This window comes from Peptoniphilus catoniae, from assembly GCF_901447155.2.
Taxonomy (GTDB): Bacteria; Bacillota; Clostridia; order Tissierellales; family Peptoniphilaceae; genus Peptoniphilus_E; species Peptoniphilus_E catoniae.
The window spans coordinates 283,720-341,390 of the sequence record NZ_LR588413.1; the positions used below are offsets into that span (position 1 = coordinate 283,720).

55 protein-coding genes, 1 tRNA gene and 1 other RNA gene (2 of these 57 only partly in view) are annotated in these 57,671 nt (G+C 32.4%); 5 read left to right on the top strand and 52 right to left on the bottom strand.

Features of this window, described 5'->3' with window-relative positions:
* The 15 genes from guaB to priA all read right to left on the bottom strand — a co-directional run.
* On the bottom strand, window positions 1-457 hold the start of the coding sequence (gene guaB, locus PEPCATONIAE_RS01585; protein ID WP_138159211.1) for an IMP dehydrogenase. Its footprint begins 998 nt before the window's first position; 457 of the gene's 1,455 nt are visible here — the first part of the coding sequence; its start codon is at window positions 455-457; its stop codon lies off the left edge, out of view.
* 50 nt (window positions 458-507) lie between these two features.
* Window positions 508-1,761 carry a CdaR family protein gene (locus PEPCATONIAE_RS01590; protein ID WP_138159213.1) on the bottom strand — a complete coding sequence of 418 codons (1,254 nt, stop codon included), beginning with the start codon at window positions 1,759-1,761 and terminating at the stop codon, window positions 508-510.
* Window positions 1,715-2,575 (bottom strand): diadenylate cyclase CdaA, encoded by an 861-nt coding sequence (gene cdaA / locus PEPCATONIAE_RS01595; RefSeq protein ID WP_138159214.1) that lies wholly within the window; start codon window positions 2,573-2,575, stop codon window positions 1,715-1,717. Before cdaA ends, PEPCATONIAE_RS01590 begins: the two co-directional genes overlap by 47 nt.
* 4 nt (window positions 2,576-2,579) lie before the next feature.
* Entirely contained in the window at window positions 2,580-3,125 is a 546-nt protein-coding gene (locus tag PEPCATONIAE_RS01600) for a DUF5317 family protein (RefSeq protein WP_138159216.1), read from the bottom strand.
* Window positions 3,126-3,197: 72 nt separating this feature from the next.
* Complete coding sequence (locus tag PEPCATONIAE_RS01605; protein WP_138159218.1) at window positions 3,198-3,827, bottom strand: thiamine diphosphokinase; 630 nt, start codon at window positions 3,825-3,827, stop codon at window positions 3,198-3,200.
* Window positions 3,821-4,471, bottom strand: coding sequence for a ribulose-phosphate 3-epimerase (gene rpe / locus PEPCATONIAE_RS01610; RefSeq protein WP_138159220.1), 651 nt, complete (start codon window positions 4,469-4,471; stop codon window positions 3,821-3,823). The genes PEPCATONIAE_RS01605 and rpe overlap by 7 nt, the downstream gene beginning before the upstream one ends.
* The gene (gene rsgA / locus PEPCATONIAE_RS01615) at window positions 4,471-5,328 is read right to left on the bottom strand and encodes a ribosome small subunit-dependent GTPase A (RefSeq protein ID WP_138159222.1); all 858 of its coding nucleotides are present in this window, start codon (window positions 5,326-5,328) and stop codon (window positions 4,471-4,473) included. The genes rpe and rsgA overlap by 1 nt, the downstream gene beginning before the upstream one ends.
* A gap of 12 nt (window positions 5,329-5,340) precedes the next feature.
* Window positions 5,341-7,335, bottom strand: a complete 1,995-nt coding sequence (gene pknB / locus PEPCATONIAE_RS01620) for a Stk1 family PASTA domain-containing Ser/Thr kinase (RefSeq protein ID WP_138159224.1) — start codon at window positions 7,333-7,335, stop codon at window positions 5,341-5,343.
* Between the two features lie 8 nt (window positions 7,336-7,343).
* Window positions 7,344-8,063, bottom strand: a complete 720-nt coding sequence (locus PEPCATONIAE_RS01625) for a Stp1/IreP family PP2C-type Ser/Thr phosphatase (protein WP_138159226.1) — start codon at window positions 8,061-8,063, stop codon at window positions 7,344-7,346.
* 1 nt (window position 8,064) lies between these two features.
* Window positions 8,065-9,084: a dual-specificity RNA methyltransferase RlmN gene (gene rlmN, locus PEPCATONIAE_RS01630; protein ID WP_138159228.1), complete on the bottom strand. Its 1,020-nt coding sequence runs from the start codon at window positions 9,082-9,084 to the stop codon at window positions 8,065-8,067.
* Window positions 9,075-10,397 (bottom strand): 16S rRNA (cytosine(967)-C(5))-methyltransferase RsmB, encoded by a 1,323-nt coding sequence (rsmB, locus tag PEPCATONIAE_RS01635; RefSeq protein ID WP_138159230.1) that lies wholly within the window; start codon window positions 10,395-10,397, stop codon window positions 9,075-9,077. The genes rlmN and rsmB overlap by 10 nt, the downstream gene beginning before the upstream one ends.
* Window positions 10,398-11,084 carry a zinc metallopeptidase gene (locus tag PEPCATONIAE_RS01640; RefSeq protein WP_138159232.1) on the bottom strand — a complete coding sequence of 229 codons (687 nt, stop codon included), beginning with the start codon at window positions 11,082-11,084 and terminating at the stop codon, window positions 10,398-10,400.
* A 1-nt stretch (window position 11,085) separates the two neighbouring features.
* Window positions 11,086-12,009, bottom strand: a complete 924-nt coding sequence (fmt, locus tag PEPCATONIAE_RS01645) for a methionyl-tRNA formyltransferase (protein WP_138159234.1) — start codon at window positions 12,007-12,009, stop codon at window positions 11,086-11,088.
* Complete coding sequence (gene def, locus PEPCATONIAE_RS01650; protein WP_138159236.1) at window positions 12,006-12,485, bottom strand: peptide deformylase; 480 nt, start codon at window positions 12,483-12,485, stop codon at window positions 12,006-12,008. Before def ends, fmt begins: the two co-directional genes overlap by 4 nt.
* 12 nt (window positions 12,486-12,497) lie before the next feature.
* Window positions 12,498-14,876, bottom strand: a complete 2,379-nt coding sequence (priA, locus tag PEPCATONIAE_RS01655; RefSeq protein WP_138159238.1) for a primosomal protein N' — start codon at window positions 14,874-14,876, stop codon at window positions 12,498-12,500.
* A gap of 191 nt (window positions 14,877-15,067) precedes the next feature.
* Here priA and PEPCATONIAE_RS01660 point away from each other — a divergent pair, with 191 nt between their 5' ends.
* Window positions 15,068-17,386 (top strand): bifunctional dihydroorotate dehydrogenase B NAD binding subunit/NADPH-dependent glutamate synthase, encoded by a 2,319-nt coding sequence (locus PEPCATONIAE_RS01660; protein ID WP_138159240.1) that lies wholly within the window; start codon window positions 15,068-15,070, stop codon window positions 17,384-17,386.
* Between the two features lie 70 nt (window positions 17,387-17,456).
* On the opposite strand, the gene PEPCATONIAE_RS01665 is transcribed toward PEPCATONIAE_RS01660, so the two are convergent.
* Window positions 17,457-18,290, bottom strand: coding sequence for a DsbA family protein (locus PEPCATONIAE_RS01665; RefSeq protein WP_138159242.1), 834 nt, complete (start codon window positions 18,288-18,290; stop codon window positions 17,457-17,459).
* A 31-nt stretch (window positions 18,291-18,321) separates the two neighbouring features.
* Window positions 18,322-19,491: a CD0519/CD1768 family membrane protein gene (locus PEPCATONIAE_RS01670; RefSeq protein ID WP_138159244.1), complete on the bottom strand. Its 1,170-nt coding sequence runs from the start codon at window positions 19,489-19,491 to the stop codon at window positions 18,322-18,324.
* A 268-nt stretch (window positions 19,492-19,759) separates the two neighbouring features.
* Here PEPCATONIAE_RS01670 and nrdD point away from each other — a divergent pair, with 268 nt between their 5' ends.
* Together nrdD and nrdG are read left to right on the top strand one after the other, a co-directional pair.
* Complete coding sequence (gene nrdD / locus PEPCATONIAE_RS01675) at window positions 19,760-21,883, top strand: anaerobic ribonucleoside-triphosphate reductase (RefSeq protein WP_138159246.1); 2,124 nt, start codon at window positions 19,760-19,762, stop codon at window positions 21,881-21,883.
* Window positions 21,883-22,386, top strand: a complete 504-nt coding sequence (gene nrdG / locus PEPCATONIAE_RS01680) for an anaerobic ribonucleoside-triphosphate reductase activating protein (RefSeq protein ID WP_138159248.1) — start codon at window positions 21,883-21,885, stop codon at window positions 22,384-22,386. Before nrdD ends, nrdG begins: the two co-directional genes overlap by 1 nt.
* 56 nt (window positions 22,387-22,442) lie before the next feature.
* Here nrdG and PEPCATONIAE_RS01685 read toward each other — a convergent pair whose 3' ends face one another.
* Window positions 22,443-24,125, bottom strand: a complete 1,683-nt coding sequence (locus PEPCATONIAE_RS01685) for an FAD-dependent oxidoreductase (RefSeq protein ID WP_138159250.1) — start codon at window positions 24,123-24,125, stop codon at window positions 22,443-22,445.
* A 73-nt stretch (window positions 24,126-24,198) separates the two neighbouring features.
* Here PEPCATONIAE_RS01685 and sfsA point away from each other — a divergent pair, with 73 nt between their 5' ends.
* Window positions 24,199-24,882 carry a DNA/RNA nuclease SfsA gene (gene sfsA, locus PEPCATONIAE_RS01690; protein WP_138159252.1) on the top strand — a complete coding sequence of 228 codons (684 nt, stop codon included), beginning with the start codon at window positions 24,199-24,201 and terminating at the stop codon, window positions 24,880-24,882.
* Between the two features lie 12 nt (window positions 24,883-24,894).
* On the opposite strand, the gene PEPCATONIAE_RS01695 is transcribed toward sfsA, so the two are convergent.
* The 3 genes from PEPCATONIAE_RS01695 to PEPCATONIAE_RS08610 all read right to left on the bottom strand — a co-directional run bounded on the left by PEPCATONIAE_RS01695 (window position 24,895) and on the right by PEPCATONIAE_RS08610 (window position 26,063).
* Window positions 24,895-25,173: a hypothetical protein gene (locus PEPCATONIAE_RS01695; RefSeq protein ID WP_246060402.1), complete on the bottom strand. Its 279-nt coding sequence runs from the start codon at window positions 25,171-25,173 to the stop codon at window positions 24,895-24,897.
* 118 nt (window positions 25,174-25,291) lie between these two features.
* The gene (locus PEPCATONIAE_RS01700; RefSeq protein WP_138159254.1) at window positions 25,292-25,495 is read right to left on the bottom strand and encodes a hypothetical protein; all 204 of its coding nucleotides are present in this window, start codon (window positions 25,493-25,495) and stop codon (window positions 25,292-25,294) included.
* Complete coding sequence (locus tag PEPCATONIAE_RS08610; RefSeq protein ID WP_246060403.1) at window positions 25,479-26,063, bottom strand: hypothetical protein; 585 nt, start codon at window positions 26,061-26,063, stop codon at window positions 25,479-25,481. The genes PEPCATONIAE_RS01700 and PEPCATONIAE_RS08610 overlap by 17 nt, the downstream gene beginning before the upstream one ends.
* A gap of 813 nt (window positions 26,064-26,876) precedes the next feature.
* On the opposite strand from PEPCATONIAE_RS08610, the gene PEPCATONIAE_RS01710 reads away from it, so the two are divergent.
* Window positions 26,877-27,380: an OB-fold protein gene (locus PEPCATONIAE_RS01710; protein WP_138159257.1), complete on the top strand. Its 504-nt coding sequence runs from the start codon at window positions 26,877-26,879 to the stop codon at window positions 27,378-27,380.
* A gap of 363 nt (window positions 27,381-27,743) precedes the next feature.
* On the opposite strand, the gene PEPCATONIAE_RS01715 is transcribed toward PEPCATONIAE_RS01710, so the two are convergent.
* The 31 genes from PEPCATONIAE_RS01715 to PEPCATONIAE_RS01865 form a co-directional block, all read right to left on the bottom strand.
* Window positions 27,744-27,820: transfer RNA gene (locus tag PEPCATONIAE_RS01715), tRNA-His, on the bottom strand.
* Window positions 27,821-27,873: 53 nt separating this feature from the next.
* Window positions 27,874-29,175, bottom strand: a complete 1,302-nt coding sequence (gene rph / locus PEPCATONIAE_RS08750) for a ribonuclease PH (RefSeq protein WP_138159259.1) — start codon at window positions 29,173-29,175, stop codon at window positions 27,874-27,876.
* Window positions 29,176-29,211: 36 nt separating this feature from the next.
* Window positions 29,212-30,576, bottom strand: coding sequence for an N-acetylmuramoyl-L-alanine amidase (locus tag PEPCATONIAE_RS01725; protein WP_180339334.1), 1,365 nt, complete (start codon window positions 30,574-30,576; stop codon window positions 29,212-29,214).
* Between the two features lie 54 nt (window positions 30,577-30,630).
* Window positions 30,631-31,620, bottom strand: a complete 990-nt coding sequence (locus PEPCATONIAE_RS01730) for an AIR synthase family protein (RefSeq protein WP_246060404.1) — start codon at window positions 31,618-31,620, stop codon at window positions 30,631-30,633.
* Window position 31,621: 1 nt separating this feature from the next.
* Complete coding sequence (locus PEPCATONIAE_RS01735; protein WP_138159261.1) at window positions 31,622-32,980, bottom strand: hypothetical protein; 1,359 nt, start codon at window positions 32,978-32,980, stop codon at window positions 31,622-31,624.
* Window positions 32,977-33,675, bottom strand: coding sequence for a prepilin peptidase (locus tag PEPCATONIAE_RS01740; protein WP_138159262.1), 699 nt, complete (start codon window positions 33,673-33,675; stop codon window positions 32,977-32,979). The genes PEPCATONIAE_RS01735 and PEPCATONIAE_RS01740 overlap by 4 nt, the downstream gene beginning before the upstream one ends.
* Window positions 33,672-34,052: a prepilin-type N-terminal cleavage/methylation domain-containing protein gene (locus tag PEPCATONIAE_RS01745; RefSeq protein ID WP_180339335.1), complete on the bottom strand. Its 381-nt coding sequence runs from the start codon at window positions 34,050-34,052 to the stop codon at window positions 33,672-33,674. The genes PEPCATONIAE_RS01740 and PEPCATONIAE_RS01745 overlap by 4 nt, the downstream gene beginning before the upstream one ends.
* A gap of 10 nt (window positions 34,053-34,062) precedes the next feature.
* A complete protein-coding gene (locus PEPCATONIAE_RS01750; protein ID WP_138159264.1) occupies window positions 34,063-35,244 on the bottom strand; it encodes a type II secretion system F family protein in 1,182 nt (393 codons plus the stop codon).
* Window positions 35,241-36,689 carry a GspE/PulE family protein gene (locus PEPCATONIAE_RS01755; protein ID WP_138159265.1) on the bottom strand — a complete coding sequence of 483 codons (1,449 nt, stop codon included), beginning with the start codon at window positions 36,687-36,689 and terminating at the stop codon, window positions 35,241-35,243. The genes PEPCATONIAE_RS01750 and PEPCATONIAE_RS01755 overlap by 4 nt, the downstream gene beginning before the upstream one ends.
* Window positions 36,670-38,742 carry a type I DNA topoisomerase gene (gene topA / locus PEPCATONIAE_RS01760; protein WP_138159266.1) on the bottom strand — a complete coding sequence of 691 codons (2,073 nt, stop codon included), beginning with the start codon at window positions 38,740-38,742 and terminating at the stop codon, window positions 36,670-36,672. Before topA ends, PEPCATONIAE_RS01755 begins: the two co-directional genes overlap by 20 nt.
* A gap of 237 nt (window positions 38,743-38,979) precedes the next feature.
* Window positions 38,980-39,945 (bottom strand): C40 family peptidase, encoded by a 966-nt coding sequence (locus PEPCATONIAE_RS01765; RefSeq protein WP_138159267.1) that lies wholly within the window; start codon window positions 39,943-39,945, stop codon window positions 38,980-38,982.
* A gap of 121 nt (window positions 39,946-40,066) precedes the next feature.
* Window positions 40,067-40,396, bottom strand: an RNA gene (gene rnpB / locus PEPCATONIAE_RS01770) — RNase P RNA component class A.
* 45 nt (window positions 40,397-40,441) lie between these two features.
* Complete coding sequence (locus tag PEPCATONIAE_RS01775) at window positions 40,442-41,221, bottom strand: Nif3-like dinuclear metal center hexameric protein (RefSeq protein ID WP_138159268.1); 780 nt, start codon at window positions 41,219-41,221, stop codon at window positions 40,442-40,444.
* Window positions 41,206-41,901, bottom strand: a complete 696-nt coding sequence (locus PEPCATONIAE_RS01780; protein ID WP_138159269.1) for a tRNA (adenine(22)-N(1))-methyltransferase — start codon at window positions 41,899-41,901, stop codon at window positions 41,206-41,208. The genes PEPCATONIAE_RS01775 and PEPCATONIAE_RS01780 overlap by 16 nt, the downstream gene beginning before the upstream one ends.
* Window positions 41,898-43,013, bottom strand: a complete 1,116-nt coding sequence (gene rpoD, locus PEPCATONIAE_RS01785) for an RNA polymerase sigma factor RpoD (RefSeq protein ID WP_138159270.1) — start codon at window positions 43,011-43,013, stop codon at window positions 41,898-41,900. The genes PEPCATONIAE_RS01780 and rpoD overlap by 4 nt, the downstream gene beginning before the upstream one ends.
* A 17-nt stretch (window positions 43,014-43,030) precedes the next feature.
* Entirely contained in the window at window positions 43,031-44,827 is a 1,797-nt protein-coding gene (dnaG, locus tag PEPCATONIAE_RS01790; protein ID WP_138159271.1) for a DNA primase, read from the bottom strand.
* Window positions 44,828-44,835: 8 nt separating this feature from the next.
* The gene (locus PEPCATONIAE_RS01795; protein ID WP_138159272.1) at window positions 44,836-45,849 is read right to left on the bottom strand and encodes a deoxyguanosinetriphosphate triphosphohydrolase; all 1,014 of its coding nucleotides are present in this window, start codon (window positions 45,847-45,849) and stop codon (window positions 44,836-44,838) included.
* Window positions 45,850-45,860: 11 nt separating this feature from the next.
* Window positions 45,861-46,679: a pyruvate, water dikinase regulatory protein gene (locus PEPCATONIAE_RS01800; protein WP_138159273.1), complete on the bottom strand. Its 819-nt coding sequence runs from the start codon at window positions 46,677-46,679 to the stop codon at window positions 45,861-45,863.
* A 10-nt stretch (window positions 46,680-46,689) separates the two neighbouring features.
* A complete protein-coding gene (ccpN, locus tag PEPCATONIAE_RS01805) occupies window positions 46,690-47,319 on the bottom strand; it encodes a transcriptional regulator CcpN (protein WP_138159274.1) in 630 nt (209 codons plus the stop codon).
* A gap of 14 nt (window positions 47,320-47,333) precedes the next feature.
* Window positions 47,334-49,409: a glycine--tRNA ligase subunit beta gene (gene glyS, locus PEPCATONIAE_RS01810; protein ID WP_138159275.1), complete on the bottom strand. Its 2,076-nt coding sequence runs from the start codon at window positions 49,407-49,409 to the stop codon at window positions 47,334-47,336.
* Window positions 49,410-49,413: 4 nt separating this feature from the next.
* Window positions 49,414-50,310, bottom strand: a complete 897-nt coding sequence (glyQ, locus tag PEPCATONIAE_RS01815) for a glycine--tRNA ligase subunit alpha (protein ID WP_138159276.1) — start codon at window positions 50,308-50,310, stop codon at window positions 49,414-49,416.
* 10 nt (window positions 50,311-50,320) lie between these two features.
* Window positions 50,321-51,022, bottom strand: coding sequence for a DNA repair protein RecO (gene recO, locus PEPCATONIAE_RS01820; RefSeq protein WP_138159277.1), 702 nt, complete (start codon window positions 51,020-51,022; stop codon window positions 50,321-50,323).
* Window positions 51,019-51,909, bottom strand: a complete 891-nt coding sequence (gene era, locus PEPCATONIAE_RS01825) for a GTPase Era (RefSeq protein ID WP_138159278.1) — start codon at window positions 51,907-51,909, stop codon at window positions 51,019-51,021. Before era ends, recO begins: the two co-directional genes overlap by 4 nt.
* On the bottom strand, window positions 51,902-52,309 hold the full coding sequence (cdd, locus tag PEPCATONIAE_RS01830; RefSeq protein ID WP_138159279.1) for a cytidine deaminase: 408 nt from the start codon (window positions 52,307-52,309) through the stop codon (window positions 51,902-51,904). The genes era and cdd overlap by 8 nt, the downstream gene beginning before the upstream one ends.
* A gap of 6 nt (window positions 52,310-52,315) precedes the next feature.
* Window positions 52,316-53,023, bottom strand: a complete 708-nt coding sequence (locus PEPCATONIAE_RS01835; RefSeq protein WP_138159280.1) for a diacylglycerol kinase — start codon at window positions 53,021-53,023, stop codon at window positions 52,316-52,318.
* 4 nt (window positions 53,024-53,027) lie between these two features.
* Window positions 53,028-53,474 (bottom strand): rRNA maturation RNase YbeY, encoded by a 447-nt coding sequence (ybeY, locus tag PEPCATONIAE_RS01840; RefSeq protein ID WP_138159281.1) that lies wholly within the window; start codon window positions 53,472-53,474, stop codon window positions 53,028-53,030.
* A 2-nt stretch (window positions 53,475-53,476) separates the two neighbouring features.
* Window positions 53,477-54,448: a PhoH family protein gene (locus tag PEPCATONIAE_RS01845; protein ID WP_138159282.1), complete on the bottom strand. Its 972-nt coding sequence runs from the start codon at window positions 54,446-54,448 to the stop codon at window positions 53,477-53,479.
* A gap of 82 nt (window positions 54,449-54,530) precedes the next feature.
* Window positions 54,531-55,088 carry a death domain-containing protein gene (locus PEPCATONIAE_RS01850; RefSeq protein ID WP_138159283.1) on the bottom strand — a complete coding sequence of 186 codons (558 nt, stop codon included), beginning with the start codon at window positions 55,086-55,088 and terminating at the stop codon, window positions 54,531-54,533.
* A gap of 4 nt (window positions 55,089-55,092) precedes the next feature.
* On the bottom strand, window positions 55,093-56,085 hold the full coding sequence (gene floA, locus PEPCATONIAE_RS01855) for a flotillin-like protein FloA (protein WP_138159284.1): 993 nt from the start codon (window positions 56,083-56,085) through the stop codon (window positions 55,093-55,095).
* Window positions 56,086-57,366 (bottom strand): NfeD family protein, encoded by a 1,281-nt coding sequence (locus PEPCATONIAE_RS01860; RefSeq protein WP_138159285.1) that lies wholly within the window; start codon window positions 57,364-57,366, stop codon window positions 56,086-56,088.
* 28 nt (window positions 57,367-57,394) lie between these two features.
* On the bottom strand, window positions 57,395-57,671 hold the 3' portion of the coding sequence (locus PEPCATONIAE_RS01865; RefSeq protein WP_138159286.1) for a GatB/YqeY domain-containing protein. Its footprint extends 179 nt past the window's final position; the window shows 277 of its 456 coding nt (coding positions 180-456); its start codon lies off the right edge, out of view; the stop codon is at window positions 57,395-57,397.

Sequence of the window (57,671 nt, forward strand, 5' to 3'; positions counted from 1 at the left end):
TCATTACTTCTGATATAGGTCTTGAAAAGTCGCTTTCAAATCTTATATCTCTGTTAGTCAAAATCCCTTCAAGCTTGTGATCTTTATCAACTATGGGAACTCCACTAATTTTGTATCTACCCATTAAGGCATCAGCATCTGCAATGGTATGATCTTTGCCTAGAGAAAAAGGATCGGTAATAACACCGTGTTCAGATCTTTTTACCTTGTCCACCTCTATAGCTTGCTTCTCAATAGACATATTCTTGTGAATGATACCTATGCCGCCTTCTCTTGCCATTGCTATAGCCATGGCGGACTCAGTTACTGTATCCATCCCCGCACTCATTAAAGGAATATTAAGTTTTATTTTTTTAGTCAAGTTCGTAGTTAGATCCGTATTATTTGGCAAAATTTCCGAAACATCCGGAAGTAATAAAATATCGTCAAAAGTTAATCCTTCTCCAAAGTACTGCAAAAAAATCCCCTCCTAATTATTTCTCACCAATTTTCTTAAATGATAACATTTTAATCTAGCAATCCCTTTTCGTCAAGCTGTATTTCTATATAAGTCGGTTCCATTGAAAGTATTCTAAACCTATCAGGCACTTTTATATTAAGCTTTACATCATGCTTTCCCTTTTCAAGACCTGTAATATCCATACTGGCTCTTACATCAGATTTACTCATAAATTCATTTGATATAGGATCCTTAGGAGTAACTACAAGCTCTATTTCAGTATTCTCTGAAAATGTAAACTTATAATTTTCAGGAACATTTTTAACTTTAATATCACTTGTGTCTAAGGTTATTTTTTGTTTAAGTATTGTTATAGGTTGAGAGGATGCTACAAATTTTATATCTTTGTCTACAAGAGATACTCCATCAGGTAATATTACATCTACAGGTATTTGACCCTTTATCAATGAATTAACTGGTATAGGACTTGTGGATATTTCTTCTATTTTGTTAAGGACAGCTGAATTTCCTTTTATAGTTACAGAATTCGGCTCAACAGAAAAATCTTTTATATCCATCCCTTCAGGTATATCGCCAACTATATTAAGCTTTATAGGTAAAGTTTGAGTTTTTAAAATAGGCACGTCAAGATCTATACTCTCAGGAGTAAAGCTTAAATCTTCAATCTCGTTTCCATCTGCATCATATGCCTTAACCTTAGATGTTATAACAGTAGACTCCATTTTATTATTTACATCAAAAATAGCATTAATCTCTTTAATTTTATCTATGTAAGTTCTTGCTCCCTTAACCTGAACTTCTTCTGTCTGCTTCACATTTCCAAGAACATATCCTTTTACAAGAGTACCTGATGTAATTATATCCGCATCTAAATTTTTAGATATAACTTCATCTATTTTAAAGTCCAAAACTTCCGGGCTTTTGTCTTCCACTACCAGATTTGAACCGTTTACTTGAACTTTAACCGGAATCTTATAATCTCCCGAATAGTATCCGGACAGGTTTACAGAGGCTGATACCGAATCCCTGTTTACCTTTGATATATTAGACCTTTTACCAGTAATTCTAACATCTACACTCGCTGTCTGAGGAGATATTACCTCTAAATTATTGGCCTTTATTTCAGCAATATTTTCAAATCTTACTTCAACTCCCTTAATGGAAATACTAACCTCAGGATCAACTTCACTCCTTACATAAGACCACAGGAAAATTGAAAAGATAATGGAAATTACTAAAAGCATTTTATCTTTATTATTTTGGCTCTTCTTCTCCGTCTTTATTTTCTTTTCTCTTTTCATTTATGCCTAACCTCCATCTTCCTAGTATGTTTGTAGCATCATCAATATTAGGTGCATATATACCATTAAGTATTGATTCAAGTGTAGATAAATCTAAATATCTTGATATAACTCCATTTTCTGCTGTTGATATAGAGCCCGTTTCTTCAGAAACCATTATGCTTAAACAGTCTGATCTCTCAGATATTCCTATGCCGGCTCTATGTCTTGTACCGAGTTCTTTTGATATTGTTTGATTATCTGACAAAGGCAAAAAACAAGCTGCCGAAATTACTCTATCTCCCTTTATAATAACGGCTCCATCATGAAGAGGAGTGTTAGGTATAAAAATATTTATTAACAAACCGCTACTTACAAATCCATCAATGGTAGTACCTGTTTCAATAAACTCATTTAATCCTGTTTTTCTCCCTATAATTATAAGAGCTCCTATCTTTTGACGAGACAATGATGCAACTGCATCTATTATCTCTTTAACTGTAACCTGCTCATTAGAATTATAATAGGCACTGTTTCTAATGGAGCTGGACCTTCCAAGAAACTCCAGTCCCTTTCTCATTTCAGGTTGAAAAACTATAAATATTGCAACAACTCCCCATAGCATTATTTTATTTAAAACCCAATAGGTGGTATAAAACTTACCCAACTCACTTAATTTAGTTAAAACCAGTATAACTAAAATTCCTTTAGCAAGCTGTTCAGCCCTAGTTCCCATTAAAAGCTTTAAAACATTAAAGGTCACTATTGCAATAATACTTATATCAATAATGTCACTTATACTTATCAGATTTGTAATTCGACTTATAAAATCCATAATCTTACTCCTTCAAGTAGTATATGTATATTATTATTCCACAAGATATAATTATATCCCCTATACTTATAACTTTAGGCATAGGATAAGGTTTTTTTAAAGGAATAATATCAGAGAGAATCCAAGCTTTAGGTCTTTCAAAAATTCCATGACTAAGAGATTTGTTTGTTTCTATAATTTCAAGTTTTAAAGGATTGTTAATGCTAATCAAAGCACGTTTATCTACAGGCATCTTTCCATTTAAAAAAATCGGAATTAAATTCAACAAAAGGCCAAGTCCAACTATAAGTAGACCTAAATGCTTATAGTTTATTATAAGAGATAAGGCTATTATTAAAAGTGATAGCACATGTAAGTAGAAGTAATTTTTCACAAAAAAATATGTAAAATAACCTAAATCGTTTCTTGTGAAAATTATTAGAAATAAACTTAATAAAATACCAAAGGCTGCCAAAAACATACTAACTCTATTAAAATATACGCTATCTCTTAATTTATTTCCTCTTATTTTTACAATTAATAAACCTAAAAGTAAAGCTTCTATAATCATACTAACACCTGGTTCTATAATAGCATAAAAGTTTATATATTTTTTATTTTTATTACAAAAAAAGGACTTGTATCAGTCCTTAGATTTAATAATAAATCCGTCTCCGGAATGTATTTTTATATTTGCAAAACAATTAACTATTTCATTACTTACTCCTGTAGAGGAATTAAGACTAATCCTAAGGTGGTCTGTTTCATAATCAAGACCCTTTGAAGACATAATTATGTCCTCAGATAGGGGAACGATGCTTATATATTTATAATCTTCTTTCTCTATTAAGTAATCTCCCGGTTTAACATAAAAAACTTCATTATTGTTATCTATAATTTTTGCATCAACTTTCCCATACATTCCACGAAGCAGCATTAAATTGGCCAGTGAGTGATCCATTCTGCTACCTGTGGCAGAAAGCATAACAATTTCATCGACTCCCGACTCTAAAATAAGATTAAGGGCAACTTCAGTATCGGTATAGTCCTTTCTGCAATTAAGTTTTTTTACCTTCAACTTATTATCATAAATAAACTTTTTACAGTCTTCATCAATTGAATCAAGGTCTCCGACTACTAAATTAGGTATAAAATCCGTTCCTATAAAATTTTTAACCCCATAATCCGCACAAACTATATAAGCGCCATGAGCATACTTTTTTAAAATAGACTTATCTATTTGTTTTCCTCCAGATACCAACAAGCCTAGCATTTTTCTATCTCCTTAAACTTAATCATTTCTTTGTAAGGATCTCCTTTAGAAAAAATTGCCGAACCTGCAACTAAAATATCTGCTCCGGCTTGGTAAAGTTTTTTTGCATTTTGAAGATTTACTCCCCCATCAACTTCAATTAAACAATTTGATTTCTTTTCTTTTATAATATTTTTAGCTTCCATTATTTTTCTGAAAGTTGAATCTATAAATTTTTGCCCTCCAAATCCTGGATTAACAGACATTAGTAGTAAAATATCTATGTCTGATAAAACATAGTCTAATATATTTAAATTTTCATGGGGATTAAGCACGAGACCCGCTTTTATTCCATAAGACTTTATAAGGTTTAAGGTTCTGTTTAAATGTATAGTAGAGCTTGGATGTACTGAAATAATATTTGCCCCTGCATCCGCAAAATTTTTAATGTAATTTTCAGGATTGTTTATCATAAGATGGACATCAAAATCTATGTCAGTAAGAGCCCTAAGCTGTTTTACAATTCCCGGTCCAAAAGAAATATTGGGAACATAGTTCCCATCCATAATATCTACATGAATATAATCAACTTCAGCCTTATTCATAGCATCAAAATCTTTAGATATATTTGTAAAATCACAGGATAATATTGATGGTGATATCATTAATACTCCTCCTTATCCTTTAGTTCTTTATAGATACTTAGGTAGTTTTTATATCTTGAGTTTGAAATCTCTCCTTTAGAAACAAGCTCCTTCACTTTACAGTCAGGCTCATTTATGTGATTACAATCATTAAATCTACATTCCCGCGAAGGCAAGGTGAATTCTCTAAAACAGTCCTTAAGCTCATCTGATTTAATTTCTAAACTAATACTTGAAAATCCCGGTGTATCAAAAATATAAGTTTCATCATCACCACTAAAAATCTCAACATGCCTTGTAGTATGCTTCCCTCTTCCAGTTTTTTTTGAAACACCCCCGACAAGTATATCTTTTTTTAAAATATAAGAAGCTATTGTGGATTTACCTGCTGCAGATACGCCGCAAAGAGCGGTAGTTTTTCCTTTTAAATATTCCCTTAAAAGGTCTATGGTAAAGGTAAACTTATAAGAAATTAAAAAACTTTTAAATCCTGCCCTACTATAAATTTCAAAAAGCTTTTCAGCCTCTTTTTTATTCAAATCATACTTATTAATAGCAATTAAAATATCCACCTTATTTTCATAACTACATATAACCTTATCTATTAAATTTAAATTATAATCTGGGTCTTTTGTTGGGATTACTATTAAAACCTGATCAACATTGGCTACGTATGGCCTCATAAGTTCATTTTTTCTAGGATAAATCTTTTCTATGTAACCAAGAGAATTATTTTCTATTTTAAATTCTACATCATCCCCCGCTAAAGGTTTGATATTTTCATTTCTAAAGTTACCTCTTGCCCTGGTTTCATATATTTTAGGTCCGCTTTTAACATAATAAAAGCCACCTGTAAGCTTTACGATTTTACCCTTCATTTTATCTACCGCCTAATTAATTTTTTTGCTTTCCACCTTTTGAGAATCTATATATATTTCAAATACATCACCCTTGGATACATACTCCAAGGGCACATTAATATTACCTTCTGCCGAAGATTTATTCCAATCGTATATCTTGTGTTTATTTCCCTTAGCTGTATACCTCCATATGGTTACTTGATGGTTTTCTCCATCATTAGGCATATTTACACTAAGAGAGTCAGGAAGATTTTCATTTTCATTGCTTTCGGAAGATTCGTCGGGTTTTTCGTTTCTAGGCATTTCCTCCTCATCACTTTCCAAAGGTCCGGTACTTACATAAAGTGTAATTTCGCTACCTCTGGGAGCCTGGTCCTTAGGCTCGAAATTTACAACATCACCCTTTGAAACCTCATTTGATTTGACTTCCTCTACTTTAACTACAAAGCCTGTCTTTTCAAGACTCGCCTTAGCATCCTTGTAGTTAATTCCTCTCAAGTTAGGTATTACAATAGGTGCTTCTTCTCCCTTTGATACGTAAACAGTAATATTTTTATTATTTGCAACCTCAGTGCCTGCTGCAGGCTCTTGTCTTATAACCTGGTCCTCAGGATATTCCTTTGAGTATTCAAGCTCTATATTGCTTATGGTTATTCCTGCTTCTGCTGCAATCTTTTGTGACTCTTCCAAAGTTTTTCCTACTAGATCAGGTATTTCTACAACGTCTGCTATTACATTGACAACTACCTTTACTGAAGATCCTTCTTCAACTTGTGTTCCTTGAGCTGGATCTTGTTCAAGTATTTCCCTATTAGTCTTATCATAATTTTCCGTAAAATCAGCTTCCATTACAAGACCATATTTTTCAAGCTCCGACTTGGCTTCATCTTGAGTTTTACCTACTAAAGTCGGCACGCTAACAAGCTTAGTCGGTTCTTCTTTATCCTTATTTCCTATATTATTTAAAAGTTTAGGAACAACAAAGAAAAGCATCACAGCAAGTAGAATAGCTGTAACTATTCCAAGTAATACCGGAAGAGGTGATGATTTTTTCTTTTCGGGTCTATTTTTAATATACCTCGGTTCATCTTCTTTTTTCATATTTTTTCTGTCAAGCATTGGTGCAGTTCTAATTCCTGTAGTTGATATGGGACTATTATTTTGCATTTCACTTCTATAATTTATATTTGAAGTTCTTCCCATTTGTATGTTCTTTATATCTCTAATTAACAAATAAACATCTGCATATCTGTCAGACGGATCTTTCATTGTCATTTTACAAACAATTTGATCTGAGTATTGTGATACCTGTGGATTCTTAGATGAAGGTAGAGGCATATTGCTTTGAACCTGCATTAAGGCAACTGAAACAGGATTATCTGCATCAAAAGGAAGTTCTCCTGTAAGCATTTCATAGAGAACTATTCCAAGAGAATAAATATCCGATCTGTTATCTACCTTTGATCCTCTTGCCTGTTCCGGAGAAAAATAATGAACAGAGCCCATAATAGCATTTGTCGCTGTAACTGTAGAGTTATCAGCAACTCTGGCAATACCAAAATCAGTAACCTTTACCCTGTCATCTTTAGTTATCATTATATTCTGAGATTTAATATCTCTGTGGACTATACCTTTTGAGTGAGCAACTTTCAAGGCCTCAGCAATTTGAACAGTATAATTTAAAGCTGTTTTCTCACTTAGCTTACCCTCTTCTGTTATTTTTTCCTTAAGGGTTTTTCCATCTATATATTCCATTACTATATAATGAATTTTTTCATCGTTAATTTCTTCAGTTCCAACATCATAAATACTTACTATATTGGGATGAGAAATACTTGCAGCTGCCAGGGATTCTCTTTTAAACTTTCTGATGAAGTTGTTGTCGGTATTATATTCAGCCTTTAAAGTTTTTATCGCTACTATTCTGTCAAGTCTTCTGTCGTGGGATTTGTACACATCTCCCATTCCTCCGGTGCCTATCTTTTGTAGAATTTCATATCTATTAGCTAAAATTTTACTTATCATGGTTTCACCTACTCGTTATATATTAAAATCAATGTAATATTGTCTATACCACCATTCTCAAGTGCTTTATTTAAAAGTACCTTGGCGGATTTTTCCATATTAGCTTGATTGGTAACTTCAAAAATTTCTTTTTCTTCAACCATATTTGTGAGTCCATCTGAACAGACTAAGTATTTATGGTTTTTATCTATCTTTTCTTTTTCTACATGGACTTCAAGATTTTCTGATGTTCCTAAAGCCTTTGTAAGGACATTTTTCTTAGGGTGAGTCTTGGCTTCTTCCTCATTAATTTCCCCTATCTCAATTAAATAATTGACAAAAGAATCATCTCTTGTCAGTTTTTTTATTTCTTCAGAAGAAATCTCATATATTCTACTGTCCCCAATGTTTAAGTAATAAATATATTCATCAAATACATAAATAAGAGACAGGGTTGTACCCATACCCCTATATTCATTGTTTTCAACGGAAAGATTAAATATCTTTTCATTTGCTCTTTTTACAGATTTTATTAAAATTTCAATAAGGTCATCTTCTGTTGTTATAACTGAATTTTGCAAGTCTTCAGTAAGAGTTTCAACTGCAATTCTACTTGCTATTTCTCCAGCCTTGTGTCCTCCCATTCCATCCGCTAAAAGAAAAAACCTCTTTTCCTTGTCTACTCCGTAGGAATCTTCGTTGTTACCACGAACAAGACCTTTATCTGTTAGGGCTATAAAATTTAACATTTTAGCCTCCTTTGTAATTTCGTCTTAATTGACCGCAGGAAGCATTTATATCAGCTCCCAACTCTCTTCTAATTGTAACATTTAATCCCTTACTTTCAAGCTTTTTTCTAAAGGACACAATGCTCCTTCTATTAGGTCTTTGCCTCTTATACTCCTCAATAGGGTTTAGTGGAATCAAGTTTACATGAACTTTTAGCCCTTTTAAAATATTTACAAGCTCTTCGGCATTGTTTTGCCCGTCATTTTCCCCTTCGATTAAGGTATATTCAACTGTAAGTCTTGTCCCCGTCATTTCAGAATAATATCTACAAGCTTCTATTGCATCTTTGATTTTATATTTTTTATTTATTGGCATAATTAAATCCCTTTTTTCGTCATATGTACTATGAAGGGATAAAGCCAGAGTAATTGGAAGCTTTTCATGGGCAAATTTATATATTTTATCGACAAGTCCACAAGTTGATATTGTTATGTTCCTATAGCTTAGATTTTTACCCTCCTCACTATGAATAAGTTTTAAAAATCTAAGAAGGTTATCATAGTTATCTAAAGGCTCCCCGCTCCCCATTAAAATAATATTTGATATATTTATCTTATATTTATTTTCTACACTGTAAACTTGTCCAAGAATTTCATAAGGAGTCAGGTTTCTAACAAGACCGGCCTTTGTAGAGGCGCAAAAAACGCAGCCCATTCTACAGCCTACTTGTGTTGATAGGCAAAGGGAGTAACCATATTTATATTTCATAAGGCTTCCTTCTATAATATTTTTGTCATCCAATATGTATAGAAGTTTCTTTGTTTCATCAATTTTAGAATTGTATTCCTCCAAAATATCAACTGTTTTTATGTCTTCAGCTTTTAATTTTTCCTTTAAATCTTTAGGCAAATTGGAATTTTCTATATCATTTCTATTTTGTTTATGAAAAAAATTATAAATCTGCTTTGACCTATAAGGCTCATATCCATATTTTTCAACAAGTTTTTCCAATTCATCTATATATAAAGCATTTATTTCCATATTTTCCTCTTTAACCTACACATTGTAAAACCATCTGTATTGTCTATATTTGGATAAAATCTTTTAAATTCTTCTCCACATGTTCTTTCTATTTCAAAATCTTTATTTTCATTAAGAACTTCTCTTACCACTTCTTCATTCTCTTCTTTAGTTAAGGTACAAGTGGAGTAAGTAAGATTTCCATGGCTGTTTAGATACTTTAAGGCATTTGTTAATATCTTTTTTTGAATAATTTTTAGACTTTCTACATCACTCATATCGGTATTATATCTGATTTCAACCTTTCTTCTGTAAAGTCCAAGACCTGAGCAAGGTGCATCTACCAAAACGAAATCAAAATTGCCTATAAATTCTTTTTTTAGTCTACTTGCATCGTTAATTTTTATATCAATGTTTCTTATACCAAGTCTCTTTTTATTTTCTTCAATTAAATTCACTTTCTTTTTGGATATATCGCAGGAAATTATTTTAGAATCTGGATAAAGCATAGAAAAATTAAAAGACTTTCCTCCAGGCGATGCACATAAGTCCAAAATTTTAGAGCCTCCACCTATATCAGAAAGTTCCGCAACTAGTACAGAAGCTAGATCCTGAACATAAAAATAACCCCTTTTAAATAAATCTGTATCAAAAATTCCTTCCGGATTTAGGACTTCAAGAACCTTTTCTGAAAGTTTTGTAGGCCTTAGCTTGTAGCCCTTATTTTCTGCAGATTTTATAAATTCATTCAAATCTACTTTTAAATTATTAACCCTTATGAAAAACGGAGCCTTTTTATTGTTTGAAATTAAAAGATCTTCAACAAAATTCTTGTCATGATCTTTAAGTAAATAATCCACAAAAAATTTAGGATGAGAATATTTTTTTGATAAGTAGTCGCTATAATCCCTTGATTTTATAATGTCTAAATTATAGTCAGATGAAATTATCTCTTGACTGTTTCTTAAAATATTTCTTAAAATTCCATTGGTAAATCCAACAGATCCTCTATTTCCAAACTCTTTTGCCAAATCAACAGACTCATTAATGGCTGAATAAGCAGGTATCTTGTCCATAAAAAACATTTGATAGATACAAAGTTCAAGTATTATAAGTATAGCAGGATGGATCTTTTTAATTCTTATTTTAGAGTAGTTTCTTATAAGGTTATCTATAAGAAGTTTATTTTCCAAAACTCCCCTTACCAAGTTTACAATGAAATTATAATCTCTTTTGTTTATGTTCTTTAGTCTGATTAACTCTTCATTTAAAAAAGCATCCTTATTTAAGATGTTATTCAAAATTAAGAATGCTTCTTTTCTAGTCTTATCCATTTAATCTCTCCGTCTTGATAAACTTAAAAGTCTTAAAAGTTGTCCTATTGATGTAAGTGTTGCTGCAACATAGGTAAGAGCTGCTGCTTTTAAAACTTCCCTTGCTCCTTTAATCTTATCATCGGGAAGTATCCCTGAGGAAAGCTGTTGAAGAGCCCTCCTACTTGCATCAAATTCCACAGGTAAGGTAACCACTTGAAAAAGTACCGCAATGGCAAACATGGCTATACCTACTTGTAAAATAGTTTTTGATATAAATAAACCTAAAAGAATAAAGGTCATTGCCATATTTGATCCTATGCCAGCTGCAGGGACAAGCATAGTTCTAAGTTTAACAGGTTTATAATTTTGCATATGTTGAATAGCATGTCCAACCTCATGTGCAGCTATGCCTATTGATGCAATTGATGTCCCTTCATAAACTTCTTTTGATAAACTGAGAACCTTATTTGTAGGATTGTAGTTATCCGTAAGTTGTCCGCCTATCATTTTTATACTTACATCAGATAAATTATTTTTATCCATAATTATCTTTGCTGCCTGTGCTCCGCTAATTCCTGTACCTGAATCTATTTTACTGTACTTTGAATAAGCTGAGCTGATTTTTGCCTGTGCATACATTGCTAGAATAAGCCCCGGTAAAACATATATCCAACCTGATCCGTAATAAGCTCCATATCCGTACATATTAACCTCCTAATATAGTTCCCTTATCTAAACTGTTGCCAGCTAAATAAGACTTTATATCCATTTCCTTTTTTCCGGGAAATTGTAACTTCTTTACATAAATACTACCATCAAGTGTAGCAATTCTAAGTTTCTTTGTAGAATCTATTATCTCGCCTGGACTCCCTAAAGTTTTTTCATAGTCGGTTTCTAAATCCTTGATTTTAAATCTCTCGCCCTTATAGCTAGTGGAAATAGAGTATCTTTCTGGCATGGCCCTTAAAATTCTCTCAATATCTTTTGCTGTATCCTTATTAAAGTCTATATACCCGTCCTCCTTAGATATTTTTTCGGCGTAGGTTGCCTTACTGTCATCTTGCTTTGAAAATTCAAGTTTATTTTCCTTAAACCTTTCCACAAAATCCACTATCATATCAGCTCCAAGATTACTCAATTCTTGCGAGAGCTCATCTGCTGATTTATCTTCTATGGTAACCTCTTTAACCATGGCAACATCTCCTGTGTCAAGACCCTCTGCCATTTTCATAATACTTATTCCGCTTTTATCATAGCCTTCTAAAATTGCCCTATTAATAGGTGCAGCCCCTCTAAGCTTAGGCAAAAGAGAAGCATGTATATTAATAGAATATTTAGGTACTTCTAATGCCTTTTTACTTAAAATTTTGCCAAAAGCGACTACTATAAATAAATCAGGATCAAAGGATTTTAAATATCTAAGAGACTCTTCTGAATTAATGTCCTCCGGTTGATAAACCTCTATTCCAAGTTCAATGGCTCTAGCCTTTACAGGAGAGGGCTTAAGCTTTTTGCCTCTTCCTCTTCTTTTGTCAAGACCGGTTACAACAAGGCTCAGCCCGTAAGCCTCATTAAGTCTTTCCATAGGTCTAATTCCAAAATCCGGATTGGACATATAAACTATATTCACTCTTCACTTACCTCTTTATCTTTTATAGTGTACATTTCTATTGCTCTATCTGAATACAAAACTCCGTCAAGATGATCTATTTCATGTTGAAGTATCCTTGCGAAAAAGTCACTAGCCTCCATGGTCTTTTCTTCAAAGTTTTCATCTATATAGGAAAGTTCTATATGGGTTGCTCGCTCAACCGTTCCTTGCCTTTCAGGTATAGATAGGCAGGCTTCGTAGGCAACCTCCGAACCGTCTTTTTCGGTAATTTCAGGATTAATCAATGCCATCCTTATATCCTCTCTATTGTCTACAACTATTACTCTTTTAAGTATACCTACTTGAGGAGCTGCAAGGCCTACCCCTTCCGCCTTATCCATTGTTTCATACATATCTTCTATTAAAATTTTCAATCTGTCGTCAAATTTTGTTACTTGCCTTGACTTTTTTCTTAAAATCGGATCTTTGTCCGTTCTTATAGTTCTAAGTGCCATTATAATCACCTTCTAAATAAATTCTATATCAACATAAACATTGTCTTTTTGTAATTTAGCTTTTCTATTGATTGATACCCACTTTATCAAGTTTGTTAACCTTTCAAGTTTATCCTGGTGAACCTTAAGTGTAATTTTACTTTTGTATTCATTTTTTATTCTGGGCATCCTTATAATTCTCGTATGCTCAAAATACAAGTCATTTGCATTTTTACCTAGAGAAGTTAAAAAATCGTAAGCATTTTCTTCAATTTTATCTTCTTTATTTGAACTGAAGTATATGTTTATCATCTTTGTAAATGGAGGGTACAAAAATTCCTTTCGCAAGCTTATTTCTTTTTTATAAAAAGATTCATAATCAAAATCCTTAGCATATTCCACTGCATAATTATCAGGGTTATAGGTTTGAATAACTACATCTCCGCCCCTGTAACTTCTACCCGCTCGTCCCGAAACTTGAGTAAGAAGCTGAAAGGTTGTTTCATTAGCTCTATACTCTGATATAAAAAGAGAAAGATCCGCCGCTATTATTCCTACTAAAGTTACATTTTCAAAGTCAAGACCTTTAGAAAGCATTTGTGTACCTATAAGTATATCTATCTTTCCTTCTTTCATGTCCTTATAAACTCTATCGTAGGAGTCTTTTTCTCCCATAGTGTCCCTATCCATTCTAAAGATTTTTGCATTTTCAAAAAGTTTTTTTACTTCTTCTTCCACCTTCTGAGTTCCTATACCAAACTGTCTTATATATTTGCTACCGCAGCTGGGACATTTATCAACAGGCTTCTTAGTGCTGCCGCAATAGTGACATCTCAGAATATTATTCTTTCTATGGTAAGTCATAGATATGTCACAGTTTTCGCATTTTATTACGTATCCACAGGACCTGCAGGATACAAAGTTTGAAAATCCTCTTCTGTTTAAAAATAATATTACCTGCTCGCCCTTTTTTAATCTATCCTCTATTTTATCTCTAAGAGAGGCGCTGAATATAGATGTGTTGCCCTTAATAAGCTCATAACGCATATCAACTACTTCTGTCTTAGGCATAGTAGCCTTAGGCATTGCTCTTTTTTTTAACTTATATAACTTGTAATCTCCCTCTAAAGCCTTATAATAGCTTTCAACATCCGGAGTTGCCGATCCCAATACAAGCTTTCCTGATAAAATCTCCATTCTCTTTTCAGCAACCTCCAGGGTGTTATACCTTAAAGCATTATGAAATCTATAAGAACCATCATGCTCCTCATCTATTATTATCATTTTAAGATTCTTAAAGGGGGCAAAAACTGCAGATCTAGCTCCCACAACTACATCAACCTTGGAATTTTTTATCTGTTGCCAAGAGTCGTATCTCTCGCCGAGAGAAAGCCTTGAGTGCATTACTGATACTCTATCATTAAATCTGCCCTTAAATCTTTCTATCATTTGTGGAGTAAGACTTATCTCCGGTAAAAGGACTATAACCTGACCCCCGGATGCAACTACATCCTCTGCCAGTTTTAAATAAACTTCAGTTTTACCTGACCCGGTAAGTCCGTAAATTAAAGATGTCCCGGAATTATCTTCCTTAATTCCCTTAAAAGCCTTAAGTTGGTCTAAATTAAGTCTATGGATTACACTTTCATAGGACCCCTGATAAAAGGATCTTAAAATTTCCTTCTTATAGATTTCTAAAAGTCCCTTTACCTCAAGAGTTTTAACAGGTGAGTCTGAAATATTAAGATTTCTTAGAAGCTCTACCATAGATGATTCTTCAGCTTGCAGATATTTAATTACTTGTTCCTGTTTATTTGTAAGCTTTATGCTTTTTTCGGCTATTAAATTAAGATAATCTTCGTTAAGCCTTACAAAATTTTGGTATTTTTTCCCTACAATACTTTCTACTTCAAAGTCAAGCTTTGCTATTCCCCCGCTAATTAAGTCCTTTATTTTTTCTCTTGCTTCTGTATCGTTATCCAAGCCTTCAAGGGAGTAATCTCTCTTTTTTAATTCCTCTATAATAATAGAGTCATCCTTGCTTAGCTCCTCAGGCTTAATCAATTCGATTTTTCTCTTTATCTTTTTAATATCTCCCGGAGGCATAATAGGTGCAAAGCTTTTTGAAATACCGGTTAAATATTTTTCAGACATCCAAAAACCCAGTTCAATTAAATCACTTGTAATAATAGGTTCATAATCCACCAAATCTATTATAGATTTTACCTTATAATCCCCGTCAGGCTTTAAATCGACGCTTACTACAGTAGCAATTTCCTTTTTGTTCCCTCTGCCAAAGGGTACCACTACTCTCATTCCAGGTTCAATTTTTAAACTATCTTCACACTTATAGGTATAAAGACTATCAATTTGAGATATGCTGTTTTGAATAAAAACTTTTAAATACTTCATTTGCCACCTAAATCATAATTTACTTTATGAATACAATTTTAGTTTAAAGAAAGTCTAAAATCAATTAGCATATTTAGTTAAAAAATTTAAGTCAAAATAATGTCAAAAATAATTATATAAAAACTTTTAACTGTGATTAATTTATCAGGTTTATGTTATAATCGTAGTAACAAAATAAGGGAGTGATAAATTTGTTTGAGATTTTAAAAAAAACCTATATCGCGCCTGATACTATTCAAATGAGTATTATGGCACCTCGTGTTGCAGCCTCCGCTCAACCCGGACAATTTGTTATCATTATTGCAGATGAGTATTCTGAAAGAATTCCTTTAACTATATGCGATTATGATACTAAAAAAGGTACAGTAGATATAGTAATTAAAGTTGCAGGTTCATCTACACAAAAAATCTGTAACCTTAATGAAGGCGAATACTTTAGAGACTTTGTAGGTCCTCTTGGAAATCCAAGTGACCTTGTCCACGAAGATCCTGAAGCTCTTAAGAAGAAGAAGGTTCTTTTTGTAGGTGGCGGTGCCGGTATAGCTCCTATATACTGTCAAGTTAAATGGTGCCACGAAAACGGCCTTGATGCAGACGTGCTTATAGCCGCAAAAACTGAAGAATTTTTAATCTTAACAGAAGAGCTTAAGGCTACTTGCGGTAATTTATACATTGCAACTGATGATGGTTCTGTAGGATTTAAGGGACTTGTTACTGAAAAATTAGCTAAACTTATAGAAGAAGAGCATAAGGAATATGACCTTATAGTTGCTATAGGACCTATGATAATGATGAAGTTTGTGTGCGAGCTTACTAAAGAATATAAAATCCCAACTACAGTATCTCTTAACCCTATAATGGTTGACGGTACCGGTATGTGCGGTGCTTGTCGTTGTAACGTAGGCGGAAAAACAAAGTTTGCTTGTGTAGACGGTCCCGAATTTGATGGTCACCTGGTAGATTTTGATAATGCCATAGTTAGACAAAGACAATATAAGGATGCTAGAAATAAAAAATTCTCTTTAGATAATAAGCCGGATATTACCAAGGAAATAAAAGAAGAAAAGAAAAACATTAAGCTTGAAGAAGAATTAAGCCAAGCTGAAGCTCAAGATTCTTCTAAAAAATCCGACAGATTTATAAAAATTCCTGTAAAAAATCAAGACCCGGATGTGCGTATTAACAACTTTAATGAAGTTTGCCTAGGCTATACAAAAGGAGAAGCAGTTAAAGAAGCTAAAAGATGCCTTAACTGTAAAAAACCTCTTTGCGTAGGCGGCTGCCCTGTTGCTATAGACATACCCGGATTTATTAAAGAAATTGCAAATGAAAACTTTGAACAAGCTTTTAAGGTTTTATCAAACTATACAGCTCTACCTGCAGTTTGCGGAAGAGTATGCCCTCAAGAAACCCAATGTGAAGAAAGATGTATTTTAGGTAAAAGAGGCGATGCCGTATCTATAGGTAAGCTTGAAAGATTTGTTGCAGATTACGCTAGAGAAAATGAACTTCAAAAAATCAATAAGCCTGCTCAAAACTCTCACAAGGTTGCTGTTGTAGGGGCCGGTCCTGCAGGACTTACTTGTGCGGGAGAACTTGCTAAGTCAGGCTATGATGTTAATATATTTGAAGTACTTCATGTTCCCGGAGGAGTTTTAGTTTACGGTATTCCTGAATTCAGACTTCCTGATGAAATTGTTGCTCACGAAGTTAAAGGTCTTTTAGATTTAGGAGTAAAAATTAATACAGACGTTTTAGTTGGAAGAACCGTTACAGTGGATCAACTCCTTCAAGAGGGTTATGAAGCTGTATTTATAGGATCAGGCGCAGGACTTCCAAAGTTTATGAACATACCTGGAGAAGACTTAAACGGAGTTTCCTCAGCAAATGAATTTTTAACTAGAGTAAACCTTATGAGATCAGTTGTTGAAGGCTATGAAACCCCTGTTAAAATTGGTGATAAGGTAGCTGTCGTAGGTGGCGGGAACGTAGCAATGGACGCTGCAAGAGTTGCAAGAAGACTTGGTAGTGAGGTTACTATTTTATACAGAAGAACCGATGCCGAGCTTCCTGCAAGAAGAGAAGAAATCGAACATGCTAAAGAAGAAGGAATAAGATTTGAAATGCTTACAGCTCCTGTTGAAATTATAGGAGATGAATCAGGCAATGTTAAATCTGTTAAATGTATAAGAAATGAACTTGGAGAGCCTGACGATTCCGGCAGAAGAAGACCTGTTAAAATTGAAGGATCAGAGTTTGAAGAGGAGTTCCAAACAGTAATTATGGCTTTAGGTACATCACCTAATCCGCTTATATCTCGTACTACAAAGGGATTGGATATAACAAACTGGGGCGGAATTATTATAGATGACAGAGGTCAAACTTCAAGAGAAGAAATTTATGCAGGTGGAGATGCCGTAACAGGATCAGCTACAGTTATCCTTGCCATGGGTGCAGGAAAAACAGCAGCAGAAAAAATCCATGAATATATAAGTAATAAAAATAATTAATAAAAAAGAGAGCTTTCTTTCATGTTTATTCTCCCTACAGTTTTATCCTGTAAGGAGAGTAAACATATAACTAAGCTCTCTTTATTTCTTTTCCTGTTCCTATTTCCTCTATAATAATTAATTTTTCATCTTCTAACTCTTTTAACAGCTGATTTATTTTTTCCTCATCTTCAAAGAGCTCAACAAGCTCAGCAGGATAAACCTTTTTATATCTATCTATAAATTCAAGAAGGTTTTGTCTGTTAAGGAAAACTTCTCTTTTTTCTAAGTTGGAAAATCTATCTATAAAGTCAATAAGTTCTTTTTTATTTTTATAACCCTTTATTATATATTCCTTTCCTTTTTCATCTGTATACATAAAATTCGGAAATGCTTCCAATCTTCTATCGAAAGTTTTCATTCTGTCGGATAAAAACTCTTCAGAAGATTCACTTTCAAAAGTCTCTCTAAAATCTTCTCTGTCTATTCCAAGCTTAGAGGCTATATCTACAAGTACATTAATATCCATGGTATTTCGTCCATATAAGATTGTAGCAAGTCTTAATTCTCTTAAGTAGCTATTGGCCATTTTAGGGTCAAGGAGCCTTGCTGTAACAAAAGCTCTATTAATAAAATAGGTGCTTGGATTTTCCCTTGATAAAAGTTTTGGAGTCTTGTTCATAATAGGCATCTTATGAATATCTGAACCTGACTTCCATATAGTTAAAAGAATTTTATTTGCCATTTCATCTGAATCCTTGTCCTTCATGTTCATAGGCAATATATCCCTGTAGTCAGCTATAAGGCCTCCCATTGTATTTACAAATTCAATCTGTCCCTTATATATATAATCTATAGCTCTAAGAACTTTTTCCTCACCATAGGACCATGTACACACTGCATCTGAAAAAATATCTATTCTCATAAGAAACCTCCTTTATCTTACTATACCCATCTCATATAACAAACATTATTAATTTAAAAATTAAGTGAGATGCAAGACCTGCAACAAGCCCTCCTATAGTATGAGAAATTATAGCCTTCCCTGATAAATCGCTTTCTCCAATAGCAGACATCATAGCAATGTGTGTGGATAAATATCCACTCCAACACATAGATATGGAAGTAAAAACAGCCAAGTCTTGTGCACTTATAAGACCTTTCTTCATAAGATCCGGAATTAAACCTATGGCAGCGCCTGCACTACCTAATGATGTAATTGGTACCGCTATGGACTCAGGAGACTTAAAGCCAAATAGGGGCTGGATAATAAAGCTGAGCTTTTCACCTATATAAGGTAGAATAGGAACTCCTTGACCTGCAGATCCGTCATAAACCCCTCCTGCAGGAGCAGTGTTACTAATTAAAAGGACAAAACTGCATATTAAAAGAACTCCAGGTATAATTTGAAATCCAAGCTCGACTCCGGAGGCTCCTCCTTTAATTAAAGAGTTAATAAATCTGCTAAAGATGTTCTCCTTATTACAGTTATTATTAAAAGAATTATTAAAAGAAGATTTTTCCTCTGCTGCATTTTTATAAGCGTCCGGTCCATAATATTTCTTTGTAAATCCGAGCATTAATCTTACACTAACTATACTTCCTATAATAGCTCCAAGATTACCTATAATTGCAGCAAGTATAGCACCCTTCATAGGCAAGCTCATAATTGTCGCTGTTACTATAAGGCCCATTCCAAAGGATGTACCTAAATTAGTAAGGGCGGGAAACTGGTATTTTTTAAAATAAGATTTATATTCCTCATTTTCAGCTAAGCTAAGCATAGCCGGATTGTCTGATATGTAACAAGTTAAAACTCCCCAAGCTGAAGCACCAGGTAGAGAATAAAAAGGGTTCATTAATAAAGATAAAAAAGAATTTAAACATTTAATGACTTTAAATTCCATAAATAAAGCACCTATACCACCTGTTATTACACATATTGCCATTAAGTAAAAACAAATATCCATTAACAAAGAGTAAGAAGTATTCAAAATAGTTTTAATCATATTAATAGGTCCCATTTTATTCCCTATATAACCGAATATAAGAAAAAATATTAATAAGAAACTTACACTCTCTACCACATCTATTTTAGTTAAATTACTTTTTTTATGTGTATCCATAAATCCTCCGTTTTTAGTAAAGCTTTTCTAAACATTTAAAGTATACTCTAGAAAATCTCACAATTCAATTGTATATATCTTGTAAATTCATTTGTCTTATTTAGGTAAAATATTTTTAATTTTTTTTATTAATTTAATAAATAAAAGCAAAAATAGCTTAATTTAAAGCTTTTAGTGAATCACGATATATTGTTGTTTTAAATAATATATATTGCATTTTTATACTATATATGGTATTCTTGTCTCATCAATAAACGAGGTGTTAAAAATGATTGAAGTAATTAAAAGAAATGGAGTTAAGGTTCCCTTTGATGGGGATAAAATAAAAATAGCTATAGAAAAAGCTATGCACTCATCAAATGGAATTTTTGTAGAAAACCAAGCCGAGCAAATAGCAGAAGAAATTAAAAATTATGCTGAAAGCTTGGAAGACCCTATGTCAATATTTGACATTGAAGAGCAAGTTTATTATAAACTTATAAACTATAACAATCCGGCTACTGCAAGAGCCTATGAAAACTACAAGGCAGTACAAGCTTATAAGAGAGAGCAAAATACTACAGATAATGAAATTTTAGGACTTCTAAACAGAACTAATGTAGACGTTATGGATGAAAACTCAAATAAAAACGCTATTATAGCCTCTACTCAAAGAGACTTAATAGCAGGTGAAGTTTCAAAGGATATTGCCAAAAGAAAAATGCTTCCCCAAGATTTAGTTGCAGCTCATGAAAACGGAGTTATACATATCCATGACTTGGATTATATAATTCAACCTATTTTCAACTGTTGTCTTGTAAATATGAAGGATATGTTGGATAACGGAACAGTTGTTAACGGCAAAATGATAGAAACGCCTAAGTCTTTCCAAGTAGCTTGCAACGTAATGACCCAAATAATTGCACAAATAGCTTCAAACCAATATGGTGGACAATCTATTAATATAGCTTGCCTAGGCAAATATCTTAGAAAATCTTATGAAAAGAATTTGAATTTAGCTCTTGATACCCTTGGAGATCTTGAACTTGCCGAAAAAATGGCAGTAAAAATGACTAAAAAAGACCTTGAAAGCGGTATTCAAACTATTCAATACCAAATCAACACACTAATGACTTCAAATGGTCAAGCTCCTTTTGTAACTTTGTTTATGCACCTTGAAGACTCTGATCCCTACGTAAATGAGATTGCCCAAATTATTGAAGAAATATTGAAGCAAAGAATTAAGGGAATCAAAAACGATGCAGGTGTTTATGTAACTCCGGCATTTCCTAAGTTAATTTATGTTCTTGACGAAAACAATGTTAAAAAAGATTCAAAATACTATTACCTAACTTCCCTTGCTATTAGATGTACCGCAAAAAGAATGTATCCAGATTATATTTCAGCAAAGAAAATGAAGGCAAACTATGAAGGTAATGTATTTAGTCCAATGGGATGTAGAGCTTTCTTGCCTCCTTATAAGGACGATAAAGGTAGATACAAATTTGAAGGTAGATTTAACATAGGCGCTTGCTCAATTAACCTTCCTCAAATAGGAATTCTTGCAGGCGGAGATGAAAGTAAGTTTTTCAGTCTACTTGAAAAAAGACTTGAGCTTGTAAAACAAGTCGGTTTAATAAGATATGAACACCTGAAAAACGTCACCAGTGATTCTTCACCTATTCACTGGCAACACGGGGCAATTTCAAGACTTGGTAAACATGAATCAATTGCACCTCTATTAAGAAATGGTTACTCCACTGTTTCTTTAGGTTATATAGGAATCTATGAAGCAACTATTTTAACAAAAGGCGTATCTCACACAGATCCTAAAGGTTATGAATTTGCCATGAGAATTATGGACCATTTAAATGCTGCAGTTAAAAGATGGACTGAGGAAACAGGACTTAAGTTCACACTTTACGCTACACCTGCAGAAAGCTTAACTAACAGATTCTGTTCAATTGATAGGGATAGATTTGGAGTAATAGAAAATGTAACAGACAAAGGCTACTACACCAACTCCTTCCATGTAGATGTTAGAGAAAAAATTTCAGCATTTGAAAAATTCAGTTTCGAGTCCAAGTTCCAAGACAGATCTACGGGCGGTTGTATATCCTATGTAGAAATACCTAATATGTCTCAAAATCTTGAAGCCCTGGAAACAATAGTAAGATATATATATGACAACATCCAATATGCTGAATTTAATACGAAATCAGACTACTGCTCAGAATGTGGATTTGACGGAGAAATAAAGCTTAACGATGAAAACCAATGGGAATGCCCTCAATGTGGTAATAAAGATAAGTCTACCTTAACTGTTGTAAGAAGAACCTGCGGTTATCTTGGAGAAAATTTCTGGAACGAAGGTAGAACTAAGGAAATCCATGATAGGGTGCTACACATTTAATGAGATACGGTCAAATTAGAGAATACGACATAGCTAACGGTGTTGGCATAAGGACATCAATCTTTGTAATAGGTTGCACTCACAAGTGTCCTGAATGTTTTAACGAGGAATATCAAGACTTTTCTGCCGGAGACATTTGGACAGATAGAGAAACTGAGAAAGTTATAAAATATCTAAATGAAGATCAAGTTGAAGGGCTTACTATTTTAGGAGGCGAACCCTTTCAAAACACAAAAGATCTCATTGATATAGTTAAAGAAATTAAAAAACACTCAAATAAGAGCATTTGGATATATTCAGGCTATACCTATGAACAGCTTATTAAGGACCCTTTGAAAAAAGAGCTCCTTGGTTTATGCAATGTATTAGTCGACGGTTTGTTTATAAAAAATTTGAAGAATCTTAAGCTTAAATTTAGAGGTTCCTCCAATCAAAGAATTATTGATTTAGATAAAAGTAAAAATGACAAACCTGTTTTATACTATGCTGACAAAAATATATAAAACTTCTTACAAGTTAATCATGAAATTATAAGGGCGGGTCTTATAACCCGCTCTTTTTAATTGAAATTGTAATCAGTAAATATACTATCTCTATTTTTTCTTTTATTGTTAAAATATTCGTAGTAAGATAAAAACAAAATGGAACCTTGAATGTTATATACATCAAATCCATGGGAAAGTAAAATTTTTGTTGCATTGTAGGACCTTTTTGATGTTCTGCAATGTACATATATAGATCTATCCTTAGGTAGTTCTTCAAGTCTTTGTCTTAATTCCTCCAAGGGTATATTAACTGATCCTTTTATATGAGATAGTTGGTACTCTTTTCTTGATCTTACATCAAGAATATACTCACCCTTTTTTACCAAGTCTCTTAATTCATAGGCTCTTTTTTGTTTATAGGATCCATGTAGCAAATTAGACGCCACCATACCTGCTACATTTGCCACATCTCTTGCCGTTCCGTAAGGCGGCGCATAGGCGAGCTCAAGATCTTTAAGGTCATCAACCTTCCCATTCATTTGAATAAGAGTTGAGATTACATCTATTCTTTTTACCGATTCTCCTTTACTTATTGCCTGTGCTCCTAAAATTCTACCTGATTTATTTTCAAAAATTAATTTTAAGAAAACTGTCTCACTATTCGGCATAGTTCCTAAAATATCATTTTCCATTACAAGAGCTGTTTCATATTGGATTTTTTCTTTTTTTGCTTCCTTTTCATTAAGTCCTGTAAAGGCAATATTAAAATCAAAAACCTTAACTGCTCCACTTCCTATAACTCCTCTATTTTCATTGTATATGCCGCTTAAGTAATCAGCAAGGCTTCTTGCCTGTTTTTGAGTAGGTCCGGCAAGACCAAGTCTTGTTGCTTTATAGGTTATTTGATTATAGGTTTCTATTGCATCTCCTATTGCATATATATGGGCTACATTGGTTTCATAATGTTGATTTACAAGTATGCCGCCCTCTTCTCCTATTTTTATCCCTGTCTTTTCCGCAAGAATTGTATTTGCAGGTACACCTAAGGCAAAGACCACAAGTTCCGCCAAAAGCTTTCTTCCTGACGAAAGTTTTATTGAGTCTTTTGTAACTTCTTCTACTTTGTCTTCAAGAATAAGGTCTATTCCCTTATCATTTATAGTTTTATGAATAATTTGTACCATATCGTAGTCAAGGGGAGCCAGCACCTGATTTTCCATTTCAATTAGACTTATATTAAGTCCCCTGGATTTTAAATTTTCCATTACTTCAAGACCAATAAAACCCCCTCCTACTATGGCTACATTTTTAACTTTATTTTTTCTTAAATATAAATCAAGCTCCACCACATCTTTTACTTCTTTTATAGTAAAGACATGGTCCATATTACTTCCCTTTATAGTGTCAGGTCTTATGGCAAGGCTTCCGGGAGATAAAATTAACTCATCATAGGACTCTTTATAAAGCCCGCTCTCTCCTCTTACATCTATTGTTTTATCTTCAGGATTTATACTCACCACTTCGTTATTTACTCTTACCTCTATATTAAACCTGTCTTTAAGTACTTGGGGAGAAGTTATAAAAAGTTCTTCTTTTTCTACTATTTCTCCAAGATAATAGGGTAAGGAACAATTTGAAAAAGACGGATAGGGTCCTTTTTCAAGTACTATAATCCTTGCGTCTTCATTTAATCTCCTAAGTCTTGCAGCTACAGATGCTCCTCCTGCTACTCCTCCAACAATTACAAATTTTTTCATATTTCCTCCCTCGGTAACTAAGTTAACTATAGTATATATAATAAAGAATGTTTTTTCATGTTATAATAAATTTATGAAATATAAAAATATAGTTGAAGGAAAATTAATTAATAGAGAAAACAGGTTTATTGCAACGGTTGATATTAATGGAAACCTTGTGCGAGTTCACGTGCCTAATACAGGTAGATGCAAAGAAATATTCATACCTGGAGCAAGAGTTATTTTAGAAAAATCAAATAATCCTAAGAGAAAAACTCCCTATTCTTTAGTCAGCACCTATAAGGGAGATCTTTTAATAAATATAGACTCTCAAGCTCCTAATAAAATTGTCAAGGAAGCCCTAACCGGTAAAAAACTTTTTTCTGACATAAGCTACCTTAAACCTGAATATAGTTATGGGGATTCAAGATTTGATTTTTATTTTGAAAGGTCCGATAAAAAATGCTTTATGGAAGTTAAGGGAGTTACCCTTGAAAAGGATTCTATAGCCATGTTTCCCGATGCTCCGACTCTAAGGGGCAAAAAACATATAGAAGGCCTTATTGAAGCTTCCTCAAAGGGATATGTAGCCTATATACTCTTCCTAATACAAATGGAAACAATCTCATCTTTTATTCCCAACCTTAAAATGGATCCCAGCTTTTCAAATGCTTTAAAATTTGCAAAAGAAAGCGGGGTAAATATTCTTTGCTATGACTCTTTAGTCAGTAAAGATGAAGTTGTTTTTAACAAGTCAGTACCCTTACTTAATTGGTAAAAATCGAAATGTCTAATGTATGTATATATTTAATCCATTAAAGAGCCCCCAAAGTTCAGCCATGTAGACTACTTCGGTTTTACCATTTCTTCTTGGTACTGCATATCCAAATTTTGAGTGAGTCCATAGGTCCTCATCATTCATGGCAAATAAATCATTTATCATTTTTTCTTGCCAAGGAAAGGGACTTCTTCCAGTTTTCTTATAAAGCTCTACTGCCTCATTCCCTAGCGATTTCTTATAATCTAAAATTACCGACTTAGTGGGAGTTTGACTTCCATATTTTTTCAATGTTTCCAAACTCCTTTTATAAATTTAATCGTGTGAATTTACCTGTGATTTTTACACGATTAGCTCACGATTACTACCATTAAAAAAAGCACATCTAAGATTTCTAGTTAGTGTGCTTTTAATTCATCTCTGCTACTTTATCTGCAATATCAGCAAATCTATTAGCTTTATTTTCATTAATATCAACAAATGAAGTCTCTTGAAAATATAAATCTTCAAGAATTTTTAAAAATTCATCGTCTGTATAATTTTTTTCATAATCAATTTTAAAATTATTTTTCTCAAGGAATTTTATATCTTCATTATCAAGGATAATTTTCATTTTTTTCACCTTTTAATTTCTTAACTACTTTTGTATGTGTTTTATGAGCTGTTATTACATTTCCGTTTTTAGGATTTATAGAAATCGTAGATTTCTCACCAATAACACTAAAAGAAGGTCTATTTAAAGAATCGTATTTTACCTCCGCTATTTTTAAAGGATTGTCTATTGTATCAACAATATCTGATGCCTGTAAATCCCTTAACACTACTCTTTCTGCAGTATGTCTTGAAATAGTTTCTATTTTTACTCCGTTAATTTCTTTTTGCCAAAGAGAATTATTTAAAATCCTTTGCGTTTTGTTGACTTCTTTTTTATCTTTTAAAATTTTATTCTTTATAATGATATCGACTTGTTCTTCTCTAAATTTTCTTAATTCTTTATCAGTACCACCTTGAAAAAATTTCTTAGTGTGGACATTTTGTATTTTCCAATTTCTAGGTGCATAGTCAATTGTACACCTGCAATATCTATGTCTTCTAAAAACATCTTTTGGAACATCAGGATATTCATACACGCCAACTACTTCTTTACACCAGTCACAGCAATTACCAACTTCTTTTCTCACTATCTTAGGAGTTAACCCCGATTTATATTGAAAGTCTGCATTTGTTTTTATAGTATCATCTACAATGCTTTGAGTGAAGTTTTTTATTGGTTCATCTAATAACCATTTACCCTGGTTAAAGTCATCATATTCACTTATTTTATTAACTATATCGTCAATCTTATCTTGATTTATTTCTGGTTTATTCCAGCTCCTTATAGTCTAAAAAGGAGACTTCAAAAAGTTCTTTTCTTACCATTCTTTCTATTGCTTAAATTTCATATATTAAGTATTTAACTCCTGAAAGATTTTTTATTCTGCCTATAATGCCCTTATCTTCAAGGCGCACTGCTGTACTTTCGTCATAGCCAACCTTTGAGCTAAATCTTTACACGTTAAAAATATTTTCTCTATTTCATACACTTCCCAGCGTTATTTGTTTTTGCCTTTTTACTAACTCTTTAAATTTAGGTTTCTTCTTACATCTTCCACTACTTAATGCCTAAAATCTTTCCAATCTTCTTAGCTGCTTCAATAAGTATTTAAAATCAATAGGTCCTATACCTAAAACTGTCAAAACTTTGAAAATCACCTCCTAAGGCATTATTTTTTAATAAGCACTTTATACTACTGCTTTTTAGTTTCTTATTAAATAATACATTTAATTTATTTATTCTTTTTTTGTTGTTTTCTTAGTAAATTTTTACGTGGGAGGTATTTCTATGAATATAGGGTATAGAATAAAAGATAAAAAGATTAAATTAAACTGTTTATCATTGAATTAGTTTAAACTTTTGGGTTTTAAAATATAAAAATTTTAAGGAGGTTTTTGTAATGGCTAAAAAAATTAAAGGCGAAGATGGAAAAATTTATGTAGAAAAAAAGCCTTTCTACAAAAGGGTATGGTTTATAGCATTAGTAGTAATAGTTATTATTGTTGCATTAATGCCAAAGGGAGACAAAGATGGAAACTCAACGGTAAATGAAGCAGCTGAAACAAGTACAAAAGAAATTACCTACACACCAGTTGATGCAGGTCAAATGTTAGACGACTTGGAAAATAATGCACTTAATGCGGAAAAAACTTACAAAGATCAGGATTTAGAAATTACTGGAAAAATTTATGCAATTGATAGTTCCGGAAAATACATAGCAATTGATGGCTTAAATTCTGAATTTACTATATCCGGAGTAACTTGTTACTTAAAAAATGACGAGCAAAAAGATGTAGTTGCCTCTGTTTCAAAGGGAGCTACAGTTGTTGTAAGAGGTCATGTTACTGATGTTGGAGAAGTAATGGGATATTCTGTAAATATTGACGAAATAGAAGCTAAATAACTAATATTAATCAGATTCAATTTAAATTACTTAAATTGGATAAAAAAAACAGTTTTAATCGATAAATCTTTAGCATATACCCATATAGCCTATGTTAAAAAAAGGAGCTAAAAATAACAAGGGTAGAGAACTGGATTTAATAGACTTAGCAATGACTTTATTACAAGTTCACTATTAAAAAGAGAAAACTCGATGATCTAAAGATCTTTAATATGTAAAATGTAGTGTAAAAATTTCTGATTTCTATAGTTGTTTATGGTATTTTACTGAATATTAGTAAAAAAGTTAAATAAAAAATCCGCAAAGCACTGTATTTTAAGCTATTCTATAACTTTACAGTGTTTTGCAGATTTTAAAAAACTCTGGGGTGGATAGTGGGATTCGAACCCACGACCTCAAGAGCCACAATCTTGCGCCCTAACCAACTAGGCCATACCCACCACATCAGTGACTTTTTATATGTTATCAAAACTTTACATTTTAGTCAAGTCTTTTAGCTGTGTTTTTCCTCCAAAAACTTTCTGAATTCTTCTAGAGCTTTACTTCTGTGACTAATTTTATTCTTATCTTCTTCAGTCATTTCTGCAAAAGTCTTATTAAATCCTTTAGGCAAAAACAAAGAATCATAACCGAATCCGTTCTCTCCTCTTTCTTCTCTAATTATCTCTCCTTGGCATATACCTTGAAATAAATGTTCTTTGCCGCTTTTTTCTATGTAGGATATAACTGTCTTAAAGTATGCCTTTCTGTTTTCTTTTTCTTTCATGCTTTCTAAAAGTTTTCTTCTGTTTGCAGCATCGTCATGTTCTCCGGCATACCTTGCTGAATGTACTCCCGGCTCTCCATTTAAAGCTTCTACAAACAACCCGGTATCATCTGCTATTACTGATAAATCAACTCTTTTTTTTATTTCTTGTGCTTTAATTTGTGCATTTTCCTCTAAGCTTTCAAAGTTTTCTTCAACTTCCATATCTCCTAAACCTACTTGACTTTTTGAAAGTAAATCCACAGGCAGACCTCTTAAAATATCTTTTATCTCTAGAATTTTATTTTTATTATCGCTGGATAAAACTATTTTTTCTCTTTTAGTTAGGACTTCTTCCCGGTTTTTAAATATCTCTTTTATACCTTTTTCTGCCAAATCTATTAAATCGTAAAGGTCTCTTTTGTCCATAGGCTCATTTTCAGATGTGCCTTGTATTTCTATAATTTCAAGCTTATTATTCATAACTAAATTTAAGTCTACATCTGCTGAGAAATCTTCTTTGTAGTCTAAATCTAAAAGTTTTTTACCGTTAACTATCCCTACGCTTATAGCTGCTATTGATGATTTAATAGGGTTCTCTTCAATTATTCCTTCTTTTAAGGCTTTATCTATTGCCAGGTATAACGCTATATAGGCTCCGTTTATACTTGCGGTTCTTGTGCCTCCATCGGCTGATATAACATCGCAGTCAATCCAAATAGTTTTATCTGCTATTTTTTTTAAATCTAAACTTGCTCTTAAGCTTCTGCCTATAAGTCTTTGTATTTCTTGATTTCTTCCATCAATTTTGCCTCTGGATATATCTCTTACTTTTCTGGATTTTGTGGATCCCGGTATCATTGAATATTCACAGGACAACCAACCAGTTCCCTTACCCTTTAAGAAATATGGAACCTTATCTTCTATCATAGCGGTGCAAATAACTTTTGTATTTCCACATTGAATAAATACTGAACCTTGAGGGTTAACTAAATAATTAAGTTCATATTTAATAGGTCTTAGTTCGTCAAACGCTCTTTGATTTCTCATTTTATCCTCCAAAAATAAAAGAGGTTCAAACCTCTTCTATTCTTCCACATATTCATCTAAATATCTAATTAAGCCCTTATATATTCCATCGGCAAGCTTATCTAAATATTCATCATCCAACAAATTTTCATAGTCTTGCGGATTAGTCATAAATCCTAATTCCACTAAAGCTGAAACCGCCTTTGTTTTATTTAAAACTACAAGATCAGGTCTATTTTTTATTCCCCTACTATTTGACCCTGTCTCATTTATCAGTTCCTTTAGCAATGCATTTGCAAGATGCTTTTGTTCAACTGTTTTTATACTTACATCTTTTTCATGTGCATATAATACCTCAATTCCTTTTGCATTCCTATTGTCAGAGGCGTTAATATGTATTGAAAGAAAGATTTCAAAATCATTATTATTTGATTGATTTGCTCTATCTAAAAGCTTTACATACTCATCTCTTGATCTTGTCATTTCAATTTCATATCTATCATCTACAAATTTTGCTTCTAAACGTTTTGCAATCTCCAGGTTAAGATCCTTTTCCTTTAAGCCTGACTCTGTTACTGCTCCTGAGTCCTTACCTCCATGACCGGGATCTATCATTATAGATATTCTTCCTATAGGTTTTATTTTTTTACTTATAACTCTTTCTTCTTTATCTTGATTTTCATCTTCGTTTTCAAAGTCTATAGTAAGTCCTGCTGCCTTATAAACCTCTCCCTGGGATTTCTTATTTATTTCATTCATTTCTTTTTTTTCATAATTAGAAACAAAGGAATTTTTACGTGGCCCTGCACTTTTGGCTTTTGGCGCTGAATCCTTAATTAAGTCACCTGTTTCATCTTTATTGTCGGATATTTCACTTTCATTCTTAGGACTTTCTTTCTTCTCTTCCTGGGCACTTAAAAGAGCTTCCGCTTCAGCTTTTACTGTGGTAACTGATGCCGTCATAGTATCTTGATCCCAAGACACATCATAGCCTAAGGTTTCAGATAGAAATCTTAAAGGCACCATGGTCTTTGTTTCTTCTTCAGGTTCCTTATAATAGGTGAATTTAGCTAGAGAATCCTTCTCTAATTTTTTCTTTTCACCATTAATGTAAACAACATCAGAATTTATTTTTAAAATTATTTCTTTATCGGAATAATTTATACTTGCAGATTTTAATTTATTATCCCAATTAACAGTAGCCCCCAAGCTTTCAGTAAGCTCTCTTATAGGTACAAAGGTTCTTCCATTTAGTGTATATGGTCTAAACTTAGAAGACAGATCCTTGCCATCTACCTGAACATTTACCTGATTTACAGGTGTTTCCTTATCATCTATAACTACACTAAATTGGGACTGTCCATAGGATACCTTACTTGTTAATAGAATAATAAGTGTTAAAAATAAAATAGTCTTTTTCATAAATCCTCCTAACATGTATAGTTATACATTAAAGTGGAATTTATGTCAAACCGGTTACAAAGCTTTGTAAAGTTCATCTCTATTTACTTCCTTTAATGTTTCAACTTTATCTGATATAATTGTAAGATTTTCTCCGTCTTTTATATGGCCTATCTTAGTAATTTTTATCTTATTATCACAGCATTCTCTTTTAAATTTTTTAAAATTTTCTTCTGCCAGTATAAAAATCATGCTTCCTGATGAAATTAATCTGTAGGGATCAATTTTAAAATAGTCTACAATTTTTTTAGATGAAGTTTTTATAGGTATTAGATCTTTTTCTACTTCTATGTTCTTTCCTATAAACTTTGCAGTTTCAACTAAGGCACCATATATGCCTCCTTCTGTTACGTCGTGCATAAATTTTACTCCATGCTTCATAGCGATTTTTGATTCAGGTAAAACTGAAAGCAAGTCAATATAGCTTTCAAGTTCTTCTTTTTCCCTTAAACTAAGTAAATCCTCTAGTTCTTTTCTTTTTTCGGTATATAGGATTGAAGTCCCTTCTATAGCTATATCTTTTGATATGGCAATTATATCTGAAGAGTTTATTTTAGAGCAGTCCATTTTCAAATCCTTGTTAAGCTTTCCAAGAGCAGTTGTCGTAAGAACTATTTGCTTTACTACATCAGTTACCTCAGTATGTCCTCCCACTATATCTACATTAAGTTTTTTGCATTGGACCTGGGCATCCTGGATAATAACTTTTAAATCCTCTAAATCTGCACTTGGTGGTATAAGGGCACTTATTAAAACTCCTATAGGTTCCGCGCCTTGGCATGCTATGTCGTTACAAGCGATATTTATTGCTAGGCTCCCGATATTTTTACCTGTAGCTGTAATAGGATCTGTTGAGGCTACAACAAGGTTACCTTCAAAATCCATCACAGCTGTGTCTGCGCCTATACCTGCTCCATTAATGACTTCTTTTCTGCTTAAGTTTATATTGTCAAGAATATATTTTTTTAATTCATCATTTGACAGTTTACCAATCTTCATTGCCATTTTACTTATTGTCATCTCCCAGAATAATCTCTATTTTAAAATTTAAAAGTCCATTTTCTATATTGCTTTCTATATTTTTACCTTGATAGCCTGTAGCATCTATTGCATCCTCAATTGCCTTTTCACTTTTGGCAACTCCCTTTATATAGGCAAGACCTTCTTTTAGACTGTAATCCACAAAGAAAACATCATCGCTTTCAATAGATTCTAACTTTAAAAACAGGTCCTCAAGTTTTTTATTCTCATCTATTTTAGCCTTGCCGGCAAGATCTTCATCTCTTTCTGCTAAAAGTAAATCATTTTGCTTTTTAATATTTTCTATATTTAAGTCATTAATTTTATTATCAAGATCTTCTTCCTTAATTTTAAGTTCTTGAATTTCACTATAGTTTTTATCTGTCTTATTGCTAAGCTGGAAAAAAATCAAACTGTTTAAAATTAATATAATGGCAAAAAGAAAAATAGGTCTTTTATCTGATTTTTTCGGTTTATCTATAAAATTAAAATTTTCATTGAAATGAAAATTCTTATATTCAAATCCAAATTGTTTAGAAGTCGGACTAATAATCTCATTTATCATTTTCTTAGTCTCATTAAAAAGAGCACTTCCTGTAAAGTAGGCTTTAGAATTATTTATAGAGTTTCCTATATATATTACCTTCTCATAAATTAAAAACTTTACCTCATTTAAAATTTCCTTCTTTATGTCTTCTCCAAGATCATAAAACTTTCTGTTAATAATATTGCTTAAACCGTAATACTCCAAATCATACTTCTCAAGTATCTTATATATATCTCTATAGTATATAAGCTTTTGAGGTCTATTATTTATAATATTAATATTATTAAGACCGAAAAAAACAAAGTTTTCATCAAGTCCTATTTCGACTCCATCCTTTAAAGAATAAATACCTATAAGATTCTTGTTTAGTCTTTCAAAAATATATATATAGTCTGACAATATATTTTTATCTATAAGTCTTATATCTACTTTATAATTTTTATCATCATCTTTTGTTGCACTATATCTTATTTTATAAAGATCGACACTTACAGGTAAGATATTATCGCTTTCATATTTAACCATAGATTCCAAATCATCTTCATTTACCTTTGGCAAGTCCAAGTTTAAAGTTAAAAATTTTGAAGATGGACTTACTATAATAAAATTGTCTATGGTATTGTTAGTGAAAACTTTTTTAAAAAGATAGAAAAGATAATTTTTATCTAAAACTTCAAAATCAGATATTATACCCCTCGGCACTTCAAATTCTAAATCGGAATTTTCCCCTATAATTTTAATGGACAGATCTTCTATAATAATTATATTTATATCCTTATTTTTCCTTAAAAATTTCATAGTATCACTCCGAAAATACTAAGACATATATAGGGGCAAAAGGCTAACTCATCTTTTCTTGACTTTTTGCCTATCAAAATTAAAAAAACTCCTACTAAAGCTGCAAGAATAAAGGTGTTTCTAAAAATATAAAAAACTTCCAAATAAGACTTACAAAATAATCCCGATACAGCTCCCAGAAGAACATCAGCCTCTCCCATAGAACCTGATAGTTTATATATTAAATAATAAATTGACAAAAGAATTAGAGCTGAAAAAATATATTTTGATATATCACTTTTAAATATAAGTAAATACATAAGTTCAATTACCGCCAAAGCTAATATATCAACAGTGTAAACTTTCTTCTCTCTAAAATCTGTAAAGGAAATTAAAAGAAGTATAAGGGTTTGAACAGATCTTATAATAAATTCCAAGCTAAGTTTATATTTTAAATACAAAAGTAAAAATGCAAAAGCCGTAACTATTTCGTATAAAAATATAAATATGGAGATTCTGTCTCCACAGTTTTTGCACCTGCCCCTTAAAATCAAATAAGAAATCACCGGTACATTTAAGTAAAAAGGTATTACATAATTACAGGATTCGCACCTGGATCTGCCAACAAGAAAGTCTCTGATATTTTCTCTTTTATGAATAAAACAACCCATAAAAGATCCTAAAATAGACCCTAAAACAAATATTCCTATTTTCATTTTCCTTCTGTGTCCAAAACCAGTTTATTTCCCTCGACTTTTAAAGGTCCAGGTGTAACTTTTATTTCCTGATTTGAACCTACACTTATTTTAAAATCGTCACTTGTATATGATTTGGCAGGTTTTGGAACCTTTCCACCTTCAAAATATTCAGATAAATTACCAACAGGAATTTCTGATATATTTTCAGACTCATGTTCCATAAGATACAATATAGCAGCATTTTTTATTTCTTTTACGTTTACATTGTGAGCAGCTGCCTGAGCACTTAAATTAGACTTTGTAAATCTCGGAATTGCTATTGATACTAAAATTAAAATTATTGCAATAACTATTACCAACTCTACTAAGGTAAAGGCTTTTGACTTTTTCTTCATTTTTTTCACCTCAAATACTATTTACAAGATCAAACATAGGCATAGCCAAGGATATAACTATAAAACCTACAAAAATCGACAAAATTAAAATTACGACAGGTTCAAAAAGAGATATAAATTTTTCTTGCTTAATTTCTATTTCATATCTATAGTATTCATTTAAAGATTCAAGCACTTCTTTAAGATTTGACGATTCTTCCCCAACCCTTAACATGGATATGTCCATTTCTGAAAATATTTCAGATTTAGATAAAGAATTAGAAAGACTTTCTCCTTGATAAATATCGCTTGCAGCTTGATTTAGAATTTTTTTAATAAGAAGATTTTCACTTGACCTTGCAATAATATCTACAGATTGAGATACTGTAACATTAGACTCAATTAATAGCTTCATCATGCTTATAAAATTGCTTATATTTATTAATCTAAAAAGATCAAACTTAAGTTTAAACCTATCTATTTTAAATCTTCCTTGATCACTTCTTATATAAAAGGCTATAATTACTAAAATCAGTAAAAACACCAGTATAAATGCAAAAATATTATTATTAATAAAATGAGATAAATTAATGAGCATTTTAGTAATAAGTGGAAATTCAGCGTCTGAACCTTTAAAAACATCCTCAAAAGTAGGAAGTATATAAAGAATCAAAAAGTTTACAACTATAAATGTTACAATTAATAAAATAATAGGATAAATAAGGGCATTTTTTATCTTTTTCTCAAAAGATAATTTAGATCGATAAAATTCTGATAAATTTTTAAGGACATCGGGTAAATTTGAAGAATTTTCTCCTACAGCCACCATATTCGTAACAAGTTCCGGGAACTCTTTAGTATTTTTTAAGGCAAGGCTTAAAGGGTTTGCAGAAGCAAGATCCTTGTAAATCTCATTTAAAAGATCAGCTTTTTTACCTTTATATGTGTATTTTAAAATATCAAAGGCTTTTAAGCTTGTTATTTTTGAATTTAAAAGTATGTAAAGCTGATAAAGAAAAATATAAAGGCTTTCTCCGCTAAAATTTTTAAAAAATAAATTCAAATCCTTATTATAGCCGGATGAAGCTATTACTTTAATAGGCCTTAGATCCATCTGTCTAAGTTTATCTAAAGCTTCCTTTTCGCTAAAGACTTCAATTTCACCTGTGATTATTTTTTTATCCTTATTAAACGCCTTATACTTATAGTTCATATTTCACCTATAGTAACTATATTTTTATAAACCTCTTCCAAAGAAGTTATTCCGTTTTCTAAAAGCTCCTCCATGGAATATTTTAAAGATATCATTCCGGATTTAAGACACAGTTTTTTAAAGTCTGCCAAAGGCACTCCATTATTTATAGCTTCTCTTAATTCATCATTTATAATCAATACCTCATAGACAGCAACTCTTCCCCTATACCCATTATTGCATTTTTCACAAGACCCGGGTCTGTATATGTCCATGTTTTTTCCGAATACATCCACATATCTTCTTTCTTTTATTTTGCAATCACAAAGTTTTCTTACCAATCTTTGAGAAATAATTCCTATAACTCCTGCAGAAATTAAATAATTTTCAACTCCCATATCCCTAAGTCTGTATATAGCCGAGGGAGAATCATTTGTATGTAAAGTGCTTAGAACCAGGTGCCCTGTTATAGACGCCCTAAGGGCTGTTTCCGCCGTTTGAGCATCTCTTATTTCTCCAACCATTATTTTATCAGGATCGAGTCTTAAAATGCTTTTTAAGCCTAAATTAAAATCAAGTCCGCTTTTTTCATTTATTTCTATCTGATTGATACCCTCAACTCTATATTCCACAGGATCTTCTATAGTGACTATATTTATATCAGGATTTTTAATCTCCTTTAAAAGAGTAATTAAAGTTGTAGACTTACCACTCCCTGTAGGACCTACACTAAGTATTAAGCCGTTAGGTTGTCTTATAAGCTTATCTACAAGCCTACCCTGTTCTCCCTTAAGACCTATGCCCTCTCTGGTAAAATCTACAACTTCTCTATTTAATATTCTAAGAACAATTTTTTCAGAGTATATAGTGGGAGTTACAGCCACTCTTATATCTATTTTTCTATCTCCATAGTTATAAGTAAATCTGCCGTCCTGGGGAATGTTTTTAACTGTATAATCTAAATTGCAGAGAACCTTAATTCTATTTACAAGAAGTCTTGTTATAGGCTTATCAACTTTTATTAAATCATTTAAATTTCCATCAAGTCTAATTCTTACTAGAGAAAATTTTTCATGAGAATCAATGTGTATATCTGATGCGCCCTTTGAAACTGCATATTCTATTATTTTATTCAAAAGTCTTGCAATTTTAGAATCACTGTTATCCCTATGGTCTCCTTCAGATACTGATGAAATTTGTGACAATTCTCCTAAAATAGACTCAACTGATGAAATGTCAGGCTTTGAATAGACCCTTTGCCTAAAATCATTAAGCTGAGATTTTTCGCAAAGATCAAAGCTAACATCCCTTCCAAGTAAAAGTCTTAAGGCGGAATCTGTATTTTGATTGAATTCGTCAGTCCAAAATATTACTAAGTCGCCTTTTATTGCCTTAGGCACAACATTGTATTTTAGTGAAATATTTTTGTTAACTATTTTTAATAAATCATTTACTCTTGTATTCATTTTCTCTATAATCACAATTTGTATTGCTACATTTCAAGCCATTGCCCCTGTTAAATTCCGTCAGTATTTCTCCACACTTGGGGCACTTTTTATCTACAGGCTTATTCCAGCTCACAAAATCACATTTTGGATATTCATTGCAGCCAAAGAATTTTCTGCCCTTTTTACTTCTTTTAACTACAATGTCCCCTCCACATTTAGGACATTTAACTCCTATTTTTTCAACTAAGGGCTTTGTATTTCTACATTCAGGAAAGCCGGGACAAGCTAAAAACTTACCGAACCTTCCCATTTTTATTACCATGTTTCTGCCGCATTTTTCGCAAATAATATCTGTAGGTTCATCTCTAATTTCAACTTTTTCAATGTTTTTCTCGGCAACTTCAAGATCTTTTTTTAATTTTTCATAAAAATCTTCTATAAGCTTAGGCCACTCAAGTTTACCCTCTGCAACCTTATCTAAATCCCCTTCCATTTTTGCGGTAAAATCTTCGTTAATCAGGTCCTTAAAGTTTTTGTTAAGTAAATCGTTCACTGTTATTCCAAGCTCCGTAGGAACCAGTTTTTTCTCCTCTAAAACCACATAATACCTTGATAAAAGAGTACTTATAATAGGTGAATAGGTAGAAGGTCTTCCTATTCCTAGGCTTTCAAGTTCCTTAATAAGACTTGCTTCATTGTACCTTGGAGAGGGTTGAGTAAAATGTTGATTCTTATCTATTGTTTTAAGTTTTAAAATATCTTTTTCTTCAAGATCAGGTAAAATTTTATCCTTTTCGTTGTTATAATCATAAACTCTTAAAAAGCCATCGAAATCTATCTGAGAGCCGCTTGACTTAAAAACTTCATTGCCATTTAAAATATCAACAGCTACAACATTAAAAACTGCAGGCTTCATTTGAGATGCCACTAGCCTTTTCCAAATAAGTGAATATAATTTAAATTCATCATTAGAGAGGGAACCCTTAATACTTAATGGCGTTCTAAAAACATCAGTTGCCCTTATACATTCGTGAGCATCTTGGATATTAGCCTTAGATTTTTTTGAAGGGCCTCTATAGACATATTCCTTTCCATAGCTTCCTTCAATATATTTTGCAATATCTCTTTTAGCTTCATCGGAAATTCTTGTGGAGTCTGTTCTCATATAGGTTATAAGTCCCACTTGACCCTCTTTGGGAATAGATATTCCTTCATAAAGTCTTTGAGCTACCATCATTGTTTTCTTACTTGAAAAATTTAACTTTCTTGATGCTTCTTGTTGTAGAGTTGAAGTGGTAAAGGGTGGAGCTGCACTTCTATTCCTCTTGGTGTTTTTAATAGATGAAACAAAAAAACCTTCAGGATCTATTTTTTCAAGAATCTTATTTGCCTCATCTTCATTATCTATATCTTTTTTAGTTATTTTGCCTTCAGAAAGGGATCCATAGTACTGAGCTTCAAAGGATTTTCTTCCTTTTTTAAGTACAGCTTCAATAGTCCAATATTCCTTTGCTATAAAGCTTTCAATTTCCTGCTCCCTGTCACATATAATTTTTAAAGCAACAGATTGAACTCTACCTGCAGAAAGTCCGCTTTTAATTTTACTCCACAGCAGGGGGCTTATTTTATAGCCTGCAAGCCTATCTAAAACCCTTCTTGCCTGTTGAGCATCAACTAAATTTTTATCTATAGCTCTGGGCTTTTTTATTTGTTTTTGAACTGTATCCTTTGTTATCTCATTAAAGGTAACCCTGGACTTGCTATTTTCATCTATGCCTAAAAGATTGCTTAAATGCCAGGATATTGCCTCGCCTTCTCTATCAGGGTCTGTTGCCAGGTAAACCCTATCAGCTTCCTTAGCCTCTTTCTTTAATTCATTAATAAGCTTACCCTTACCCCTAATATTTATATATTCAGGTTCAAAGTTATTATCTATATCTATTGCAAGTCTGCTCTTGGGCAAATCTCTAACATGCCCTACTGAAGCAAGAACTTTATAATTTCTCCCAAGCATTTTCTTAATAGTTTTTGCCTTTGTGGGAGACTCTACTATAACCAAATTTTTAGCCAAATTTACACTTCCTCACTAATTATAAACACCTTTATAATATCAATTATATCTTGGCTCTTCAAGTAGATTATAATAAATCCGCTAATTTATGAACCTTCATATTGTTAATTATGACATTTTTATAAAAATCTTATTTTATTAATTGATATAAATAAAAAAATCGGCACAAGAAGATTCATCTTCCCATGCCGACAAATTTTAATTTAATTTATAAAATAAGCTAAATATGATTTAAATTCAATCTAAAACTCTAGTTGCATTTACAAATCTGCTACTATAATAATCTTCACTTAAGTTTGATACAACTACTTTACTTTGACCGCTTGATGCATGAACAAATTCTCCATTGCCCATGTAAATACCTACGTGTGAAACGCCCTTACCTGATGTGTTAAAGAATATTAAATCTCCAGCTTGTAATTCCGCCTTTGAAACTTGCTTGCCGTAGGTTGATTGATCTGATGATGATCTTGGAAGATTAATTCCAAGTTGATTCTTATAAACTGCATATACTAGTCCTGAACAATCATAACCTGCTTTGCCGGTATCTCCATACACATAGGTTGAGCCTAATTTATCAAGAGCTGAATCAACAGCAACCTTAGCCTTATCTGAAGTATAAACTACAGGAGAATCCTGCATTTTAAATTCTTCTTTTGAGATTGTTGTCATCTTGACATTTTGAATATTGGTATTTTTTATGTACTCCGCCTTTACAGGTTCAACATTAACCTTTACAGCGTTTGTCTTAACTTCAAAGTTTTCTTTCTTTTCAGATTCAAGTTTAAGTGATTCTACAGAAACATTACCCTTTGTTCCGTCTTTACACTCTACCTTTACAGTTTCATTATTTTTGGAGATTTCAACTAATTCTTCTCCTATAAACAAATTTCTTATAATTTCGTTTTTATCATTTCTAATTGAAGTATTCTTAATAACCTTATAAATCCTTGTGGTTTTTTCAGTTAACTGAATCTTTTCATAAGGTATCGTAACCTTAGCCTTGCCTTTTTCTACTATATATCCTCTTTCTGAAGAGTCTATAATATTGGCTTGCTCGCCGGCTTCAAAGCATACCTTGTTACCACTATATGTAGGTTGTTCATGGGCACTTACAAAAACACCTGTGTCCTTAAGTCCAAACACAGACACTAAACAAAGCACAAGTATAGATAAAGAACTCTTATATTTAATATCCAAGATATAACACTCCTATCCGTCTTTATTTTGATATTAAGAGTATAACAAAACGGTTACAAAAAAGCAAGAAAAGATTACAAATTTATTAAATATACTTTAACCAATTTGTAATCTTTTCATTTTTTATATGAGTAAATCTATAAGCTGCGTTCTGTTTAATCAATCATCTATCTAGGCTTATTGTCACCAATAAGCTCAAGCGACCTACCTACCGGCAAATACGAGCAGCATTTGTTATTCCTATTTTGGTCTTGCTCCGAGTGGGGTTTACATATCAATATTATCGCTAATATTATGGTGAGCTCTTACCTCGCCTTTCCACCCTTACCACAAATGTGGCGGTATATCTCTGTTGCACTTTCCTTAGGGTCGCCCCCACCAGCTTTTAACTGGCACCCTGCTCTGTGGAGCGCAGACTTTCCTCATCCTAAGATGCGATTGACCAATTTACTCTTAAACATACTAACATCTTGGATAAATTTTTTCAATATTTTTATAATTAATGAATTTCTATTTCGAAATCATTTTTTAAATATTCTAAAACTTCAATATCAAAATTATTTTTCAAGTTTTTCTTTATTTTGTTAAGAACCGGCCTTTCCCCATAGTAGTGGCTTATGTCTATTAAGCATATTCCATTCTCATAAGCTTTTTGGGAATCATGATGCTTTACGTCTCCCGTTATAAAAATATCTGCTTTGTTTTCTATAACATCATCTATAAGACTAAAGCCAGATCCACCGCATATAGCTATTCTTTCAATTTTTTTAGGTAGGACTCCATATATTTTTATCTTACTTGTCTCAAGTTTATCTTTTAAGCTTTTATATAAAGTTTCTAAATTATAATCATTGTTTTCTGATATTAAACCTAAGTAATAGCCCTTGTCGGTTTTTGATAAGCCTCTATAATCTTTTAATCCTAAAATTTCGCATAAGGTGTGATTGACGCCTTCCTCTGCTATATCAAGAGAGGTGTGTGCTGAATAAAGGCTAATTCTGTTTTCTATAAGCTTTATTATATTGTTGCCTATATAGGTGCCTTCTTCTATTGATTTAATCCCCTCAAAAAACATAGGATGATGGCTTATAATAAGTTTTGCTTTTTCCTCAATGGCCTCTTCCACTACCTTGTCGGTAAAATCTAATGCAAGGAGTACTTTTTTAGTCTTTTCTTCCTTAAAAAGCACTTGAGGACCGCTATTGTCCCAAGCTTCTTGGTATTCAGGTTTGGCCCAAGCTTCAATATAAGATATTAAATCTTTTATTTTATATTCCATAATAGCTCCTTATATTTTTTATTTAATATTTCAAGATTTCTTTTTCTATTTCTAATATTTTCTGAATCTCCCTCAAGCTTTTTTATAATTGATTTATTATAGTCTATTTCATTTAAAATAAATTTTTTAAGGATTTCTTCTTTCCTTCTGTAAGGTATTTGAGGAATCTTATAAAAAATTTCATTTACCTTATGAATCTTATTTCCAAATCTTACTACTATTATCTCAAAGTACCTTTTGTCTTCATAAACAATTGATTCGTCTAAAAACTCATAGCCTCTTGTATATAAATATTTTCTTAAATATTCTTGGCCCTGCATAGGTTGAAGAATTATCATATCCAGGCTTTTAACTAAATCTATATCTTTTTTTAGAATATCGACTATTAGATTTCCACCCATACCTGCTATTATTACAGTATCAACTTCATCTTTTTTTATTACGTCAAGTCCATTGCCTACTCTTGGGTATACAAAATCTTCAAGATTATAATCTCTAACTACATCCTCCGTCTTTTTAAGAGAACTTTTAGATATGTCTGAAGCAATAACAAAGTTTGAAATATTGTTCCTTATAAGAAAATATGGCACCAATCCATGATCCGTGCCAATATCTGCTACTCTTGCTCCCTTTTTTACATAGGAGGCTATTTTTTTTAACCTGTATGAAATATTAATCATTCCAAAAAATCCTTTAGCTTTTTACTTCTACTTGGATGTCTAAGTTTTCTAAGGGCTTTTGCCTCTATTTGTCTAATTCTTTCTCTTGTTACATCAAACTCTTTTCCTACCTCTTCAAGAGTTCTGGCTCTACCATCATACAATCCGAATCTTAATATTAAAACTTTTTTCTCCCTATCTGTAAGAGTGGTAAGTACATCATCAAGTTGTTCTTTTAAAAGAGTAAATGTAGCTGCATCTGATGGAGATAGTATTTCGTCATCAGGTATAAAGTCTCCAAGATGTGAATCTTCCTCTTCACCTATAGGAGTTTCTAATGAAACGGGTTCTTGAGCAATTTTTTGAATTTCTCTTACCCTATCTACATCAAGATTCATTTCTGCTGCAATTTCTTCAGGTAGCGGATCCCTTCCAAACTCTTGAACAAGCTGTCTCTGTACCCTTACAAGCTTGTTAATAGTTTCAACCATATGCACAGGTATTCTTATAGTCCTGGCCTGATCAGCAATAGCTCTTGTAATGGCTTGCCTTATCCACCAGGTTGCATAAGTGGAAAACTTAAATCCCTTAGTATAATCGAATTTTTCAACAGCCTTCATTAGACCAAGGTTGCCTTCTTGAATAAGGTCAAGAAAGCTCATTCCTCTACCTACATATCTCTTTGCAATGGAAACTACCAAACGAAGATTTGCTTCAGCAAGTTCTTTCTTAGCTAAATTATCTCCTGCTTCCATACGTTTTGCTATTTCAACTTCTTCATCACCGGTTAATAGAGGAATCTTACCTATTTCCTTTAAATACATTCTAACCGGATCATCTACGCTTATACCCTTAGGTACGCTTAAATCTTCCTTTGAAGGATCGTCTTCGTCTTTATTTTGATTTTCTTTTATTTTTTCATCTATTTTGTCGTCATCAAGAAGTTCTATACCCTCATTCTCAAAATCTTGATATAGATGATCTATTTCCTCTGTCTCCATTGGAATTTCTTCAAGGGCACTTATTATTTCTTCGTAGGTAAGATTACCTTTAATCCGACCTCTTCTTTTTAATTTTTCAATTATTTTATTCTTCGATACAGAATTATCTAATTCAGAATTTAGATCTTTCATAGCTGCATCCTCCTTAGTTAGAGAGATTGAATTTGTTTATTTATCTCTTCAAGTTCTTCTATTAAGTAGTTTAACTTATCACTTTTATCCGCAGATTTTAAATTTTCCAAAGATTCAATTTCTTTTAAAATTCTCATCCTTCTGTTTTCCAAATTATCTATCTTTATAGTATTTATCAATTCTTCTTTTACAAGATCGAAATCTGATGCCTTTAAATCTATATTTTTTATATCATTGATGTAATTTTCATCTACCAAATCCATTTGAATAAGATTTTTTAAAAACTTGTCGGGTTTAGTATTATTTATAAGATAATAGTGAGCCAGTTCTTCAAAAATAATTCTGGAATTAGTATTTAAAAATTCATAGGATTCTAAATTTTTACTTATATAATTAAAATTATATTCAGACTCCAAGGCAAATCCTATAAGATAATTCTCAACTTTTTTTCTTTTATCTACAGGTTTAAATATTTTAGGTTTAGGACTTCTTTTTATACTATCTATCCTTTTTTTCTTATTTATATCATTTCTATTTAATATATTTATATAGGATATAATAGCATTTCTGGAAACTCCGTATTCTTTTGATACTTTATCGGAATATATATCCCTTTCAATAGGATTTTTAACTCTGGATAAAATTTCCGCCACATCACTGGTAAATCCGCTTAGGCCTTCTGAGGATTCAAGATTGTAATTCTCTTTAATTTTTAAAATTTTATAATCCAAATAGGTCAAAGCGTTTTTTAGCTCAAGCTCAAAGCTTAATTTACCATATTTTTTAATATAATCATCGGGATCTAATCCATCAGTAAGAGTTACTATTTTAGGATATATATTTTCAGATATAAGTATGTCTATGGCCCTTACCGTTGCAGCTATCCCCGCCTTATCAGAGTCATAGCATATGTAAACCTGTTTTCCGTATCTTTTAATTAAATCAGCCTGGTCTATAGTTAGTGAAGTACCTAGGCTTGCTGCACTATAATTAATACCACTTTTATAGAGTGATATAACATCCATATAGCCTTCAACTAAGATAATTTTTTCTCTATCCGACTCTTTAGCAATAATATTTAGGTTGTATAAATGCTTCCCCTTGTTAAATATTATTGTGTCCTTTGTATTTATGTATTTGGGAAGGGACTTGTCAAGGTTTCTACCTCCAAAGCCTATAACCCTTTTGTTGGTATCTATAATAGGAAACATTATTCTGTTTCTGAACCTGTCTATGTAGCTTCCTCTTTTACTTTTAACAACAAGGTTAAATTCTTCAAGCTCTTCTTCCTTATAGCCCTTTTTTTTCATGTAATTTAAAAGATCATCCCAAGAGTCTTTTGCATAGCCTATACCGTATGCATTAATTGTTGCTGAATCAATCTGCCTATTTTTTAAATAGTCATAGGCAGATTTTGTGGAACTTAAATTTTTAAGATAATGAAGGGCGGCTTCTTTATTAGCTTCATATGCTCTTTTTTTCTTATCTATAATCTCTCTATCATAAGTATTTTTATTTTCTCTAAGTTCAATACCGTACTTGTCGGCTAGAAATTTCACCGCTTCTCTAAAGCCAAGGTTTTCTCTTTTCATTATAAAGGTGATTTGATCTCCACCTGCTCCACATCCGAAACATTTAAAGATGCCCTTGGATTTTGAAACAGAAAAAGAGGGAGTCTTTTCATTATGAAATGGGCACAGACCCAAATAGTTACTCCCACTTTTTTTCAAATTTACATAGCCGGATATTAAATCTACTATATCGGCTCTGTCCCTTATTTCATCTAACAAATTGTCATCGATAATATAGGACATATTATCACCTACTTACTCCAACCGACAGGTATAAATAAATCTTCGTATAGTTTCACTGCAAATATATCAGTCATACCTGCAATATAATCGCAAATTATATCCTCTTCAGTATGCTCAATCTTGTCATATATTTTTAAATTCTCTTTAGGAATTCTGCTAATATCTTTTTTATAGTAATTAAAAAGAGTAGTTATAAGATGTTCGATTTTTTCATTTTCTGATTTTACAACTTTATTTAAATAGACATTTTCAAACATAAATTTTCTAAGCTGCAAGGTGGCTTTTTCTATCTCAGGCTCCATTTTTATATAATCCTTGTGATAGCTTTTATTTACCAAGGATCTAATCATTGTATTTATTCTTTTTGAATGTGAGTCCCCAAGAATTTCCACCAAGTCACTAGGTAAATCTTCTTCTCTTATTATTCCTGCAGAGGTTGCATCGTCTATATCATGATTAATATAGGCTATTCTATCAGCATATTTTAATATCTTGCCTTCTAAGGTTGAAGCTTCATTGGAGCCGGAATGGTTTAAAATTCCATCTCTTACCTCATAGGTAAGATTTAATCCTACCTTATCCCCTCTACTTGATAAGAAGTCAACTACTCTTATAGACTGCTCATAGTGCTTAAATCCCTTAGGATTTAACTTATTAAGTATATACTCACCACTATGCCCAAAAGGGGTATGACCTAAGTCGTGTCCCAAGCTCATAGCTTCTATTAAATCTTCATTAAGCTCCAGGGCTCTTGCAATTGTTCTTGCAATTTGAGAAACCTCAAGGGTATGGGTTAACCTAGTCCTGAAATGATCCTTCCCTGGTGATATAAATACTTGAGTCTTATGCTTTAATCTTCTAAAGGCTTTCGAATGTAAGATTCTATCCCTGTCCCTTTGAAAGTCGGTTCTAAGCTCACACTTTTCTTCAGCTATTTGTCTGCCTTTTGTTTCATCTGCAAAACTTGCATTTTTATATAAGATAATATGCTCAAGCTCTTCTCTTTTTATCCTGGGATTCAATATTTCACCGCCTACTTAATGTTTTTTTCTATATAATCTATTATTATTCCAGCAGTTTCTTCCATGGCTCTGTCAGACACATCTATTACTATGCAACCTAGCTCTTCCATAATTTGTTTTGAATAGCTAAGCTCTTCTTTTATTCTGTCAAGATTTGCATATTTTGCATTTCCTGATAGGCCCAAAGATTTTAATCTTTCCTCTCTTATTGAAATAAGTTTTTCCGGATTACAAGTAAGTCCTATAATCCTATGAGAATCTTTTTCATAAACCTCTTTAGGCACCGGAACTTCCGGAACAAGAGGGATATTAGCTACCTTATAAAGCTTATTGGCAAGATACATTGAAAGGGGTGTTTTTGATGTTCTTGATATTCCTATTAAGCATATATCAGCTTTTTTTGCACCTCTAGGGTCCTTACCGTCATCATACTTTACTGCAAATTCTATTGCTTCAACCTTTTTAAAGTAGTTTTCATCAAGTCTTCTTATAAGTCCAGGCTCTCTTAAAGGAGGATATCCCAGTATTTCTTCAATACGCATCATAGGATCCCTCATTACATCAACTACTTTTAAATTTAATTTTTTAGACTCTTCTTTTATAAATTCGCTTGTTTCTAAAACTACATTTGTATATATAATTAAACTTTTTTCATATTTAGCTGCTTCTTTAAGTATAGGTTCTATATGATCAATAGTGTTGTGATAAGGGTATCTCTTTATTTCAAAATTGTCGGTTTCAAATTGCCTAACTGCAGCTTGTGCGATTAACTCTCCAGTTTCGCCTATGGAGTCTGATATAACATATATCTTTATTCCATTATCTGACATATTTCCTCCTTTAATCTTCCCTTGCAAGTTCAACAAACAAATTGTTTATATTGGTTTTAGTAAACCTTCCTACAACTTTTAACTTATCGCGATTTTCTTTAGCAACTCTAACTACAGGTAAAGAATCTACTTCCTTCTCCTCTATTAGCTTAGCTGCCTCTATAATGCTTGTTTCCTCAGTTACATATGCAATATTAGGCATTCTTGTCATTATTAAGCCAACAGGAGTATTTTGCAAATCCAATTTACCAAGGGCACTTCTAAGAAGATCCTTCCTTGAAACTACACCTGCCAAATACCCTTCAGAGGTTATAAATACCGAACCCATATTATCTAAAAAAAGTCCGACTATTACATCATAAATTGATATGTTTTCATCCATTACCACAGGAACACTCATAGTATCCCTCACAAGAATTTTTTTAACTTGTTTTGAAAAATTGTTAAACTCATTTTTGCCGGTGTAAAAATAACCTACCTTAGGTCTTGCACCAAGAATATTTAGCATGGTGAGTATAGTTAAATCCGGCCTTATTGTCGCTCTTGAAAGTCCTAATTTATTTGCTATTTCGTCTCCAGTAATGGGTGCTTCTTTTTTTACAATTTCAATTATTCTAAGCTGTCTGTTTGTAAGATCCAAGTTATCACCTACTTTTATTCAGTAACAATTTTTTCAATGTCTAAAATATCCTTCGCTGTTTCATCTATTTCGTTTAGCATACTTAGTCTGTTATTTTTTATTTCTTTATCATCTGTAAGGACCATAATATTTTCAAAGTATTTGTTAATAGGTCCTATAAGCTTTGAAAATTCATCAAGAGCAAGACTGTATTTTTTTTCCTTGTTCAGCTCAATAATATTTTCTATACTTATCTTTTGTAGTTTATAAAGCTCTATCTCCGCATCTTCTTTAAGAAGATCCTCTTTAAACTCTACATCCTCATCTTTATTTTTAACTAGATTGTGGACTCTTGTTAAAGCATCTACTAAATCTTTTCTGTCTTCCTTAAAATATTCATTAAGCTCGTCAGCTTTTTTAACTATTTCAGATACTGAATCCTCGCTATTAATTATTGAATCTATAATGTCATATCTAATATTTCTTTCTTGAAGTATATTTCTTAGTCTTGCTGCAAAAAATTCTAAGATTTGACCTTTAGTTTTTCCATAGTCAAAGGCAAGTGTCATGTCATTAGCATATAAATACAGGCTTGAATTAATTAAGTCATTAACTGATACCTTCCAGCCTCTTTTTATTATTATGTTTATTACTCCTATAGCCTGTCTTCTAAGACCGAAGGGATCTTGAGATCCTGTGGGAATAAGCCCTACTGCAAAAAGTCCGCAAATTGAATCAATTTTATCTGCCAAAGCTAAAATGGATCCCACTGTTGAATCAGGTAAGTTGTCCCCTGAAAATCTAGGCAAATAGTGTTCGTAAATTCCTTGAGAAACTATATCCTTTTCTCCTGAGTTCTTAGCATATATTGAGCCCATTATACCTTGAAGCTCTGTAAATTCTTGAACTGTTTTAGTAGTTAGGTCAGCTTTCATAAGCTTAGCTGCTCTTTTTACTGATTCAATTGTCTTTTCTGCAACTTCCAATTCCTCTCCGATTTTTACTGCAAGTTTTTGAGTTCTTAAACTTTTATCATACATTGTTCCCAATTTTTCCTGGAACATTACTCCCTTTAGTGCGTCTACATAATCTTCAAGATTTTTAGAAGTATCCTCTTCATAGAAGAACTTCGCATCCTCAAGCCTTGCATCAAGAACCTTCTCATTTCCTTCTATTACAGTATCATTGTGTTCACTATTTCCATTTCTAATAGTTATAAAATTTGGAAGAAGATCTCCCTTAGAATTTACAATAGGGATAAATCTTAAATGACCCTTCATAGGTGTAACAAGAACTTCCTTTGGGAGATTAAGATACTTTTCCTTTATATTTCCTATTATGGGATTAGGATACTCTACTATATAGGTAAGCTCCTCTAAAAGAGCATCATCTTTTTCTATTTCTCCTCCTAGAGTCTTTGCAAGTCTAATAGATCCATATTTTATTGTATCTCTTCTTTTTTCCTGGTCTAATATTACATAATTGTCTTCCAAAAGCTTCTCATAGTTATCAACTTCGTCAATAAATATTTTTGATGATCCTAAAAATCTATGTCCCCTTGTTATATTAGAAACAGGGATCCCTTCAAATTCAAAATCTACAATCTCACTGTTAAGTAAAGAAACCACCCACCTTATAGGTCTTGCAAATCTTATGTTTTTTCCGCCCCATCTCATATTCTTGGGAAAGTTTATAGATTTTATAAGATCAGATGCATTTTCTTTAATTATTGTTTTAGTATCGTCACCCTTTTTAAATATTTCAGCATAAACATATTCAACGCCCTTATATTCTTTAAAGACTATGCTATCTTTGTCTATGCCCTGTGACTTCATAAAACCTTGTAGTGGTTTTGTAGGCTTGCCCTCTTCATCAAATGATATTTTCTTGGCAGGTCCCTTAACCTCTTCATGTATATCTTGCTGTTTAAGTGCTATGTCATCAACTATTAAGCTAAGTCTCCTAGGAGTGGCATAAACCTTTATATTTCCGTATTTAATTTTGTTAGCTTCAAATAGCTGTGAAGCTTTTTCTGAAAAATCTTCTATTGCCCTTCCAATAAACCTTGAAGGCAGCTCTTCAACTCCTATTTCAAGTAGATATCTGTTCATTTATTCAACCTTCCCTTTCGATTTTCGGATATGTTTTATTTAATAACGGATAACCCATTTCTTCTCTTTCTTTCAGGTATTGTACTGCAACGGCTCTGGCAAGATTTCTGACTCTTGAAATATATCCTGTTCTTTCCGAAACAGATATTGCTCCTCTCGCATCTAAAACATTAAATACATGAGAGCATTTTAAACAGTAGTCGTAAGCCGGAAGCACTAGTCCCTCTTCTATTATTCTTAAAGATTCCTTTTCGTAAATATAAAAAAGTTCCTTTAACATATCTATATCCGCTTTTTCAAATGAATAAGTTGAATGCTCAAATTCAGCCATTTTAAATATATCTCCATAGCTTATGTTCTCATTCCACTTTATATCGTATACGGAATTTACATTTTGAAGATACATTGCTATTCTCTCAAGGCCATAGGTAAGCTCGGCAGATTCCAACTCGCAGTTAACACTACCTACTTGTTGAAAATAAGTAAACTGAGTTATTTCCATTCCATCAAGCCAAACCTCCCAACCAAGACCCCATGCTCCAAGGGTAGGAGACTCCCAATTGTCTTCTACAAATCTTATGTCATGAGCAAGTACGTCTATATTAAGAGCCTTTAAGCTTTCTAAATAAAGCTCTTGCACATTTTCAGGTGACGGCTTTAGAATTACCTGCATTTGATGATGTTGGTACAATCTATTGGGGTTCTCCCCATAACGTCCGTCTGCAGGTCTTCTTGACGGCTCAACATAACAGGTTCTCCAAGGCTCAGGTCCCAAGGATCTTAAAAATGTGGAGGGGTTCATTGTACCGGCACCCTTTTCCACATCATAGGGTTGCATTATTATACATCCCTTATCCATCCAATATTTTTGTAAATTTTTTATCAAATCTTGGAAATACATTTTTTCCCCCTTATTCAATAAGCAACAATGAATTAAATTCTTTTATATCCAAGTTATATTTTATGTACTTAATTAATATATCTTGTAGTACTTTAAACCTATTAGAATCAATTTTAAGATCTAATTTATCTAATGAAGTATATAATATTTTATTTAAATAGTAAATATCTTTTTGGTCCAGGCCATAAGTGCCTGTCCTCTCATGGTCCTTAATAATTCCTCCATCTTCTATAGAAAAAATAGCCGGATAGGAATCTGTTAGAAGATTAGGTCTATACCCCAAAAAAGAAATAAACTTTATCTCATAAGCCAGCAAAAATAATTCCGGATTTTTAAAAGTTGGCAAGAGATTAATTGCCTTTACAACAAGATCAAATACTTTTCTGTTAACCTCTCCCTCAAGAAAGGTCTTATCTAAAAGCTCCATTATAAATGAGGCATAGATAATAGTCTTAAAATTCTTTCTAAGTTCAAAGTTTGATTTTATTATCCTTGACCATTTGATATAGTAAAATGATTTTCCCTCTGAAAGACAAATGTCTGACCAAGCAAACTGGGAGGAAACACTGACAAGAGAAGATTTAGGCCTTAAAGCGCCTTTTGCCATTATTGAAACCTTACCTAAATCTCTAGAAAAAGCTCTTAGTATTTTACTTGAATCTCCATATTTTTGCTCATTCATTACAATTATTTGGGTTACATGAGATTTCATAGTTTGTATCCGAAACTTCCTAATCCACTTTCTTTTTCTCTCCACTTTTCCTTAACCTTAACCCAAAGTTTAAGGTTAACTTTAATATCCAAAAAGGCTTCAAGTTCTATCCTTGATTTTATGCCTATTTCTTTAATCATGGATCCTGATTTTCCTATTACAATTTTTTTATGGGAATCCCTTTCAACATAAATAGTTGCGTATATATCAACAAGATCCTTATCTGTCCTGTATTGCATTTTATCAACAGACACAGCTATTCCGTGAGGTACCTCCTCATCTAAAAGCCTTAAAGCTTTTTCCCTTATAAGCTCTGCCACAATAAATCTTTCAGGTTTATCAGTAACCATATCTTCCGGATAAAACTGAGGACCTTCTTTTAAATACTTGTAAAGAGTATCAAGATAATTGTCAATCCCGTCATTTTTTAAAGCTGATATGGGAATTATCTCCTTAAATATTCCATAATCACTATAAAGTTTAATAAGTTCAAAAAGTTCTTCTTTTTTAATTTCATCAATTTTATTTATAAGGAGTATTATGGGAACATTCTTAACTTCTTTAAGTTTATCTATTATATATCCATCAAGCCTACCTATAGACCTTGAACAGTCAACTATATAGGTAATTAAATCTACATCCTTTAAAGCTGACTCGGAAATTTTAAGCATATAGTCTCCAAGTTTATTTTTAGGCTTCTGGATACCAGGTGTATCTAAAAATACTACTTGCATATTGTCTGATGTATATATAAAATTTATTAAATTTCTTGTTGTTTGAGCTTTATTTGAGGTAGCTGATATTTTTTGACCTATTAAACTGTTAAGAAATGTGCTTTTACCAACATTAGGTCTACCTATTACACTTGCAAATCCTGATTTAAACATTATCACTGACTCCTAAATCTTTTTTATTAAAGCTATGAGGCAACAGCTCCTCAATTGTGTAGGTCTTGTAATCATTTTCTGAGTTTGCAATTATTATTTTTGTATTATCACCAAACTCTCTTATTACCTGTCTACATATACCGCAAGGAAAAACATCTTTAGAATCTGCCGCTATAGCAATTTTTACAATAGACCTCTTCCCTTCAGATACGGCTTTAAATATTGCAGTTCTTTCCGCACAGTTAGTAGCTGAGTAGGAAGCTATTTCTATATTCCCTCCGCTATAAACTGATCCGTCTTCCATTTCAACACATGCTCCCACTCTAAATTTTGAATAGGGTGCGTAGGTCATTTCTTCTTTTGCTTTTATGGCAAGTTTTATTAAATCTTGTGTATTCATACTGACTTATCCCACCACCTTAAAGATAAATATAGCCACAGCTATGCCTAAAAAAGCTCCCGAAATCGCCTCACTTAGCTTATGAACTCCTGTTTCAACTCTACTCTCAGCTACTAAAAAAGCTAAGCCGTAAGCAGCAAGGGTTATTAAACTTTTTTCGCTTACAAGAGATATAATTGTCGCTACACAAAAAGCAAGAGATGAATGCCCTGATATAGCACCTCCTTGAAAATAAGTGCCTCCGTTTTTCCTAGCTCTTAGATATTTGCCTCCAAGAGTTAATATTAAAATAAGAATTATTGCTATGAAGCTTAGGTGGGGATCTGAATTTTGTATTTTTGTAAGCATTAAATCTCCCAAATTTGATATTCTGTCGAAAAAAAGCAAATAGGCTACAAGTAAGGCATTTATTGATGATATTAAAACGGCACCTGCAGAAACATCCTTTATATATTTAGCTATAGGATTATAATCTTGAACAATTAAATCAACTGTCCTCTCAACTGCCGTATTAAACATTTCACTAGCAACAACAAAGGTTATGGCAAATATCATAAGCAAAAACTCAAGTCTGTTAAAGTCCATAAACAAGCTTAATATAACTACAGCTAAAGCCGCTAAATAATGAAACTTCATATTTTTTTCAGTTTTAAGAGCAGATATAATCCCCTGAACTGCATAATTAAAAGAAGATATAAATCCACCTTTTTTCATAAAATCACCTGTTTATATTAAGGCTTTCCATAATTATCTTTTCCTTAGCCCTCATTATATTTTTATCCTCTTCATCTTCATGATCATAGCCGAGTAAATGGAGAGTTGAATGAACCGTAAGGTAAGAAAATTCTCTTTCTTCTGAATGTCCATACTCTTTAGCCTGAGATATAACTCTTGCAGTATTTATAACTATATCTCCAAGAATTCTGTTTTCAATTCTAAACTCATCGTCTATGGGAAAGGACAATACATCTGTAACCCTATCTACATTTCTGAAATCTCTGTTTAAGCTTTGTATTTCTGAGGAATTTACAAAAGAAACACTAACCATAATTCTATCTGATAGGTTTTCCTCATCTAAGACAGCTTTAATCGATTTTTTTATAAGATCAGTTAAGCTATCATCAATATATATTTCATCTTGTCTGTTATCAAAAAATATTTCCATTTTTATTTCTTTCTGTTTTTCTCATATAAATCATAGGCTGATATTATTCTTTGCACCAAGGGATGACGTACTATGTCGTGATTACCTAAATAAACCATACCTATACCTTTTACATTCTTCAAAATATGAAGCACCGTCCTAAGTCCTGAAGATTTTGACTTTGGAAGGTCGGTTTGAGTAATATCTCCGGTAATAATAGCCTTTGATCCGTAACCTAATCTGGTCAAAAACATTTTCATTTGTTCATTGGTTGTGTTTTGAGCCTCATCGAGAATTACAAAGGATGAATCCAATGTTCTTCCTCTCATATAGGCTAAGGGGGCCACCTCTATTTGGTTCTTTTCAACATATTTATTGTAATTTTCATGTCCCAACATCTCAAAAAGAGCATCATATAAAGGTCTTAGATAGGGATCCACCTTCATTTGTAAATCCCCCGGCAAAAAGCCCAAGCTTTCTCCGGCTTCAACGGCAGGTCTTGTTAAAACTATTCTGTTTACTTCCTTGTTTTTAAATGCTCTAACTGCCATAGCCATAGCAAGGTAGGTTTTACCCGTTCCTGCCGGTCCTATTCCGAAAACAACATCATTGTCCTTTATAGTATCTATATATTTCTTTTGTCCCAGTGTCTTTGCTCTAATGGGCTTGCCCATAGAAGTATATAGGATAATTTCCTTTAAAAGCTCAACAAGAGAGTCTGTTTTTCCATTTTTTATTAAAGATGCTGAATACTCTACATCTTTTATACTTAAATTGTTTTGTACCTTTAGAAGCTTTATAAGATTATCAAATAAAAGATCCGCCCTTATTACATTTTCCTCTTCAGACCCTATTACAATTAACTTGCCATTACTTATTCTGCTTCTTATATTAAATTCTTTTTCAATATAATTTATATTCTCATCAAGTTTTCCTGAAAGAATACCATACATATTTGAGTCAAGAAATGATATATCAATTGTTCTTTCGTACATTATTACCTCCAATTATCCCTAATATGATACCATATAATGACCTATTTTTCCACTCCACTAAAAAAGGAAGCTTGCAAGCTTCCTACCTTAGTGACACGGGTTTGTCCAATATTTCTTTCATAATTATTCCTTTAACTAAATCGTCATAATCAAAATATTTTTCATCAAATGTGTTGTCTTCATTTAAGTTGTTTAAATTGTTTGGATTATCTGAAAAATTCTTGTTTTTTTCTTCTTTAGTAAAGTAAGGATTGGGATCTTTTTCTATTTGCTTTTCTTCAGATGAAGAGTTTGAAGAAATATTATTTCCCTTGGATGTATTTTTTTGTTCCTTTATTCTTTTTTCTTCCAATAAATCATCTATATCCTTCTTGGTGAAATATTGCTTTTGACCCTTGGTTATTCTTTCATCAGAATTAATTAAATCTTTAAATTCTTTAAATTTTTCCTTATCTATAGGAGAAAGAGATTCAAAAAGAGTATTGAAAAATCCCGGGTTTTTTTTAGAACTAATAGACCTTTCAGCTTTATTTTCATTAAAGGCTTCATGGTTCATATTCTTCTTATTGGGTTTTTTATTATTTCTTTCAAGAAATTTTTTAAAGCTATAAATTAGCAATATAATTAATAAATTTCTCATTTAATCACTGCTCTTTATTTTTCTTGTTTTTATTTGTAGCCTTTGATATAGAATCTCTCATATCAGTATCTGAATTTATATTTTTAAGCTTGTAGTAGTCCATAACTCCAAGGTTTCCATTTTTTAAAGCTTCTGCCATAGCAAGAGGTACTTCTGATTCAGCCTCTACAACCTTAGCTCTCATAGCCTCTACTTCAGCCTTCATTTCTTGTTCTCTTGCAAGTGCCATAGCTCGTCTTTCAGATGCCTTAGCTTCAGCTATTCTCTTATCAGCCTCAGCTTGGTCAGTTTGAAGTCTTGCACCTATATTTCTTGCAACATCCACATCTGCTATATCTATTGATAAAATTTCAAAGGCCGTTCCTGAGTCAAGGCCCTTTTCAAGTACAACCCTTGATATTGAATCCGGATTTTCCAAAACAGCCTTATAGGTAGTTGAGGAACCTACTGTTGTTACTATACCTTCACCAACTCTGGCTATAATAGTTTCTTCTCCCGCTCCACCTACAAGTCTGTCTATATTAGCTCTAACAGTTACCTTTGCCTTTACTACAACTTCTATTCCATCTTGAGCTACTGCAGATATATTGGGGGTTTCTATTACCTTTGGGTTAACTGAAACCTGAACCGCCTCAAGAACGTTACGTCCTGCAAGGTCTATTGCCGCACCTCTTTCAAACTGCAAAGGTATATTGGCCCTTTCAGCTGCAATTAAAGCATCTACCAAGGTATTTACATTACCTCCTGCAAGATAATGACCTTCCAAACTTTCAATGTCTAAATTTAATCCTGCCTTAGTTGCCTTAATCATTGGGTTGACAATTCTGCCCGGTCTTACTCTTCTTAGCCTCATACCTATAAGGGTAGAAACTTTAACCTTTACTCCTGAAAAAAATGCAGTTATCCATAATCCCACAGGTACAAAGGTAAAAAACAATATAATAAGTAATACTATTATTACTATAAAACTACTTCCAAAAATAGTGCTGGCCGACATTTAATTTACCCTCCTTACATAAACTTCGCCTGAATCAATTCGGCAAACTTCAACATTAACTCCACTTTCTATATAGCCTTCATAAGCTATAGCTTCGTATTTCTTACCATTAAACTCTATATATCCTACAGGTCTTAAAATAGACCTGGTTACAGCAAAATCTCCTATTTTAAGGTCGGGGTTTTCCTTGCCTATATATCCTCTTTCAGAGGTATGAGATTTTTCAAGTCTTAAGCGATTAAATAATCTTGACTTCATGCCTGATTTTACCAAAGCCATCCCAAATATAAAAGCTATAACAAAGGCTATTGACAAGGACCTTACAGCTACATCTATTGATCCAAGAGCCATTACGAGCCCACAGACAACAGCAATAATTCCGGATATGCCTGCAAGACCGAAGCCCGGTATAAACATTTCTATAATTAAAAGCAAAAGACCGAGCAAAAATATCATTACTGAATACCAATTTGAGTTCCCGGAAAATATACTACCTAAAAAGAAGAAAAAGAATGACAGTATTGATATTACTCCTCCAAGACCAAAGCCCGGAGTAAATATTTCAAATATAAATCCAGTTAAGCCCAATACCAGTAAAAGCGTAGATACACCTGATGAGGAAATAATATTTATAAATTTATAACTGGAGTCCATTTCAAGATTTATAATCTCATCATCATTTAGATTAAGATCTTCTGCTATATCTTTATAAGACCTTACAGTTCCATCTGAAATTTTATACTTTAAAGATTCCTCTGATGTTAAGTTAACCAGCTTACCCTTTGAAGAAAGGTTTGGAATTTTTATATCACTGTCCGCCATAGCTTCTATTATCTCACTGTTTCTATTTCTATATTGGGCAGTATCCCTTAGTATAGACCTCCAAAATGAAATGTTTTTCTCAGTTTTTGGAATAGTCTCTGCAGATCCTATTGTAGCTGTTGGAGCCATATAAACCTTCTCACAGGCAATTGTAATTAAAACTCCTGCTGATTCCGCCTTTGTATTTACAAAAGCCGCAGTTTTTACCTTAGAGTCAACTATGTAATTTTTAATTTTTTCAGCTGCTAAAACAGATCCTCCATAGGTGTCAATTTCAAAGATAATAAGGTCGGCCTTGTTTTCCTCAGCTTTAGCTATACTCTTTTTAATAAATCCGCTACTTGCATTTGTTATCTCGCTATTAACAGGAATAACGTATACCTTTCCTTCTTCGGCAAATACAAGGGGTGAAATTATTAAAAATAACAAGATGGTAAGAACAAAAATTTTTCTTTTCATAGAATTCTCCCGAAAAATAAAACCCAGGTTATTCCCCAGGTTTACTTAATAATGTTTGAGCGATTTTACTTACCATTTTACCGTCAGCTTTTCCCTTTATTTTAGGCATTACATTTTTCATAAGAATACCCATTTGTTTAGGTGAATCAATATTGTTTTCTTTAATTACGTCTTTTATAATCTCAGTCAACTCACCTTCAGAAAGCTGCTTAGGCAAATAGTTAAGCAGTATATCAATCTCAGAATTGGTTTGTTCTATTAAATCTTGACGATTTCCTTTTTCAAATTCTTCTATTGAAGATTTT

What these genes read in the sequence shown, in the direction of transcription:
- priA (WP_138159238.1), bottom strand. Translation starts at nt 14,876, where the DNA reads ATGAAGTATTTAAAAGTTTTTATTCAAAACAGCATATCTCAAATTGAT.
- def (WP_138159236.1), bottom strand. Translation starts at nt 12,485, where the DNA reads ATGGCACTTAGAACTATAAGAACGGACAAAGATCCGATTTTAAGAAAA.
- nrdD (WP_138159246.1), top strand. Translation starts at nt 19,760, where the DNA reads ATGATTGAAGTAATTAAAAGAAATGGAGTTAAGGTTCCCTTTGATGGG.
- nrdG (WP_138159248.1), top strand. Translation starts at nt 21,883, where the DNA reads ATGAGATACGGTCAAATTAGAGAATACGACATAGCTAACGGTGTTGGC.
- PEPCATONIAE_RS01860 (WP_138159285.1), bottom strand. Translation starts at nt 57,366, where the DNA reads ATGAAAAGAAAAATTTTTGTTCTTACCATCTTGTTATTTTTAATAATT.
- PEPCATONIAE_RS01850 (WP_138159283.1), bottom strand. Translation starts at nt 55,088, where the DNA reads ATGAGAAATTTATTAATTATATTGCTAATTTATAGCTTTAAAAAATTT.
- PEPCATONIAE_RS01845 (WP_138159282.1), bottom strand. Translation starts at nt 54,448, where the DNA reads ATGTACGAAAGAACAATTGATATATCATTTCTTGACTCAAATATGTAT.
- PEPCATONIAE_RS01590 (WP_138159213.1), bottom strand. Translation starts at nt 1,761, where the DNA reads ATGAAAAGAGAAAAGAAAATAAAGACGGAGAAGAAGAGCCAAAATAAT.
- glyQ (WP_138159276.1), bottom strand. Translation starts at nt 50,310, where the DNA reads ATGTATTTCCAAGATTTGATAAAAAATTTACAAAAATATTGGATGGAT.
- PEPCATONIAE_RS01665 (WP_138159242.1), bottom strand. Translation starts at nt 18,290, where the DNA reads ATGAGAATAGATATTTTTTCAGATGCAGTGTGTACATGGTCCTATGGT.
- rlmN (WP_138159228.1), bottom strand. Translation starts at nt 9,084, where the DNA reads ATGGAAATAAATGCTTTATATATAGATGAATTGGAAAAACTTGTTGAA.
- PEPCATONIAE_RS01775 (WP_138159268.1), bottom strand. Translation starts at nt 41,221, where the DNA reads ATGGAATATAAAATAAAAGATTTAATATCTTATATTGAAGCTTGGGCC.
- cdaA (WP_138159214.1), bottom strand. Translation starts at nt 2,575, where the DNA reads ATGGATTTTATAAGTCGAATTACAAATCTGATAAGTATAAGTGACATT.
- PEPCATONIAE_RS01740 (WP_138159262.1), bottom strand. Translation starts at nt 33,675, where the DNA reads ATGAAAATAGGAATATTTGTTTTAGGGTCTATTTTAGGATCTTTTATG.
- PEPCATONIAE_RS01750 (WP_138159264.1), bottom strand. Translation starts at nt 35,244, where the DNA reads ATGAACTATAAGTATAAGGCGTTTAATAAGGATAAAAAAATAATCACA.
- PEPCATONIAE_RS01730 (WP_246060404.1), bottom strand. Translation starts at nt 31,620, where the DNA reads ATGGCAATGAAGATTGGTAAACTGTCAAATGATGAATTAAAAAAATAT.
- dnaG (WP_138159271.1), bottom strand. Translation starts at nt 44,827, where the DNA reads ATGTCCTATATTATCGATGACAATTTGTTAGATGAAATAAGGGACAGA.
- ybeY (WP_138159281.1), bottom strand. Translation starts at nt 53,474, where the DNA reads ATGGAAATATTTTTTGATAACAGACAAGATGAAATATATATTGATGAT.
- era (WP_138159278.1), bottom strand. Translation starts at nt 51,909, where the DNA reads ATGTTTAAATCAGGATTTGCAAGTGTAATAGGTAGACCTAATGTTGGT.
- PEPCATONIAE_RS01600 (WP_138159216.1), bottom strand. Translation starts at nt 3,125, where the DNA reads ATGATTATAGAAGCTTTACTTTTAGGTTTATTAATTGTAAAAATAAGA.
- PEPCATONIAE_RS01725 (WP_180339334.1), bottom strand. Translation starts at nt 30,576, where the DNA reads ATGAAAAAGACTATTTTATTTTTAACACTTATTATTCTATTAACAAGT.
- rpoD (WP_138159270.1), bottom strand. Translation starts at nt 43,013, where the DNA reads ATGAAAGATCTAAATTCTGAATTAGATAATTCTGTATCGAAGAATAAA.
- PEPCATONIAE_RS01835 (WP_138159280.1), bottom strand. Translation starts at nt 53,023, where the DNA reads ATGAAAAAAGGTGGATTTATATCTTCTTTTAATTATGCAGTTCAGGGG.
- PEPCATONIAE_RS01745 (WP_180339335.1), bottom strand. Translation starts at nt 34,052, where the DNA reads ATGAAGAAAAAGTCAAAAGCCTTTACCTTAGTAGAGTTGGTAATAGTT.
- PEPCATONIAE_RS01640 (WP_138159232.1), bottom strand. Translation starts at nt 11,084, where the DNA reads ATGTACGGATATGGAGCTTATTACGGATCAGGTTGGATATATGTTTTA.
- PEPCATONIAE_RS01670 (WP_138159244.1), bottom strand. Translation starts at nt 19,491, where the DNA reads ATGGATACACATAAAAAAAGTAATTTAACTAAAATAGATGTGGTAGAG.
- PEPCATONIAE_RS01685 (WP_138159250.1), bottom strand. Translation starts at nt 24,125, where the DNA reads ATGAAAAAATTTGTAATTGTTGGAGGAGTAGCAGGAGGAGCATCTGTA.
- rsmB (WP_138159230.1), bottom strand. Translation starts at nt 10,397, where the DNA reads ATGGATAAGACTAGAAAAGAAGCATTCTTAATTTTGAATAACATCTTA.
- PEPCATONIAE_RS01625 (WP_138159226.1), bottom strand. Translation starts at nt 8,063, where the DNA reads ATGTTAAATTTTATAGCCCTAACAGATAAAGGTCTTGTTCGTGGTAAC.
- PEPCATONIAE_RS01735 (WP_138159261.1), bottom strand. Translation starts at nt 32,980, where the DNA reads ATGAAATTTTTAAGGAAAAATAAGGATATAAATATAATTATTATAGAA.
- PEPCATONIAE_RS01800 (WP_138159273.1), bottom strand. Translation starts at nt 46,679, where the DNA reads ATGTCAGATAATGGAATAAAGATATATGTTATATCAGACTCCATAGGC.
- pknB (WP_138159224.1), bottom strand. Translation starts at nt 7,335, where the DNA reads ATGATAAGTAAAATTTTAGCTAATAGATATGAAATTCTACAAAAGATA.
- rph (WP_138159259.1), bottom strand. Translation starts at nt 29,175, where the DNA reads ATGAGAAATCAAAGAGCGTTTGACGAACTAAGACCTATTAAATATGAA.
- recO (WP_138159277.1), bottom strand. Translation starts at nt 51,022, where the DNA reads ATGAAATCTCATGTAACCCAAATAATTGTAATGAATGAGCAAAAATAT.
- glyS (WP_138159275.1), bottom strand. Translation starts at nt 49,409, where the DNA reads ATGAACAGATATCTACTTGAAATAGGAGTTGAAGAGCTGCCTTCAAGG.
- cdd (WP_138159279.1), bottom strand. Translation starts at nt 52,309, where the DNA reads ATGAATACACAAGATTTAATAAAACTTGCCATAAAAGCAAAAGAAGAA.
- rpe (WP_138159220.1), bottom strand. Translation starts at nt 4,471, where the DNA reads ATGATATCACCATCAATATTATCCTGTGATTTTACAAATATATCTAAA.
- PEPCATONIAE_RS01605 (WP_138159218.1), bottom strand. Translation starts at nt 3,827, where the DNA reads ATGCTAGGCTTGTTGGTATCTGGAGGAAAACAAATAGATAAGTCTATT.
- PEPCATONIAE_RS01755 (WP_138159265.1), bottom strand. Translation starts at nt 36,689, where the DNA reads ATGAATACAAGAGTAAATGATTTATTAAAAATAGTTAACAAAAATATT.
- PEPCATONIAE_RS01700 (WP_138159254.1), bottom strand. Translation starts at nt 25,495, where the DNA reads ATGAAAATTATCCTTGATAATGAAGATATAAAATTCCTTGAGAAAAAT.
- PEPCATONIAE_RS01710 (WP_138159257.1), top strand. Translation starts at nt 26,877, where the DNA reads ATGGCTAAAAAAATTAAAGGCGAAGATGGAAAAATTTATGTAGAAAAA.
- PEPCATONIAE_RS01780 (WP_138159269.1), bottom strand. Translation starts at nt 41,901, where the DNA reads ATGATTAATATTTCATACAGGTTAAAAAAAATAGCCTCCTATGTAAAA.
- sfsA (WP_138159252.1), top strand. Translation starts at nt 24,199, where the DNA reads ATGAAATATAAAAATATAGTTGAAGGAAAATTAATTAATAGAGAAAAC.
- floA (WP_138159284.1), bottom strand. Translation starts at nt 56,085, where the DNA reads ATGTCGGCCAGCACTATTTTTGGAAGTAGTTTTATAGTAATAATAGTA.
- rsgA (WP_138159222.1), bottom strand. Translation starts at nt 5,328, where the DNA reads ATGAAGGGTAAAATCGTAAAGCTTACAGGTGGCTTTTATTATGTTAAA.